At 69.8% G+C, this 57,671-nt stretch carries 40 protein-coding genes (1 of these 40 running past the window's edge); 8 read left to right on the forward strand and 32 right to left on the reverse strand.

From position 1 onward, the window contains the following. Positions 1-463: 463 nt before the first annotated feature. From IF20_RS33865 to thyX, 3 genes are all read right to left on the reverse strand, one after another. The gene (locus IF20_RS33865) at positions 464-2,149 is read right to left on the reverse strand and encodes a ribonuclease J (RefSeq protein ID WP_052869273.1); all 1,686 of its coding nucleotides are present in this window, start codon (positions 2,147-2,149) and stop codon (positions 464-466) included. 149 nt (positions 2,150-2,298) lie between these two features. After that, positions 2,299-3,198: a 4-hydroxy-tetrahydrodipicolinate synthase gene (gene dapA, locus IF20_RS33870; RefSeq protein ID WP_052869274.1), complete on the reverse strand. Its 900-nt coding sequence runs from the start codon at positions 3,196-3,198 to the stop codon at positions 2,299-2,301. Positions 3,199-3,395: 197 nt separating this feature from the next. After that, entirely contained in the window at positions 3,396-4,145 is a 750-nt protein-coding gene (gene thyX, locus IF20_RS33875; protein WP_052869313.1) for an FAD-dependent thymidylate synthase, read from the reverse strand. A gap of 303 nt (positions 4,146-4,448) precedes the next feature. On the opposite strand from thyX, the gene IF20_RS33880 reads away from it, so the two are divergent. After that, entirely contained in the window at positions 4,449-4,694 is a 246-nt protein-coding gene (locus IF20_RS33880) for a hypothetical protein (RefSeq protein ID WP_052869275.1), read from the forward strand. A 146-nt stretch (positions 4,695-4,840) separates the two neighbouring features. Beyond that, on the forward strand, positions 4,841-5,392 hold the full coding sequence (locus IF20_RS33885) for a PH domain-containing protein (RefSeq protein ID WP_052869276.1): 552 nt from the start codon (positions 4,841-4,843) through the stop codon (positions 5,390-5,392). Positions 5,393-5,667: 275 nt separating this feature from the next. On the opposite strand, the gene IF20_RS33890 is transcribed toward IF20_RS33885, so the two are convergent. From IF20_RS33890 to eccD, 10 genes are all read right to left on the reverse strand, one after another. Further along, positions 5,668-6,123, reverse strand: coding sequence for a tetratricopeptide repeat protein (locus IF20_RS33890; protein ID WP_052869277.1), 456 nt, complete (start codon positions 6,121-6,123; stop codon positions 5,668-5,670). A 30-nt stretch (positions 6,124-6,153) separates the two neighbouring features. Then, positions 6,154-6,906: a 4-hydroxy-tetrahydrodipicolinate reductase gene (gene dapB / locus IF20_RS33895; RefSeq protein WP_052869278.1), complete on the reverse strand. Its 753-nt coding sequence runs from the start codon at positions 6,904-6,906 to the stop codon at positions 6,154-6,156. Positions 6,907-7,141: 235 nt separating this feature from the next. Next, positions 7,142-8,521 carry a M16 family metallopeptidase gene (locus tag IF20_RS33900; protein ID WP_052869279.1) on the reverse strand — a complete coding sequence of 460 codons (1,380 nt, stop codon included), beginning with the start codon at positions 8,519-8,521 and terminating at the stop codon, positions 7,142-7,144. Continuing rightward, positions 8,518-10,737: a polyribonucleotide nucleotidyltransferase gene (locus IF20_RS33905; protein ID WP_052869280.1), complete on the reverse strand. Its 2,220-nt coding sequence runs from the start codon at positions 10,735-10,737 to the stop codon at positions 8,518-8,520. Before IF20_RS33905 ends, IF20_RS33900 begins: the two co-directional genes overlap by 4 nt. A gap of 462 nt (positions 10,738-11,199) precedes the next feature. Then, complete coding sequence (gene rpsO, locus IF20_RS33910; RefSeq protein WP_052869281.1) at positions 11,200-11,487, reverse strand: 30S ribosomal protein S15; 288 nt, start codon at positions 11,485-11,487, stop codon at positions 11,200-11,202. Positions 11,488-11,684: 197 nt separating this feature from the next. Continuing rightward, a complete protein-coding gene (locus IF20_RS33915; RefSeq protein ID WP_052869282.1) occupies positions 11,685-13,736 on the reverse strand; it encodes a serine/threonine-protein kinase in 2,052 nt (683 codons plus the stop codon). Between the two features lie 51 nt (positions 13,737-13,787). After that, positions 13,788-15,935, reverse strand: coding sequence for a protein kinase domain-containing protein (locus IF20_RS33920; RefSeq protein WP_052869283.1), 2,148 nt, complete (start codon positions 15,933-15,935; stop codon positions 13,788-13,790). 3 nt (positions 15,936-15,938) lie between these two features. Beyond that, positions 15,939-18,050 (reverse strand): outer membrane protein assembly factor BamB family protein, encoded by a 2,112-nt coding sequence (locus IF20_RS33925; protein WP_052869284.1) that lies wholly within the window; start codon positions 18,048-18,050, stop codon positions 15,939-15,941. A gap of 77 nt (positions 18,051-18,127) precedes the next feature. Continuing rightward, positions 18,128-20,518: an outer membrane protein assembly factor BamB family protein gene (locus tag IF20_RS38575; RefSeq protein WP_110944810.1), complete on the reverse strand. Its 2,391-nt coding sequence runs from the start codon at positions 20,516-20,518 to the stop codon at positions 18,128-18,130. 164 nt (positions 20,519-20,682) lie between these two features. Continuing rightward, entirely contained in the window at positions 20,683-22,149 is a 1,467-nt protein-coding gene (eccD, locus tag IF20_RS33935; protein ID WP_052869285.1) for a type VII secretion integral membrane protein EccD, read from the reverse strand. Positions 22,150-22,314: 165 nt separating this feature from the next. Between eccD and eccCa the strand changes: the two genes are divergently transcribed. After that, a complete protein-coding gene (eccCa, locus tag IF20_RS33940) occupies positions 22,315-26,274 on the forward strand; it encodes a type VII secretion protein EccCa (RefSeq protein ID WP_052869286.1) in 3,960 nt (1,319 codons plus the stop codon). Between the two features lie 417 nt (positions 26,275-26,691). Here the strand turns inward: eccCa and IF20_RS33945 are convergent, their stop codons facing one another. The 10 genes from IF20_RS33945 to eccB form a co-directional block, all read right to left on the reverse strand. Continuing rightward, entirely contained in the window at positions 26,692-27,840 is a 1,149-nt protein-coding gene (locus IF20_RS33945; RefSeq protein WP_234426946.1) for a hypothetical protein, read from the reverse strand. Positions 27,841-28,165: 325 nt separating this feature from the next. Further along, positions 28,166-29,311 (reverse strand): WXG100 family type VII secretion target, encoded by a 1,146-nt coding sequence (locus IF20_RS33950; RefSeq protein ID WP_052869288.1) that lies wholly within the window; start codon positions 29,309-29,311, stop codon positions 28,166-28,168. Next, positions 29,308-29,643 (reverse strand): hypothetical protein, encoded by a 336-nt coding sequence (locus IF20_RS33955; RefSeq protein WP_052869289.1) that lies wholly within the window; start codon positions 29,641-29,643, stop codon positions 29,308-29,310. Before IF20_RS33955 ends, IF20_RS33950 begins: the two co-directional genes overlap by 4 nt. Before the next feature lie 249 nt (positions 29,644-29,892). Beyond that, complete coding sequence (locus IF20_RS38580; RefSeq protein ID WP_199896882.1) at positions 29,893-31,020, reverse strand: S8 family serine peptidase; 1,128 nt, start codon at positions 31,018-31,020, stop codon at positions 29,893-29,895. Positions 31,021-31,164: 144 nt separating this feature from the next. Then, the gene (locus IF20_RS39540) at positions 31,165-32,601 is read right to left on the reverse strand and encodes a WXG100 family type VII secretion target (protein ID WP_199896883.1); all 1,437 of its coding nucleotides are present in this window, start codon (positions 32,599-32,601) and stop codon (positions 31,165-31,167) included. A gap of 18 nt (positions 32,602-32,619) precedes the next feature. Continuing rightward, a complete protein-coding gene (locus tag IF20_RS33965) occupies positions 32,620-33,078 on the reverse strand; it encodes a hypothetical protein (RefSeq protein WP_199896884.1) in 459 nt (152 codons plus the stop codon). Positions 33,079-33,196: 118 nt separating this feature from the next. Beyond that, positions 33,197-33,472, reverse strand: a complete 276-nt coding sequence (locus tag IF20_RS33970) for a WXG100 family type VII secretion target (RefSeq protein WP_052869292.1) — start codon at positions 33,470-33,472, stop codon at positions 33,197-33,199. Between the two features lie 49 nt (positions 33,473-33,521). Then, on the reverse strand, positions 33,522-33,863 hold the full coding sequence (locus tag IF20_RS33975) for a WXG100 family type VII secretion target (protein WP_052869293.1): 342 nt from the start codon (positions 33,861-33,863) through the stop codon (positions 33,522-33,524). Between the two features lie 233 nt (positions 33,864-34,096). Next, entirely contained in the window at positions 34,097-35,344 is a 1,248-nt protein-coding gene (gene mycP / locus IF20_RS33980) for a type VII secretion-associated serine protease mycosin (RefSeq protein WP_052869294.1), read from the reverse strand. A 32-nt stretch (positions 35,345-35,376) separates the two neighbouring features. Further along, positions 35,377-36,864 carry a type VII secretion protein EccB gene (eccB, locus tag IF20_RS33985; RefSeq protein WP_052869295.1) on the reverse strand — a complete coding sequence of 496 codons (1,488 nt, stop codon included), beginning with the start codon at positions 36,862-36,864 and terminating at the stop codon, positions 35,377-35,379. Positions 36,865-37,167: 303 nt separating this feature from the next. Between eccB and eccE the strand changes: the two genes are divergently transcribed. The 3 genes from eccE (at position 37,168) to IF20_RS38585 (ending at position 42,725) form a co-directional block, all read left to right on the forward strand. Further along, positions 37,168-38,439, forward strand: coding sequence for a type VII secretion protein EccE (gene eccE / locus IF20_RS33990; RefSeq protein WP_110944812.1), 1,272 nt, complete (start codon positions 37,168-37,170; stop codon positions 38,437-38,439). After that, positions 38,439-39,179: a hypothetical protein gene (locus IF20_RS33995; protein ID WP_052869296.1), complete on the forward strand. Its 741-nt coding sequence runs from the start codon at positions 38,439-38,441 to the stop codon at positions 39,177-39,179. Before eccE ends, IF20_RS33995 begins: the two co-directional genes overlap by 1 nt. Before the next feature lie 228 nt (positions 39,180-39,407). Then, positions 39,408-42,725, forward strand: coding sequence for an SCO5717 family growth-regulating ATPase (locus IF20_RS38585; protein WP_199896885.1), 3,318 nt, complete (start codon positions 39,408-39,410; stop codon positions 42,723-42,725). 88 nt (positions 42,726-42,813) lie between these two features. On the opposite strand, the gene IF20_RS34010 is transcribed toward IF20_RS38585, so the two are convergent. The 9 genes from IF20_RS34010 to rimP form a co-directional block, all read right to left on the reverse strand. Beyond that, on the reverse strand, positions 42,814-43,773 hold the full coding sequence (locus IF20_RS34010) for a bifunctional riboflavin kinase/FAD synthetase (RefSeq protein WP_052869298.1): 960 nt from the start codon (positions 43,771-43,773) through the stop codon (positions 42,814-42,816). 183 nt (positions 43,774-43,956) lie between these two features. Beyond that, positions 43,957-48,849 carry a trypsin-like peptidase domain-containing protein gene (locus IF20_RS39545; RefSeq protein WP_052869299.1) on the reverse strand — a complete coding sequence of 1,631 codons (4,893 nt, stop codon included), beginning with the start codon at positions 48,847-48,849 and terminating at the stop codon, positions 43,957-43,959. 389 nt (positions 48,850-49,238) lie between these two features. Further along, positions 49,239-50,165 (reverse strand): tRNA pseudouridine(55) synthase TruB, encoded by a 927-nt coding sequence (gene truB, locus IF20_RS34020; RefSeq protein ID WP_052869300.1) that lies wholly within the window; start codon positions 50,163-50,165, stop codon positions 49,239-49,241. Beyond that, on the reverse strand, positions 50,162-50,614 hold the full coding sequence (rbfA, locus tag IF20_RS34025) for a 30S ribosome-binding factor RbfA (protein ID WP_052869301.1): 453 nt from the start codon (positions 50,612-50,614) through the stop codon (positions 50,162-50,164). The genes truB and rbfA overlap by 4 nt, the downstream gene beginning before the upstream one ends. Positions 50,615-50,701: 87 nt before the next feature. Then, positions 50,702-50,998 (reverse strand): DUF503 domain-containing protein, encoded by a 297-nt coding sequence (locus tag IF20_RS34030; RefSeq protein WP_052869302.1) that lies wholly within the window; start codon positions 50,996-50,998, stop codon positions 50,702-50,704. 175 nt (positions 50,999-51,173) lie between these two features. Next, positions 51,174-54,254 (reverse strand): translation initiation factor IF-2, encoded by a 3,081-nt coding sequence (gene infB / locus IF20_RS38595; RefSeq protein ID WP_110944813.1) that lies wholly within the window; start codon positions 54,252-54,254, stop codon positions 51,174-51,176. 148 nt (positions 54,255-54,402) lie between these two features. Beyond that, positions 54,403-54,681 (reverse strand): YlxR family protein, encoded by a 279-nt coding sequence (locus IF20_RS34040; RefSeq protein ID WP_110944814.1) that lies wholly within the window; start codon positions 54,679-54,681, stop codon positions 54,403-54,405. 226 nt (positions 54,682-54,907) lie between these two features. After that, positions 54,908-55,900 carry a transcription termination factor NusA gene (nusA, locus tag IF20_RS34045; protein ID WP_052869305.1) on the reverse strand — a complete coding sequence of 331 codons (993 nt, stop codon included), beginning with the start codon at positions 55,898-55,900 and terminating at the stop codon, positions 54,908-54,910. Positions 55,901-55,902: 2 nt separating this feature from the next. Beyond that, entirely contained in the window at positions 55,903-56,460 is a 558-nt protein-coding gene (rimP, locus tag IF20_RS34050; RefSeq protein WP_052869306.1) for a ribosome maturation factor RimP, read from the reverse strand. Between the two features lie 194 nt (positions 56,461-56,654). On the opposite strand from rimP, the gene IF20_RS34055 reads away from it, so the two are divergent. Continuing rightward, the gene (locus IF20_RS34055; protein ID WP_324605614.1) at positions 56,655-57,191 is read left to right on the forward strand and encodes a hypothetical protein; all 537 of its coding nucleotides are present in this window, start codon (positions 56,655-56,657) and stop codon (positions 57,189-57,191) included. Then, on the forward strand, positions 57,191-57,671 hold the 5' portion of the coding sequence (locus IF20_RS34060) for a ferritin-like domain-containing protein (protein ID WP_052869308.1). 17 nt of this gene lie beyond the right edge of the window; the window shows 481 of its 498 coding nt (coding positions 1-481); the start codon lies at positions 57,191-57,193; its stop codon lies beyond the right edge, outside the window. Before IF20_RS34055 ends, IF20_RS34060 begins: the two co-directional genes overlap by 1 nt.

The following is a 57,671-nucleotide window of genomic DNA, read 5'->3' on the forward strand; positions in this document are numbered from 1 at the left end:
TATCAGATCCTTGCGGTTCCGATTTTCGCCGGTGCGTTTCGGCCTTTCGGCTTCTTCGCGATTCCAACCTTACCAGATCCGCTTCGCGTTTCCGGCCCCCTGTCGGGCGGGGTTGCTTTCCGGTCCGGCCCTTCCAGGCTTTCCCTTCCGGCGTTTCCGACTTTACCAGATCCTCGTCCGCGTCCTGCTTCTCGAAAGTCGCAGTCAGTTCGGACTTTGTTTCCGGTGGCCTTTGGATTGGCCTCTGCCTTTCGGTTGTCTTTCGACTTCCTTTCGGCGACTCCGACGCTATCAGATTTCTCTGGGTCGGATTTCCGACCCCTCGCGGAGCCGGGTCGCCCGGGCGGTCCCGTAGAACGCCAGGCGTTCCCGGTTCCCCTCAGGCGGAGCCGTAAACGTACTGGAGCGGGGCTCCTGGATGCAAATCCGGGCGCCCCGCTCCGTACGCGCTTCCGACGGGTCGTCAGACCTCCACGACGACCGGCAGGATCATCGGCCGGCGACGGTAGTTGTCCGACACCCACTTGCCCACGCAGCGGCGTACGAGCTGCTGCACCTGGTGCGGCTCCATGACGCCGTCCTGGGCCGACTTGGCGAGCGCCTCGTCGATCTTCGGCAGGACGCCGTTGAAGTCGGCATCGTCGATGCCGGAACCGCGGGCCTGGATGTGCGGCCCACCGGTGATCTTGCCCGTGGTGCTGTCGACCACGACGAAGACGGAGATGATGCCCTCGTCACCGAGGATGCGGCGGTCCTTCAGGGCGCTCTCCGTGACGTCACCGACCGAGAGGCCGTCGACGTACACGTAACCCGCCTGGACCTTGCCGGTGATCCGCGCAACGCCGTCGACCAGGTCGACGACCACGCCGTCCTCGGCGATGACGATGTGGTCCTTGGGCACGCCGGTGAGCGCACCCAGCTCGGCGTTGGCCCGCAGGTGGCGCCATTCGCCGTGCACCGGCATCAGGTTCTTCGGCTTGCAGATGTTGTAGAAGTACAGCAGCTCGCCGGCCGAGGCATGGCCCGAGACGTGCACCTTGGCGTTGCCCTTGTGGACAACGTTGGCGCCCCATCGGGTGAGTCCGTTGATCACGCGGTAGACGGCGTTCTCGTTGCCCGGGATGAGCGAGGACGCCAGGATCACCGTGTCGCCCTGGACGATCCGGATCTGGTGATCGCGGTTGGCCATCCGGGACAGGGCCGCCATCGGCTCGCCCTGCGAGCCCGTGCAGACCAGCACGATCTCCTCGTCCGGGAGGTCGTCGAGGGTCTTCACGTCCACGACGAGCCCGGCGGGCACGTTCAGGTAGCCCAGGTCACGGGCGATGCCCATGTTGCGGACCATCGAGCGGCCGACGAAGGCGACGCGACGCCCGTACTCGTGCGCCGCGTCGCAGATCTGCTGGATGCGGTGCACGTGGCTGGCGAAGCTCGCCACGATGATGCGCTTCTGGGCGGTCGCGAAGACCTGGCGCAGCACGTTGGAGATGTCGCGCTCGGGCGGGACGAACCCCGGGACCTCGGCGTTCGTGGAGTCCGACAGGAGGAGGTCGATGCCCTCCTCGCCGAGCTTGGCGAACGTGGGGAGGTCGGTGAGCCGGCGGTCCAGCGGGAGCTGGTCCATCTTGAAGTCACCCGTGTGGACGACCATGCCCGCAGGGGTGCGGATGGCGACCGCGAGGGCGTCCGGGATGGAGTGGTTGACCGCGACGAATTCGCAGTCGAAGGGGCCGAGACGCTCGCGCTCGCCTTCGGCGACCTCCAGCGTGTAGGGCCGGATGCGGTGCTCCTGGAGCTTCGCCTCGATGAGGGCGAGGGTCAGCTTGGAGCCGATCAGCGGGATGTCCGGCTTCTCGCGCAGCAGGTAGGGGACCGCACCGATGTGGTCCTCGTGGCCGTGCGTGAGCACGATGCCCTCGATGTCGTCGAGGCGGTCCCTGATGGACGAGAAATCCGGCAGGATCAGGTCGATTCCGGGCTGCTCCTCCTCGGGGAAGAGCACTCCGCAGTCGACGATCAGCAGCCGGCCGTTGTACTCGAAGACGGTCATGTTGCGGCCGATCTCTCCGAGGCCGCCCAGGGGGGTGACGCGCAGGCCGCCCTCGGGGAGCTTCGGCGGCGCGCCGAGTTCGGGATGCGGATGACTCAAAAGACTCTCCTCACCACACGCGCCACGGGCCTCTGAGGCACGTGGCGCGCATGACATTCGTGCACTTGCTGTTGTGGCTGTGGTGTTCTTCTGCAGCTGTGACGACCTCACCGGGCCGCGCGAGCCGTATTCAGTTGTGAAGTCCGGTGTTACAGGTGTACCCCGCCGGCGGCGAGATCGACCTTGAGCTGGTCCGTCTCCTCGGGCGAGAGGTCGACCAGCGGGAGCCGCAGCGGCCCGCCGGGGAGGCCCTGGAGGCTGAGCGCAGCCTTGGTCGTGATGACGCCCTGGGTGCGGAACATGCCGGTGAAGACCGGCAGCAGCTTCTGGTGGATCTCCTTCGCCTTCGTGACGTCGCCGGTCACGTGGGCTTCGAGGAGCGCACGCAGCTCGGGCGTCACGACGTGGCTGACGACCGAGACGAAGCCGATGGCGCCGACCGAGAGCAGCGGGAGGTTCAGCATGTCGTCACCGCTGTACCAGGCGAGGCCGGAGCGGGCGATGGCCCAGCTGGCGCGGCCGAGGTCGCCCTTGGCGTCCTTGTTGGCGACGATGCGGGGATGCTCGGCGAGCCGGACGAGGGTCTCGGTGTTGATCGGCACGCCACTGCGGCCGGGGATGTCGTAGAGCATGACCGGCAGGTCGGTGGCGTCCGCAATCGCGCTGAAGTGCCGGAAGAGACCTTCCTGCGGCGGCTTGCTGTAGTAAGGCGTCACCGCGAGGAGGCCGTGCGCACCGGCGTCCTGGGCGGCGCGGGCCAGCTCCAGGCTGTGGCGGGTGTCGTTCGTGCCGGCTCCGGCGACCACGAAGGCGCGGTCTCCCACCGCTTCGACCACGGCCCTGACCAGCTGGGCTTTCTCCGCATCGCTGGTGGTCGGGGACTCTCCCGTGGTGCCGTTGACGACGAGACCGTCGTTGCCGGCGTCCACCAGGTGGGCGGCGAGCCGCTGCGCGCCGTCGAGGTCGAGAGCGCCATCCGCCGTGAAAGGCGTGACCATGGCGGTCAGTACCCGCCCGAAGGGGGTCTGCGGTGTGGAAGTCGGAGCCATGGGTCCCACGCTACTCGTAGCTCACCGCTGGTTGCGCCCCTGGGGAGGCCGGGATGTGGACCCGGCACTGCCTGCTCGGGGGTTCAGGCAGTGCCGGATCCGTGTGTTCAGCGTAGAGGAATTCCTCAAAACGCCGCAATACGGACACCTTCTCCTGAGGCCCTTCCGCCGGGCCACGGAGATCGCCCTCGCGCGACTTACGGAGCGACCCGTCCGTTGGCGTTGAAGGCGGCGTACGTGAGCGGCATGAGCTTGGCCCAGTGGGCCTCCATCTGCTCGCCGACCATCTCGATCTCGCGCTGCGGGAAGGACGGCACCTTCGCCTGCTCGTGCTGGGTGCGCAGACCCAGGAAGTGCATCAGGGAGCGGGCGTTGCAGGTGGCGTACATGGAGGAGAAGAGGCCCACGGGCAGGACCGAACGGGCGACCTCGCGGGCGACGCCGGCCGCCAGCATCTCCTGGTACGCCGCGTACGCCTGGCGGTAGGAGTCCTCCATCGTCCGGGTGGTCAGCTCGTGCTGCGCCTCGGTGCCCTCGACGAACTCGTACTTGCCGGGGCGGCCCTGCTGGACGAGCTTGCGGTCGGTCGCGGGGACGTAGAAGACCGGCTCCAGCTGCCGGTAGCGGCCGGACTCCTCGTTGTACGACCAGCCCACGCGGTGCCGCATGAACTCGCGGAACACGAAGATCGGGGCGCTGATGAAGAAGGTCATGCTGTTGTGCTCGAACGGGCTGCCGTGCCGGTCGCGCATCAGGTAGTTGATCAGACCCTTGGAGCGCTCGGGGTCCTTCTGCAGCTCCTCCAGGGACTGCTCACCGGCGGTGGAGACCCGCGCGGCCCACAGGACGTCGCTGTCGCCGGCGGCGTGCTTGACCAGCTCGACCGTCACCTCGCTCCGGAATGCGGGGGCTGCGCTCTCGGCGCTGTCGGCGGGGGTGTGGGACACCGGCGGTTCCTTCCGTTCGTACATCGGGCGGCCATACATCGCGCCGCGGCGGGCACCCGTCCGTCTGCCGGGGCGCGCGCACCGCTCATCGCTGGGGCGCGCCCAGCCTACGGCCCGACGCTGACAACCCCGGATATGCGGTGGGATGCGACGTGATGCGACAAAAAGGACCCCCCGGTGCGCACTGCCCGACCCCCAGTTGATATTTTTCACAGAAGTCACGGAAAACGGGCACGCATCGAGTGCCAGTGACGTCTAACCATGTGACACTGCCCACTTCGAGGTTCCTAGGAGAGCCCGCTCATGTTCCGCCGGCGAGAGCCCGTCCCGTTCGCCTTTGTCGCCGAGGCAGACCGGTTCCGCAGCAATGTCACTCCCCCGCCGCGTCAGCGGGCGAGCCGTTCCCAGATCTTCGGCCGCACGCTGCTGGGGCTCACCGTCGCCGCCGGCCTGACCGGTTCCCTGCTGTTCGGCGTGCCCGCCCTGCAGCAGGACACGGTCGGTGGCCCGAATACGACCCACCAATCCGAGGCCGCGCACGGCCGCTGAGCCGTGTCCGCGTTACGCCGTTCGGGCGGGCAGCCCGGCGGACCGGCGCAGGACTGGTTCCGGCCGTCCTGGTGCCGCTAGCCTCACCGGTCACAGCTTTCGACCGGGTGCCCGTGCGTCATGCGGGCCGTGAGTGAGGATCCGCCGTGCCCCTGCCCTTCCTGACGGCCGACCGCGACCTCGACGGGGATGCCGGAGACCCGGTGCCCCTCCCGCACAACGAGCGTGACCGCTGGCGCCGTCCCTACCGCCCCGGACCGTGGCGGGTGGGGACGGCGGCCGTGCTTCTGCTGCTGGCCTCGTTCGTCCTGCTGTCCGCACTGATCATCGGGCTGGCCGGGGCGCCGGTCGGCGCGGTGGTGTGCGTGGCCGTGGCGGTCGTGATCGTCGTGGCCGCGCTGCGGCTGCTGCGGGTCGGCATCTGGGTGAGCGCCGCCGGGCTGCGCCAGGTGCGGCTGGTACGGACGACGACGCTCCCGTGGAGCGCGGTCACCTCGGTCCGTACGGTGCAGCAGCCGGTGCGCTGGCTGGGCCTGCCGCGGACGGTGCAGGGCCAGGCGCTGCTGATCGGCGGCCCGGGCGACGTCGAGCCGCGCACGCTCGTCACCGATCACAACGGCGACTTCCTGACCCGGCCCGGCGCGTTCAACCGGGCGGCGGACATGGTGGCGGCCTGGGCGGCGGAGCAGCACGGCTGACGGCCGCGGCACGCGCGCACACGCGAGCTGCCGGCTTCGGGCTGCCCCGCGCGTACATATGGGAAGCGCATACGCACGGGAAGCGCGTACACACGGGAAGCGCGTACACACGGGAAGCGCGTACACACGGGAAGCGCGTACACACGGGAAGCGCGTACACACGGGAACGGGGCGCGAGCCGAAAAGCTCGCGCCCCGTTCCCGTACCGATGCCCGATCGGATACCGATGCGCGGTCGGACGTGCCGTACCGCTCGTGGCGCCGTACGCGCCTGCGTCACGCCGCCCGGACCGGCTTCCCGTCGTGCAGCGCGATGGCCCGCTGCATGGCCTTGCGGGCGCGCGGCGTGTCCCGCGCGTCGTGGTAGGCGATCGCCAGCCGGAACCACGCCCGCCAGTCCTCCGGCGCCGCCTCGGCCTCGGCCCGCCGCCGTTCGAAGACCTCGTCGGCGGCGTCCCGGTCGACGCGGCCGCTCGGCGTCCGCTTCAGCTCGTCCACGGGCAACCCGCCCTCGGCCTCCAGCTCCTTCGCCAGCAGCCCGGCCTTCCGGGCGAACTGGGTGGTGTGCCAGAGGAACCACGCCCCGATCAGCGGCAGGACGAGAACCGCGATCCCGAAGGCGACGGTGACCGGGGTGCCCTGCTGGATGAGCAGGACGCCCCGCTCGCCGACCAGGACGAAGTAGACGACCAGGACCGCCGCGAGGACGAAGTAAGTGATCTTTGCGCGCACTGTACGTACTGCCCTATTGCCGGCTGACCGTCAGGCCAGGTCGAGGAAGTTCTCCAGGCCCATGGTCAGGCCGGGAGTGGTCACCACGCGCCGCGCGCCGAGCAGGATGCCCGGCATGAAGCTGGAGTGGTGCAGGGAGTCGTGCCGGATGGTGAGGGTCTCGCCCTCGCCGCCGAGCAGCACCTCCTGGTGCGCCAGCAGACCGCGCAGCCGTACGGAGTGCACCGGCACGCCGGCCACGTCCGCGCCGCGGGCACCGTCCAGCGCGGTGACGGTGGCGTCCGGCGCCGGCGCGCAGCCGGCCTTCTCGCGCGCGTCGGCGATGAGCTGAGCGGTGCGGGCCGCCGTACCGGACGGGGCGTCGGCCTTGTTCGGGTGGTGCAGCTCGACGACCTCGACGGACTCGAAGAAGCGGGCCGCCTGCTGCGCGAACTGCATGGTCAGCACCGCGCCGATCGAGAAGTTCGGCGCGATCAGCACGCCGGTCCGCGGCGACGCGTCCAGCCAGGAGCGCAGCTGCGCGAGGCGCTCGTCGCTCCACCCGGTGGTGCCGACCACCCCGTGGATGCCGTTGCGCACGCAGAATTCGAGGTTGCCCATGACGGCGTCGGGGTTCGTCAGCTCGACCGCGACCTGGGCGCCGGCCTCGACCAGCGTCTCCAGCTGGTCGCCGCGGCCCAGCGCCGCGACCAGCTCCATGTCCTCGGCGGCCTCGACCGCCTTGACGGCCTCGGAGCCGATCCGGCCCTTGGCGCCGATCACAGCCACACGCAGCTTGCTCATCGTCCTTGCTTCCTTCGGTTCGGGGCGCGGTCGTACGCGACCATTCTCCGGCCTTGTACGACCGCACTCGGGCCTCGTACGAACGCATTCGGGCCTCATAACGACCGCACGCGGACCTCGTACGACCACGACCGCATTCTCCGGCCGTACGACCACGGCGCCACGGACGGCGGTGAGGGCCGTCCGGGCCCCACCGTCGTGCGTGCTTACGCCACCACTTCGTGCAGCCGCGTGCTTACGCCACCACTTCGTGCAACCGTGCCGCCTGCCGGTCCTTCAGCGGGCCGATGACGGACAGCGAAGGACGCTGCCCCAGTACATCGCGCGCGACCTCGCGCACCTCGTCCGGGGTGACGGCCGCTATCCGGGCGAGCATGTCGTCCACCGACATCTGGTCGCCCCAGCACAGCTCGCTCTTGCCGATGCGGTTCATGAGCGCGCCGGTGTCCTCCAGGCCGAGGACCGTGGAGCCGCGCAGCTGCCCGATGGCCCGCTCGACCTCGTCGTCGGCCAGCCCGTGCTCGGCGACGTCGTCCAGCTGGTCGCGGCAGATCTTCAGCACGTCGTGCACCTGACTCGGGCGACAGCCCGCGTACACCCCGAAGAGCCCGCAGTCCGCGAAGCCCGAGGTGTAGGAGTACACGCTGTAGGCCAGGCCGCGCTTCTCCCGTACCTCCTGGAAGAGGCGGGAGCTCATGCCGCCGCCGAGGGCGGTGTTCAGTACGCCCATGGCCCAGCGCCGCTCGTCGGTGCGCGGCATGCCGGGCATGCCGAGGATGACGTGCGCCTGCTCGGTCCGGCGGCCCAGCAGCTCCACGCGGCCCGCCGTGCGGATGGCCTTCGTGCCACCCCGGGGGGCCATCGGCACCGCGTCCGTACGGTCCAGCGCGCCGGCCCGCTCGAAGGCGCGGCGGACCTGGCGGACGACCTTGGCGTGGTCGACGTTGCCGGCCGCGGTGACGACCAGGCGGGTCGGGTCGTAGTGCTTCTTGTAGAAGCGGCGGATGCGGCTCGAATTCAGCGCGTTGACCGTGTCGACGGTGCCGAGCACCGGGCGGCCCAGCGGGCCGTCCCCGAGCATCGTGTGCGCGAACAGGTCGTGCACGCAGTCGCCCGGGTCGTCGTCCGTCATGGCGATCTCTTCGAGGATCGCCCCGCGCTCGACGTCGACGTCCTCCTCGCGGATCAGCGACCCGGTGAGCATGTCGCAGACCACGTCGATGGCCAGCGGCAGGTCGGCGTCGAGCACCCGCGCGTAGTAGCAGGTGTACTCCTTCGCGGTGAAGGCGTTCATCTCCCCGCCGACCGCGTCGATCGCGGCGGAGATGTCCAGCGCGCTGCGCCGCTCCGTGCCCTTGAAGAGCAGGTGCTCCAGGTAGTGGGTGGCGCCGTTCAGCGCCGGTGTCTCGTCCCGGGAGCCGACGTTCGCCCAGATACCGAAGGTCACCGACCGTACGGACGGCAGGGTCTCGGTGACGACGCGCAGGCCACCGGGGAGGACGGTCCTGCGGACCGTGCCCGCGCCGCCCTCGCCCTTCAGAAGCGTTTGGGTACGGGCGACGGCCCGCCCCTCCGAAGAGGTGCGGGCCGTCGTCCGAGAAGTACGGGACGTCACTTGGCGGCGTCGTCCTTCTTCGCCTCGTCGCCTTCCTCGCCCTCGATCACGGGGATCAGGGAGAGCTTGCCGCGCTGGTCGATCTCGGCGATCTCGACCTGCACCTTGGCGCCGACCGCGAGCACGTCCTCGACGTTCTCCACGCGCTTGCCACCGGCGAGCTTGCGGATCTGCGAGATGTGCAGCAGACCGTCCTTGCCCGGCAGCAGGGAGACGAACGCACCGAAGGTCGTCGTCTTCACGACGGTGCCCAGGTAGCGCTCGCCGACCTCCGGCATGGTCGGGTTGGCGATGCCGTTGATCGTCGTACGGGCGGCCTCGGCGGCCGGGCCGTCGGCGGCACCGATGTAGATGGTGCCGTCGTCCTCGATCGTGATGTCGGCGCCGGTGTCCTCCTGGATCTGGTTGATCATCTTGCCCTTGGGGCCGATGACCTCACCGATCTTGTCCACCGGAATCTTGACGGTGATGATCCGCGGCGCGTTCGGGGACATCTCGTCCGGAACGTCGATCGCCTCGTTCATCACGTCCAGGATGTGCAGACGCGCGTCACGGGCCTGCTTCAGGGCCGCGGCCAGCACCGACGCCGGAATACCGTCCAGCTTGGTGTCGAGCTGCAGGGCGGTGACGAACTGCTTCGTACCGGCGACCTTGAAGTCCATGTCGCCGAACGCGTCCTCCGCACCGAGGATGTCGGTGAGGGTGACGTAGTGCGTCTCGCCGTCGATCTCCTGCGAGATCAGACCCATGGCGATACCGGCGACCGGCGCCTTCAGCGGCACACCCGCGTTGAGCAGCGACATCGTCGACGCGCACACGGAGCCCATGGAGGTCGAACCGTTGGAGCCGAGGGCCTCGGACACCTGACGGATCGCGTAGGGGAACTCCTCGCGGGTCGGCAGCACGGGCACGATCGCCCGCTCGGCCAGCGCGCCGTGGCCGATCTCGCGGCGCTTCGGCGAACCCACGCGGCCGGTCTCACCGGTGGAGTACGGCGGGAAGTTGTAGTTGTGCATGTAGCGCTTGCGCGTCACCGGCGACAGCGTGTCCAGCTGCTGCTCCATGCGGAGCATGTTCAGCGTGGTGACGCCCAGGATCTGGGTCTCGCCGCGCTCGAACAGCGCCGAGCCGTGCACGCGCGGGATGGCCTCGACCTCGGCGGCCAGCGTACGGATGTCGGTGACACCGCGGCCGTCGATGCGCTTCTTCTCGCGGATGACGCGCTCGCGGACCAGGGTCTTGGTCAGCGAACGGTACGCGGCCGAGATCTCCTTCTCGCGACCCTCGAACTCCGGCAGCAGCTTCTCGGCGGCCAGCGCCTTGACGCGGTCCAGCTCGGACTCGCGCTCCTGCTTGCCGGCGATGGTCAGGGCCTGGGCGAGCTCGCCCTTGACGGCCTTGGTCAGCGCCTCCAGGACGTCGTCCTGGTAGTCGAGGAAGATCGGGAACTCACCGGTCGGCTTGGCGGCCTTGGCGGCGAGGTCCGACTGGGCCTTGCACAGCACCTTGATGAAGGGCTTCGCGGCCTCCAGACCGGCGGCGACGACCTCCTCGGTCGGCGCCTCGGCGCCGCCCTTGACCAGCTGGATGGTCTTCTCGGTGGCCTCGGCCTCGACCATCATGATCGCGACGTCGCCGTCGGGCAGGACACGGCCGGCGACGACCATGTCGAAGACGGCGTCCTCCAGCTCGGTGTGGGTCGGGAAGGCGACCCACTGACCGTTGATCAGCGCGACACGCGTGCCACCGATCGGGCCCGAGAAGGGCAGACCCGCCAGCTGCGTCGAGCAGGAAGCAGCATTGATGGCCACCACGTCGTACAGGTGGTCGGGGTTGAGCGCCATGATCGTCTCGACGATCTGGATCTCGTTCCGCAGGCCCTTCTTGAAGGAGGGGCGCAGCGGGCGGTCGATCAGGCGGCAGGTGAGGATCGCGTCCTCGGAGGGCCGGCCCTCACGACGGAAAAACGAGCCGGGGATCTTACCGGCCGAGTACATCCGCTCCTCGACGTCCACGGTCAGCGGGAAGAAGTCCAGCTGGTCCTTGGGGTTCTTCGAAGCGGTGGTGGCCGACAGCACCATGGTGTCGTCGTCCAGGTACGCCACGGCGGAGCCGGCGGCCTGCTTGGCCAGGCGGCCCGTCTCGAAGCGGATGGTGCGGGTGCCGAAGGAGCCGTTGTCGATGACGGCCTCGGCGTAGTGGGTCTCGTTCTCCACCAGGAATATCTCCTCGTCTGCGTCCGCTGCCCGTCTGGCAGGGGACCGTCTGCGACCCACTGCCCGTGTGGCAGCGGATCATGGGTGGTGGAGCGCCTGTGCGGGCCGGTCTTCGATCGAAGCACCCGGTGTGTGGCGGCCCTGGGGCCTGCGCGACACCGGAGGCCACTACCGAGGACCGGCGGCTGATGGGCGCCCCACCTCTTTCGCGTTTCGCTGTTGCGTTTGTTGCGTTGTCTGCGTGGCACGCCGCTCGCTGCGGAGCACGGCGCGCCGGCCACGGCGCGTGGTAGTTGCTGCGCCGTCGGTATGGCGTTGTGGGACCAGACTACAAAGCTTCCGGCCACCAGGGGGTGGCAGAACGCTCCGGTGTCCGGCACGTACGGGTACTTGCCCCGTACTTTTCCCGCGTACGGCAAAGGGAGCGGCCCCCGTCCCGGGAACCGCTCCCTGCACGCCGTCTTACTTGGCGCCCGCCGCACCACGGCGGATGCCGAGGCGCTCCACCAGCTGGCGGAAGCGGGTGATGTCCTTCTTCGCCAGGTACTGCAGCAGGCGGCGACGCTGGCCGACCAGCAGCAGCAGACCACGGCGGGAGTGGTGGTCGTGCTTGTGGGTCTTGAGGTGCTCGGTCAGGTCCGAGATCCGACGGGAGAGCAGCGCGACCTGAACCTCGGGGGAACCGGTGTCACCCTCCTTGGTGCCGAACTCGGTCATGATCTGCTTCTTCGTAGCGGCGTCGAGCGACACGCGGTACTCCTTGAGATTCCTCTGAGCCCCACCGAGCGCCTCTGGTCTACTTCACAGAGGAGCTTCGATTACTCGGTTGGGCGTAGCCAGGGTAGCAGGGGACGCCGAGTGGTCGTGACCGGGCGTAGCCACCCACCCCGCACCGGGACCCGCCACGACCCCGCCACGCCACTGCCCTGCACCCCGCGCAACCCGCGTCAGAAGACGGGCATGGCGGTGAGGGTACCTGCTTGGAGGAGGAAGACGCGGTTGTCGGCGGTGGCGAGGTGCCAGTCACCCCTCGTGCCGGGGGTGTAGCTCCAGGCCACGGATCCGCCGCGGGTGTCGACGGCCGCCACGGTGTCCTGCTCCCTGCCGGTACTCGCCACCCAGACTCCGTGCCCCACCACGACCGGCGGGGCGGTCGAGAGCGCGAGACCGTCCAGCGGCAACGTCCACTCCTCCGTCCCGTCCGAGGCGCGACGGACCGAGAGGTCGGTGCCGTCGGCGAGGTACAGCACGCCTCCCCGCACGGTGGGCGCGCCGCTGCCGTGTTCGCCGTTCACCGGCTGCGACCACTTCCGTGCGCCGTCCGCCGCCCCGTACGCCGTCAGACTGCGCCCGCCGACGTACACCGTGCCGTCGGCCACGGCCGGCGTCAGTGCGCGTCCGCCCTGCTCCTTCGGTCCCCACACGGTCCGCCCGCGCTCCTTCTCGAGCGCGGCCAGCTTTCCGTCGGAACCGTGCAGCACCAGCCGCTGCGCCACGACCGCCGCCCCCAGGGCGTGCTTCTCGGCGCCCACCGGGCAGGCGACGGTCCACCGCACGGTGTGCGCGTCCGGATCGACCGCCCGGATGCTCCCGTCCCGCGTGAGGACGTACACCGAGTCGTCATCCCTGGCGAGCAGACGTGCCGCAGCGGCTCCCCGGACCTGCCAGGCGCGCTTGCCGTCCGTCGCGCCCACCGCCAACAGCGAGCCGTCCGGCGCTGCGGTCAGCAGCTGGCCGTCGTCGGGCGTGCTCAGCACCCCGGCCGCGGTCGCGGCGGGCGGCGAGGTCCAGCGGCGCTTGCCGTCGGTGACGCCGTACGCATGCAGCGCACCGCCCGGCGCTGCGACCACAAGAAGGTCACGTACCACTCGCATCATCGGCGCCTCGGCCGCGGCGGCGTCGACCGGCCCCCAGAGCGGCTCGGGCACGGTGTTCTGCGTGTAGGTGGACAGCGGTCGGGCCTCCCATGGCTGCGGCCCCGCGCTCCCGCCGCCCCGCAGCGCCCACCACACGGCGGCGCCCCCGCCCGCGGCCAGCACCGTGCCCCCGGCCGCGACGGCCCTGAGTACCCGTCGCCGCGAAGGTCCGGCCCCCGCCTCGTCCGGCAGGCCGGGTATCTCCGCCAGCTGCCGGGCGTCCGCCTCCCGCCGGGCGATCTCGTCGGCGACCGGACCACGCCGCCAGGGCAGCTCACTGCGGCGCGGTGGCGCGAGCACCTGTACGACCGCCTCGGGGGTGGGCCGGGCCGCGGGATCCTTCGCGAGGCACTGCTGGACGAGGCCACGCAACCCCTCGGGAACCGAACCGAGCTCCGGCTCGCCGTGCACGACCTCGTACTGCACGGCCGCCACATGCCCGCCCTCGAAGGCGCGCCGCCCGCTCGCCGCGTACGCGAGCACGGCACCGAGTGCGAAGACGTCGCCGGCCGGGCCGGTACGCCGACCCAGTACCTGCTCAGGCGCACCGTAACCAGGGGTGGCGGGGGCTTCTCCGGCGGAGGTGAGCGTCAACCCGTGCTCGGGCCGGGCGATACCGAAGTCGATGACCCGCGGACCGCCGGAGGTGAGCACGATGTTCGGCGGCTTGATGTCCCGGTGGACCAGCCCCGCGGTGTGGATGTCCGCGAGGGTCCGGGCGAGGGCGGCGCACAGCACCCGCACGGCCGCCTCCGGGAGCGGCCCGAACCGCTCCACGGCCTCGTCGAGCGTCGGGCCGGCCAGGAACTCCGACGCGATCCACTGCCGCCCGCCCTCGGTCTGCGCCCCGAGCACCCGCGCGACGCCCTTGCCGGTGACCGCCCGGGCGGCCTGCGCCTCCCGCAGGAACCGCTGCGCCATCTCCGCGTCGTGCGCCAGCTCGGGCCGGAGCACCTTGACCGCCACGGGCGTCCCCCGCTGGTCCCGCCCCAGGTAGACCTTGCCCATGCCGCCGACTCCGAGTACGCCGAGAAGGCGGTAGGGGCCGAGACGCAGGGGGTCGCCGGTGGAGAGGGGGTGCATGGGGTGGGCTCCTGGAGGTGGAAATATCGGGGGCAGTCGGTCGAGGGCGGGTCATTCAAGGGGGATGGCGCAGACGGTGCTGTCGGTGGACATCAGGAGCCGGCCCGCTCGGGGCAGGGCCGTCATCCATGTAGTGCTGCCGTCGGTGGCGTTCGGCCCCTGGAAGTACCAGGCGGTCCTGTGGGTGTGCAGGTCGACCGCCATCGCCCACTGCCCGCTGTCGGGTTTCGCGTAGAGGTAGGTCTTTCCGACCGCGATCTCCGCGTCGCGCGTCGGCAGCGGGCCGTTCCCCTTCTCCTGCTTCCAGCGCTGTTCTCCGGTGGCGGCGTCCAGGGCCACCATGCCGACATCCCGGCGAGCGCAGTACAAGGTGTCGCCCTGCAGCGCCGGAGTGCCGTACTCGCGCAGCTCCACCAGGGAGGTCGAGGCGGGCGCCTTGCTCTTGCGGCCGCGGCTCCAGTCGGTCTTCCCGTCGCTGAGCCGCACGGCCTGCAGTACCTGACCGCTGAGGTAGAGATGCTTCCCGGAGAGGACGGGCCGGCCTGCGTCGGCGTTCGCCTCCCCACCGGACAGCGTGCGCTTCCAGACCGGTCGGCCGTCGCGGACGTCCACCAAGCCGATACGCGCTCCGGCCATGACGACCACGTGCCGGTCGTCGGCGAACACGGTCCGCTGCGACGCACCGCTGACGGTCCGTCGCCACAGCACTCGACCGCTGTGCTTGTCATAGGCGATACGCAACGCGTCCTTGTCCCGTGGGCACTCGATAAGGACGACGTCCTTGCCCACCGCTGTGATACGGGCACTCTCCGGGTGGTCCTTAATCCGCGCGATCGGGTCACCGAAGCTGCCGGTCTCCGGATCCAGCGGAGCGAGCTGCGCCTCTGCGGAGTCCAGGGCGAGCAGCCGCTTCCCGTCGCGGGCGACCGTGTTGCTGTAGACGCTGTTGTTGCTGCCCCGCTCCTCACCGGTCCGCGCGTCCACGCAGCGCAGGCCCTCATCGGTCGTGATCGCCACATAGTCGCCGACGCCGATGGGCGAGGCGTCGATCGCCATGAAACCCGCCGTGACCTTCCAGGAGAGCTTCGGCGGGGTGCCCGGCCGTCGGCCCGCCGACTGCTGCGCGCCACCAGACGGCCCCGACTCCCCGGCACGGAACAAGGCAATGCCGCCGGCGGTTCCGGCGGCGAGCACACCGGCTCCGGCTCCGATCAGCCGCCGGCGCGACAGCAGTCCGCTTCGTGCGGGAGACACAGCAGCAGCCGTCTCCGCTCCCCCGTCGGCCGGCGCGGGCAGCCGCCTCGGCCGGATCTCCCACACCGCCGCGCTGCGCTGCGCGATGTCGGCGAGCACAGCGGCCGGCAGCCGGTCGGCGAAGTGTGCGCCCCCGTCGCCGTTCCCCTCGTCGAGGAGCCGGCCGAGCTCCTCCGCGCCCGGTCGCTCCGCCGGGTCCTTGGCCAGGCACCGTTCGAGTACGGACTGCAGCGTGGCCGGTACGGCGGTCAGGTCGGGTTCGGCGTACCGGACCCGGTAGAGCATGTCGGCGGCCTGCCCGTTGCCGAAGGGAGGCCGCCCGGTGGCCGCGAACACGAGCACGCCCGCCAGCGCGAACACGTCCCCCGCCGGCGTGTGTTCCTGGGCCGTCGCCTGCTCGGGCGACATGAAGGCAGGGGTACCGGCCGTGGCCCCCGTACGGGTCAGCCGGACGTCGCCGGCAGCCCGGGCGATGCCGAAGTCGATGACCTTCGGGCCGGTCGCGGTGAGCAGGATGTTGGACGGCTTCAGGTCGCGGTGCACCACGTCGGAGCGGTGCAGTTGGGCGAGCGCCGTACACAGTGCGCCGCCCAGTGCCCGTACCGCGTCGTCGGGCAGCGGTCCGCACAGCGCGACGGCATCGTCGAGCGGCGGCCCGAGGACGTACTCGGTGGCGAGCCAGGGCGTGGTGGCCAGCGGATCGGCGTCGACGACCTGCGCACCGTACTGCCCGCCGATGACCCGCGCGGCATCGACCTCCAGCCGGAACCGGGTACGGAATTCCGTCTCATCGGCCAGCGCTGCGTGCATCGTCTTCAGCGCGACGGTCCGTCCCCCGGGCGAGCGTCCGAGGTAGACGGTGCCCATACCGCCACCGCCCAGCCGGGCGACGAGTGTGTAGGACCCCAGGCGCGCCGGGTCGTCGTGAGTCAGGGGAGAAGGCATGGATCAGTCCACCGGCAGGGCGTAGAGGGCTTTGCCGTGCTGCACCAGGGTCATACCGGGTGCCGAGCCGGCGAGGTAGGCGGGGCCGCCGGCGTCCTGCCCGGAGCCGGTCAGCGCGAGCCGCCAGCGGACGGAGCCGTCCGCCGTGTCCAGCGCCTCGATCTCCGAGCCGTTGCTCTGCAGGACGGTACGGCCGGAGTGGCTCAGCACGGTCGTGGTCCACGGCGCGTTCGCCAGATGCTTGCGCGTCCGCCGCCGCCAGCGGCGCTCTCCGCTGCGCATGTCGACGGCGTAGGTCGTTCCGTCTTCGTCCGTCGCGTAGAGCGTGCCCTGTCGCGCGGCGACGGAGCCCTTCGGGATACGTGCGCCGAGGGGGAGCTTCCATCGGTCGCTGCGTTTGCGGGGGTCCCAGCCGTGGGCCGCCTTCGCGCCGGTGTACACAAGGAGATCACCGGCTGCCAACAGGGTGCCGTCGTCGGTGGCCTCCCAGTCCTTGAACTCGTACGTGCTGCCCGGCTTGCCGTTGTCGCGGCGGAACGCTTGGTAGAGCTTCGGATCATCGAACGACCGCTGAAAGCTGTCGCTGGGCAGCAGGATGCGGTCCCCGGTCAGCAGGGGTGGGCTGTCGAAATCATCAACGCGCCTGAACTGCTCGGGAATTGGGGTGTGCCAGGTCTCCTTGCGTCGCTTGATGTCATAGCCGACCAGCGTGGTGTTATCGCTGTCGTAGTCATGATCACCAGAACCGATCATCACGTACCAGAGCGCGTTTCCCTCGGTTGCCACCAGAAGGCCTTGCAGGGGCTTCTCGTCACCGTTGCGGTCCGTCTCCTTCCACAGGATGCGGCCGGTGCGGAGGGAGAAGAACGTGAGTTCGCTGTAATCGGCCAACGCGACCGTGCCGTCGCCGAGCACCTTCATCGGCGAGTAGGGAAGCAGGTCGCTCCGGCTCCACAGCTGCTTGCCGGTGCGCAGATCCAGGGCGCTGGTGCCTGCGTCGTCGGAGGTGATGAGCACGATCCTCCCACGCCATGCCTCACTGATCCCGACATCGCCCCCCAGCTCGTGGCGCCAAAGGGGCGCGGGGGCCGCACCGCGGGAGTACAAGGGTCTGCGTCCACTCGACGGTGTGCCCGCCACTGCGCGGGCCACGGCTGCGCCACCACCTCCCAGCACCAGACCGGCCGCGCCGATACCGAGTGTGGTGAGCAGCAGCCTGCGGAACCCGTCCACCGGTGCGGGCACGGGCGCGGCCGGTGCGGTGGCAGTCAGGTCCGTCGCACTCTGCTCGGAATGTGCGCGCACCTGCTCCGCGAGGGCCTGCGTCACCGACGCCGGAAGTACACCCGCGTCCGCCGCGGCGGCCAGGTCATGTGCCAGCACCGTCGGATGCGGGCGCTGCGCCGGGTCTTCCTGCAAGCACGCGGCTATCGGGCCGCGCAGCGGCTCGGGCAGCGCTGCCGGTTCCACCGTGGCCCGTCCGGTAGCCGCATAGGCCAGCAACGCCCCGAGGGCGTAGACGTCACCCAACGGTCGAGGACGACCGCCGGAACGCTGTTCCGGTGGCAGTGTGAACGGGTCGAGGCCCGGTACGCCTCCGCGGTCCACACCGTCGAGAGTGGCTGTCCGCACCAGTCCGTATCCGCACAGCCGTGGGCCGTACGGAGTGAGCAGAACTGCATCGCGGGAGATCCCGGCGTGCACCAGCCCGTTGGCGTGTGCACGGGCCAACGTATCGGCCAGCGCCACCCCCATCGCCTGCACGGTGCCGGTGGGCAGCGGCCCGCCATGGGCCGCGAGCGCGGCGGGGAGCGGCAGCGCGGGGAAGCAGTCGTAGGCGACCCAGGGCGGCTCGGCGCCCGGCGGTGCCACCCCGGCGACGGGCGCGACGTACGGGCCGGCCAGCCGGCGGGAGTTGGCCGCCTCCGCCCGGAAACGGACACCGTAGGCGCTGTCCCGCGCCGCCTCCGCCACCGGCAGCATGACGGTGTGGATGCGTCCCGAGCCCTCTTCCCGCGCGAGGACGTGCCGCACGGCCCCGGCGTCCCCGGGGACCGTGCAGTCCTGCAGGGTGCGGTACGCACCGTCGAGCCCCGCGGTCTCCCCGTGCGCCATACCAGCGGGTTCCCTTCTTCCTCGCGTCGACCGGGCCCGTCCGGCTGACGGGCCGCTGTGCACTCTCGATTCCGGCATCAGGCCGCCGGTAGCGCGTAGATGCTGCGCCCGCTGGCCACCACGACCAGGTCGTCCGTGAGCGCGACCTTCCGGCGCAACGGGCCGCCCGGCTGTCCGTCACCGTTCAGGAGGTCGGCGAAGCGCCATGTCAGGCGGCCGCTGCGGGCGTCCAGCGCGTCGACTTCGTAGTCGTTGGCCATGACGAGCAGTTCGCCGGAGGGGTCGGCCAGCAGATCCGGTGGCGGGACGTCCGGCCACTCGGGCCGGACCAAGCCGTAGCTCTGCTTCCACTCCCTCCCCCCGTCAGCCGCCCTGATCGCGTGCACCGAGTTGCTGCCGTCCGCCGCGTAGACGATGCCGTGTCGCACGGACACGGGCCCGAACGCGGCGACCGTGCCCTTCCACGACGACGTCTTCTCGGCGCGGACCGACCATGCGGCGCGGCCGCCCTTGCGCACGTCATATCCCCGCAGGTATGTGCCGGCGGCGACGATCAGCATGCCGCCGGTCACGGTAGCCGCCGCTCCCGCCTTCGCGTCGCGGTACGTCACGGCATCGCGTGCGGCACCGTCACCGCGATCGAGGATCACCGAGCGCAGCGCACCGCTACCGCCCCGCTTCCCCTCTCCTGCCAGCACGACCAGTCCGTCCTTCGTCACCGCGCCCCGGACGTACTCGGCCTCCAGCGGCGTGCGCCACAACTCCTCGCGCCGTCCGACGTCGTACGCGACGACGACCCGGTCACCGGAGGAGGGCGTCGCCGCGAACCACACGGTGCTGTCGTCCACCGCCAGCAACCGGTCGAACGGGGTGCGGCCGTCCTTCGCGTACGCCTTGTCCTGCCAGGCGACCTCGCCCGTCCGGCCGTCCAGGGCAGTGAAGGAGGCCCCCGGGACGAGGACCAGGTCGTCACCGACCCCCACCGCGGGGCCCGTGGGCCGCACCGCGTTCCGCGTCCACAGCTGTTCGCCGGTCCGCAGGTCGAGGCCGTAGGCGGCCGTGCGGCCCGTGACGACGGCCACCTGCTGCCGCCAGATGTACGGGGCCTGACGCGCCGTCTCCTTGAGGTCGAGACGCCAATGCGGCCGCGGCGGCGCGCCTTCGATGCGGCGGCGGGTGCGGTGGGCGGCGGCCAGGCGCTCGGCGGTGGTGGGCTTGTACTCGGCGGGCGCGGTCGCGGCCCACACGGCACCGCCACCGACGGCGAGCCCGGCAACACCCGCGGCCGACCCCAGGAGGAGGGCGCGCCGGGACGGGGCCCGACCGGCTGCCGTGGGCGAGTCCGTACCGGCGCCGGCCGCAGCAGCCACCGTCGAGCCGGCCTCGCCCGCGGTGTGTGCCCCCTCGTCGCCCGCGCCCATGGAAGCGTCCAACTGCGTACCGGGATGACCGTCGACGTCCGACGTCATCTCCTGGCGCGGCGTCGGCAGGCCCTCCGTCGCGACGGCCTCGTCCCCCACCGCTTCCACCTCAGCGGCCAGCACCGCCGCCGACTGCGTCGCGAGGCCGGCGATGACCCGGCCCGGCAGCCAGCCAGGCCTCAGCAGGCCCGCCGCCAACCCGGAGCCGGTATCGACACTGGTTGCCACGGGCACACTCCCGCCCGCCGACTGCCGCGCGCCGGCAACCAGTGCCCGCAGCACCTCCTGAGCCTGCGGGCGGTGGCCGGGGTCGGCGGCCAGGCAGGACGCGAGGAGCTCTCGCAATTCAGCCGGGACCGCCTCCGGAGCGGGCCGTGGCTGCCCCGTGGCGGCGTACGCGAGCACCGCCGCGAGCGCGTAGACGTCTCCCAACGGCCTCGGCCGGCCGCCGGCCACCTGCTCGGGCGGGAGGAACACAGCACCGATTCCCGGGAGTCCGGTACGCGGTACACCGTCCGGCCCCGCCGCACGGACATCCCCGAAACCGGTGAGTCGCGGCCCGTCACCGGCCACGAGCACAGCCCCCGGGGCGACACTGGCGTGCGCATGCCCTGCGGCGTGCAGCGCCGCAAGTGTCTCGGCCAGCGCGGCGCCCAGCGCGCGGACGGTGTGCTGGGGCAGCGGTCCCCCGCTCACGTCCAGCACCGTCGGCAGTGGGAGAACAGGCAGGTACGGCGCCACGTGCCAGGAAGGCAGCGGCACACCGGCCCCGCCCACGATCTCCTCGACCGGCCAAACCCACGGCAGCCGGTGTTCCTGCCGCAACCGGCGGACGCCCTCCGCCTCCACCGTGAACCGCGCACCGTACTTCGGATCCTTCACCACCTCGGCGGACGGCACGGTGATCACAACCGTCCGCCGGCCGCCCGCACTCCGCGCCACATACCGCCGCCCGGCCACCGGCACCACCGGCGCCTCCGCGTCGAGCCGCCCGACGACGTGGTACGGCCCCAACTGCCGCGGGTCGTCCAGACGCAGCGGCTCCATGGTGTTCCTCCCCCGAGAACCATCGGATTCGCCGGCCGATGGCCTCCTGCTTCCACTTGGTGTCTGCCACGGCATCCGGCCGCGGTGCCGGCACCCCAGCCGCATCATGGGCTGGGACGAGCGCGGCGGTCGCTCCCCCGCCTCGACGTGCCCGATCGGTTCGGCTACGGGTTGCCCGTGAGACCACGAACCGTGGCGTAGACGTCGAGCACCGCCAGTGCCAGCGGGATGAGCGCGAGCAGCAGGGCGCTCTCCGCCAGATCCCCGAACCTTGCCCAGAAGGGTGTCAGTCCCTTCTTCGGGATGATCAGCGCGATGCCCGTGAGCAGAGCCGCCCCGGCAGCGATGGAGACCGTCAGCCACAGTGTGCGGATGCCGATCGGTCCCCGGTCGTGCTCGCTGAGGGACAGCAGGAGGTCGGCCGGGAGGTTGAGAGCAAGACCCGAGACGAGCAGTGCGAGTGCGGCGAGTCCTGCCGTGAGGGTGCAGGCGACCTGAACGGTGTAGCGGAAAAGACGCGCGCGGAGAAGCATGGCCAGGCCCGCCACCAGCGTCAGCAATTGGCCCCACGCCGAATCCGAGAATCCGAGTACGGCGGCGGAGAACACGACGACCACACAGCAGCCGCCCACCAGGCCCAGCAGGAGTTCGTGTCCGCGCCGGGCTTGTGCCGCGATCTGTTCGGCGTCGATGGGCTCGCTTCCGCCCCGGTCGGCATCGGCAGAGTCCCGTCCGATGGCGCTGCGCGGAGGGGCGTACCCGATCGGCAGTCGGGCGACCCGGGTGGACAGGCCGGGCAGGAAGGCGATGGCTCCGATGGCTCCGGTGAGGGCGACGGCCGCCGTTCCGCTCGGGCTCGCCCCGGTGAGGATCTGACAGAAGCTCGCCAAGGTACCGACCGCAGCGGCGAAAACCACGGAGACGAACGGAGCGTCACCCGCCGGCATGGCGGCCGTCATGATGACGAAGACGATCAGGACCGCGGCACAGCCGAGGAGGAACTGGAGCCTGCCGAACCCCTCACCGGCGTCCGGCGCGAGGACACCTCCGCCGGCGAGCAGAACGTGCGGGATCGCGGACAGTCCGAGAGCGACGGCAGAGGCCGGGTCGTCGTAGACCCGGGCACGTGCGATGGCCAGGGCCGCAAGGAGCAAGCCTGCGGCACCTGCGATGATTCCAGGAAGCCCGCGCATGTCGTGCCGTACGGGATCGGCGAACCAGAGGACGCCGGCCATCAGGAAGAGCAGTACCGCTCCACCGATCAAGCCGAAGGCGTGGAGGAACCGGCCGTCCCACAGAGTCCGGTCCCGTGACACGGCGGATGCCACCGCATCGGACACATCGTCATACACGGCCGGCGGCAGTGACTCGGCAAAGGGACGCAGCGACAGCAGGTCACCGTCCAGCACTCGCTGCGCCGCAAGTGAGCGAGCGCCGTCAAGGACGGTGCCGTCACGCCGCACCAAGTAATAACCCGTCGGGGCGCCTTCCGGAGTTACCTGCCCGGTCAGCCGAAGCAGTTCTGGATACAGGTCGGCGATACAGATGTCATCCGGAAGGGCTACATCGATCCGGCCGTCGGGCGCGACGACCGTAACTCGACAGAAGCCGGTCGTAGTAGTCGAAATCACCTAATGCGGCCTCTCCTTGGCACTCGCTCTCACTGCGAGCCGTCACCCTACCCGCCGCGCAATACGCGACGGACCCGTAGGATCATCCGTCGGGTGATTCAAGCGCCGCCACGGGGGCGCCGGTATCCGCTGTTAACCACCCCATGCCTAGGGATTGATACGCCGGTGAGTCAGATCGTCGTGAAACGTCCGCCTCGGGCATTTCCGCCCGAAGTAGCCGTGGATGAGCTGCGCCTGGAACCCCCTCCCGAACTCCCGCGCGGACAGCAGGACGGCATGGCCATGCAGCTGTTGCCGATGCTGGGCATGGGCTCGTCCGTGGTGTTCTTCTTCGTTCCGACCGCACCGCCGTTCATGCGGATCATGGGTGTTCTGATGCTCATGTCGACGGCGGCGATGACGATCGCGCAGATCGTCCGCCATCGCAAAGGCACGCAGGGCGAAGAGGCACAAGCACGCCGCGATTACCTCAAATACCTGGCACAGACGCGTCGGCAGGTCCGGCGTACAGCACGGGCTCAGCGAGATGCTCAGTTCTATGTGCATCCGCATCCCGACCAATTGTGGGCACTGGTCGCAGAAGGCAGCCGACTGTGGGAACGGCGGGTCTCGGACGACGACTTCGGACAGGTCCGGATCGGGCTGGGGCCGCAGCAATTGTGGACACCACTGGTGGCGCCGGACACGGCCCCTGTGGAAGAGCTGGAACCGCTGTGCGCGGGGGCCATGCAGCGATTCCTGGCTTCACACAGTTCGCTCGACAACTTGCCCATGGCCATATCTCTGCGTGCCTTCTACCACCTGACCGTATCCGGCGAACCGGAGTCGGTTCTGGGAGCCGCACGGTCAATGGTGGCCGGCCTCGTCGCGTTGCATTCTCCCGACGACCTCATGGTCGCCGTCGTGACGGCACCCAGCGCAGCCGCGGACTGGGACTGGATCAAGTGGCTGCCCCACGCGCAAATCCCGGGAACGACGGACGGCGCAGGCACGAAGCGTCTGTTCAGCGATGATCTCGGTGAAATCGAGGAACTTCTCGACAACCGGTTGGAGGGTCGTTCCCGATTCAACCGGGACGCCCAACCGGTGCTGGAGCAGCCGCACCTGATCGTTGTCCTGGACGAAGGAGCTGTGCCACCGGACGCTCTCCTCGCCTCTCCCGAGGGACTTCAGGGCGTCACCGTGCTCGAGATCGTGCGCGGTGAGCTCGGTTCCGCGCGCGGCGGCCTTTCCCTCGTCGTGCACCCCGGCCGGCTGCAGGTGGAGTCGGCATCCGCCGTCTACGAGGGAGTCCCCGACTCCCTTTCCCTGCCGGCCGCCGAGGCGTTGGGCCGGCAGCTCGCGCCGCTTCGTGTGAGCACCGCCAGCGACGACGAGGAACCACTCCTCTCCAACCTCGAATTCACCGACCTGCTGGGGCTCGGGGACGCGGCATCAGTGGGCCCCGCCACGACCTGGCGGCCCAGACCGACGGCAGAGCGCCTCCGTGTACCCATCGGAGTCGGCGAAAACGGCGCACCCGTGATGCTCGACCTCAAGGAAGCAGCGCAGGAGGGCATGGGGCCCCACGGCCTGTGTGTGGGAGCAACCGGATCGGGCAAGTCCGAGCTCCTGCGCACCCTGGTCCTCGGCCTCGCCGTCACCCATTCATCCGAAAGCCTGAATTTCGTACTCGCCGACTTCAAAGGCGGCGCGACCTTCACCGGTATGGCGGAGCTGCCGCACGTAGCTGCCGTCATCACCAACCTCGCCGACGACCTGACGCTCGTCGACCGCATGCGGGACTCCATCACGGGTGAACTGCAACGCCGTCAGGAACTGCTGCGTTCCGCCGGCAACTACGCGAACGTTCACGACTACGAGAAGGCCCGGGCGGCGGGTGCCGCGCTGGAGCCCCTGGCCTCGCTCGTCATCGTCATCGACGAGTTCAGTGAGCTCCTCACCGCGAAGCCCGACTTCATCGAGATGTTCATCCAGATCGGTCGTATCGGCCGCTCGCTCGGTGTCCACCTGTTGCTGGCATCCCAGCGTCTGGAAGAGGGCCGGCTGCGAGGCCTGGACACCTACCTCTCGTACCGCATCGGTCTGCGCACCTTCTCCGCCGCCGAATCACGTACCGCCATCGGCGTCCCCGACGCCTACCACCTGCCATCCGTTCCGGGCTCCGGCTACCTGAAGTTCGGCACCGAGGAGATGGTGCGCTTCAAAGCTGCCTACGTCTCCGGCACCTACCGGGCCGCCAGCCCCGCCAGCTCGGCCGGCGGCTCCATTCCTACCGACAGACGGCCGACGCTGTTCACTGCGGCACCCGTGCCGGTGCACTACATGGAGCCGGAGCCGGACGCCTCCCTCACCAGCCCGGCGCCCCAGGACGACGCCCTTGCCGACACCGTCCTCGACGTCATCGTGCGAGGTCTCGAAGGGCAGGGTCCGGCCGCGCATCAGGTCTGGCTCCCGCCGCTCACCGAATCGCCGTCGCTGGACCAGCTCCTGCCGCCTCTTGCGGCATCGGCCGAGCGCGGTGTGCATGCCCCGGCATTCACGGCCTCGGGCAAGCTGTGCGTACCGCTCGGCCTCGTGGACAAACCATTCGAGCAGAAGCGCGACGTCCTCTACCGGGACTTCTCCGGCGCAGCCGGCCACATGCTGGTCGTCGGCGGCCCCCGCTCCGGCAAGTCCACCTTCCTCCGCTCACTCATCGGCGGATTCGCCCTGACCCATACACCGCACGAAGTGCAGTTCTACGGCTTGGACTTCGGTGGCGGCGGAATGGTCGCGATCGAGGGGCTCCCGCATGTGGGCGGCGTCGCGTCCCGTCTCGACGCCGAGAAGGTGCGCCGCACCGTCGCCGAGGTCGCAGGCATTCTGAACCGACGCGAGGAGTTCTTCCGCGACCACGGCATCGATTCCATCGGCACCTATCGTCAACTCCGCGCCAAGGGACAACTGCCCGACGAAGCATGGGGCGACGTCTTCCTCGTCCTCGATGGGTGGCAGGCCTTCAAGACCGACTACGAGGCCCTCGAACCGATCGTAACGGACATCGCCGCCCGCGGACTCGGCCTGGGTGTCCATCTGATCATCACGGTCTCCCGCTACATGGAGATGCGGCCCTCGCTCAAGGATCAAATCCTCAGCCGCCTGGAACTGCGGCTCGGCGACCCCATGGACTCCGAACTCGACCGCAAAATTGCCAAGAACGTCCCCGTTGGCGCTCCGGGCCGGGGCCTGACGGAAGAGAAACTGCACTACCTGGGTAGCCTTCCCCGTCTCGACGCCTCCTCCGGCACCGAAGACCTTCCCGAGGCGACGGCCGCCTTCGTCAAGGCGATCACCGACAACTGGCCCGGACCACACGCGCCTCAGGTACGCATGCTCCCCCGGACCCTCAGTGTCCGGGAACTGCCGCCGGGCAACGCTGCGCCTCAGCACGGCATCGCCATCGGTCTCGACGAGATGAATCTGCAGCCGGTCTTCGTCAACTTCGACACCGACCCGCTCTTCGCCATCTACGGCGAGACGGAATCCGGGAAGACGGCCCTGCTCCGTCTCCTCATCAAGCAGCTCACCGAGCGGTACACGCCGGAAGAGGCGCTCTTCATCGTCGGTGACTACCGCCGCAGCCTGCTCGAATGCGTACCCGAGCCCTACCTCGTCGGGTACGGCACCGCGCACGAAGCGTTCGAGAAGTACGTCACCGACATGAACACCCTCATCACCAGTCGTATCCCAGGGCCGGACGTCACACCGCAGCAGCTCCGCGACCGCAGCTGGTGGCGCGGCCCCCGCGCGTTCATCGTCGTGGACGACTACGACCTGGTGGCCACGTCATCCAGCAACCCGATGGCCCAACTCGTCGACAGCCTCCCTTACACCCGGGACGCCGGCGTCAACATCATCGTGGCCCGCAGCACGGCCGGCGCCGGCCGCTCCTCGTACGAGCCATTCATCCAACGCTTCACGGAACTGGGCGCCCAAGGCGTCATCCTGTCCGGCTCCCCCAACGAGGGCGAACTCCTCGGCGGCGTCAAGGCCCGACCCCTCCCCCCGGGCCGAGGAATCTATGTCACTCGGCGCCATGGGGCTTCGCTGATTCAGACGGGGTGGGTTCCGGATGAACGCTGAGGATTGTGGAGAACACTGGCGTGAGCGGGCCTCGCCTCTCGGCGAGGCCAAGCCGCCTCTCTTCAGTGCATCCCTACTAGCTGGGATCCTCGGGTCCCCGGCGCATAACCGCTTCCGCCAGGACCTCATAGCAGCGACAGTCGCGGGGCCGGCCATACCCGGCTGCCGGGACGGCAGCGGAATGGTACCTGTGACCTCGCTTGTCATGCAGCAGGGAAAGGCGGGCGGAGGCCGATCTTTCAAGCTCCAGGTTGGAATTAGGTCGCCTCCAGGCGCCGGGCCGTTAGGCTGTTCCTCACACCTATGCCGGACTCGCTTGTCTCATTACCACAGTTAGCCCTGCGCCAGGTCATACGGGTTCCCGGCCTTAACTCCACCGGCTCACTGCCAAGTAAGGACACGCTTACAGTTGTTACGTCAGACGCTCTCGGCCCCATCTTTCACAAATGATCGCAGGGGTTCTTGGACCGTCGAACAATAGGCAAAGGCGCACCCGGCGAAAATCCCGACGATGGCTGTCAGCCAGCGCCAGAATCCGGGGATGTCCCATGTCAGTAGCGCGGCGCAGCCAATGAGCAGTGCAGCGAAGGTCAGCGCCCGGGGGTGGACGTAGAGCGGCCAGGCAGAGCGAGGATCCCAAAGCCAGAGCTTCCCCGTCGCTCGTTCCCGATCCACATCTTTCTCCACAGTCACAGGTGCCACGTCGGTCTTTTCCACGGAGATCCCCTCGGGGGCCAGTGACGTCCCATCCTGAACCGTGAGCATGCCGTGCATCACCCAGCCGTCATCGGACAGCAACGCAGCCTGGGTCTTGTTCGGCGAGAAACGTCCTCCGCCTGTCCCACGATGCGCATCCCAATAGAGCCAGAGGTACTTACCGTTCAAGCCGTCGGGGAACTGACGCTCTGTGATGTTCAGGAGAAGGTGGACAGTCCGGGATGTGGCAGTGACCACCTTGAGGCACCGCTGTTTCCCAGAACCTCGAATCTGGATACCAGGGCCCAGACATTGCACCCTCACGACTCTGTCGGTTGACCTCAGACGCGAGAAGGAGCGGAGGCCATGGCCGTCCGACACAGCCCACACAGCGAAGCCCATACCGAAGAGACACGCAGCGACGCAGAGCCAGGCGAGCCAAAAGGGCATCGAGTCGCCACGCAGCGCAGGCTCGAGACTGCGCTCGTCTCCCGCGATGGCACCCAAGCGGGGTTGCGTAGGGGCGTAAAGCACCGAGACCCGGTCCCCAGCGCCCAATCGATTGAGGGTTTCCGTACGCACGGTGGCTCTCACCGGCGCGCCTTTCACGCCATGATCGAGCCGAACAACCGCCGTCGCTGTGTAGTAGTCTTTGGTCCTGCTCGTATCGTGGAATTGCACGTCACTGACATTTTCGACCGGGACGCGCGCGAATTCCGCGCCAGCATCGTGAATGCGCTGCATCAATTCCGGTCGCTGCGGTGAGCCCGCCGCAAACGCGAAAAGGCCCACCAGCGCCACGAACACACCGAAACACCAACCCAGCGCACGCCACTGCATGGGCCGTCGCGAGGGCAGCACACGGGGCATCACCGCCGGCTCCTTCACGGGCACAGCACCCGTGACTGCGACTCCCGCCATCGCCGCAGTTTCCGAAAATTCGGCGACGGCTACCGCGGGGAACGGTCGTCGCCCACCCATCCTGCGCTGATACACGACTATGGTTCCGACGCAGCAGAGCGCACAGGCTAGGACGACAAGAATACTCTTCTGCCGAAACTCCGGATCGGAGCTGAAGAGCCAGAGAGAAATTACCGAAGTCATGGCCGCTATGCACAAGGCCGCGAAGCACGCACCTGCCCTGCGGGGTGCTGGTCCTACACGAGCGTCGACGACAGCTCCCCTCGTAACATCGTTACCCGAAGACATCACGGACCTCATCAGTTGCCGTTTCCTTTGGACGCGGCACTCCCTGCTCTGTCTTCGACCGACCTTCCTCGACGCTCTTGTCAACGGGGTCCCAGGTGTCCTTAGCCTCGTTCGCTGCCACGCCTCCGGCAATGGGAACGACGGTGCCCGACGCTATGTCCATCCGGGCCTCGTGGTGCTCTGGCACCGCTCGCCAATTGTTGTCCGACGAGCCGGCCCACCGGACGTCGTCCACAAACTTGTTCATGTCTCTTCCGATGCCCCGTGTTTCACTGCTCAAGCCGCCCGCTGCGCCACCGGCAATAGCCGTGATCGCGCTCTGCCGGAAGTCCGTTGGCTTATCCTTCAGTTGATTATCTAGAGCATCGCCGCCGACTCCCCCGACTGCGCCCCCAACCATGCCGCTGGCGAAGTTGTTAGCCCCCAGTCGCGCGGCGAGGTTGCCCGCCCCAGCACCGACAGTTGCACCGGCAACTCCGCCCGCGAGGTTGGTCTCCCACTCCGGACCTTTACCACTGAGGAGACTGGTGGCAACGCCACCAGCGGTACCGGTAGCCGTGTTCACCGCGAGCGACTCCAGCCCCTTTATGCCAGCCGTCACCCATCCAGCCGTGGAAAGGTTTTTCAAGGCACGGTAAGCCTGCGCGATAGCCTTCAACATCCGCCCCAGCTTTCCCGCTGCAGCGAGGGCCTTCTCGGCCAACATCGCGATACGTGCCGTACCCACCGCAGCCGATACCCCCATCGTCAGGAAGGACATTCCGACGGAGATGGCGACAGATATTCCGATTTCCTTATAGATGTCGTGGATCTCGGAATTTACCTCGCGAATCGCTTTCGCGGCATCATCAAGACCTTCGGCGGCTTCGTCGAACTGCTCGGTCATCTTGCCGACCGAAGACTTACACTCGAGCCAGTGGTCGTGGAAAGCTTCTGCGGCCTCCCCCCGCCAGGCGTGACCGACGGCCTTACTCACCTCTTTGTCCAAGGTGCTGAAAGTTTGATCAATCTGCGTCTTCAGGGTACGCCAGGCCTTGGCGGCCTTTTCCAGCTCTTCGGGCCGACCACCAGGATTAACGATCTCGATTCCGAGCTCAACGATCTCCTCGGCGACGGATTCGTCTCCACTCATCGTTCTCCTCCCTCGTGATGCCCGAAGAGCGCTTCAACATCCTTGTCGTAGGCGTGCGTGGTCTTGGTGACTTCCCTCAAAGCGGCGCCAATTGCGTCCAAGTGGGCGTGAATTACCTTCACCGCACTGGTGACATCACTAGAATAGTCGTTGTACGCCGAGGTCACCTCCTCGGATTCGGTCAGCACACCGAAACCATCGCTGATCACCTCTTCACCGGTATCTGCAGTGAATGCCTTGAGGTATGACGCCAAGTCATAGGAATGCGTCTCGAAGCTGCGCGCCAACTTCACCAATTCGCCATGGTTGACATGTGATACTTCGTCGGCCACTGCATACCCTCCCATTTGACCTAAGGTTCTTGAAGCCGTCTTCTACTGTTTTCTGCCCTGAGCGTGTAATTGAGCAAGCGATCAGCCTCTAGTTGAGTAATCGAAGGTTTCTGGGGCCCAGCGCCGGGTGCCCCTCCACCAAGATCGCGCCCGAGTAGTCAACGAGGTGATCGTATTGGGAAGTACGCATTTGGCGTCCAAGTGAGCATGGAGGACACCATTCTCGGATAGTCGTCCTCCGTGCCCAGTTCAACGCACTTGGGATTTGCGCCGGAGAGCATGAAAGCCAGCGGCACCTGCCGCGAGACCGACGACCAGCAAGCCGGCAACGATCCAGGGTGCGGCGTTGCTACCTTCCTCCCGGGAACTGTCTGCGGCAAGCCCACCGGAAGGTGCGTCTTTCTTCAGATCCGTCGCTCCCGCGGAAGCAGAAGGCGAGGGAGATGCTGAGGTCTTGGCTTCAACCAGCGGGTTCACGTCCGCTGGCCCCGGGGTACCCTTGTTATCGAGTACCGCACAACGAGCACAGGTCGTGCCGTATCCCAGTGAAGGGCTCGGAACCTTTCCGCTTTTTGGCCTGCCGGCGCTCTCCATCATCACGCGCAGGACCTGATTTCCTGTCCAACCCGGATGTTTGGACCAGATGAGGGCAGCTGCCCCGGACGCGATCGCCGTGGCCTGACTTGTACCGCCGCTCCGGCAGTAGCCGCCCTCTTCTTTGCATCTGATTGGGATGTCTTCGCCGGGGGCAGCGAGCGCCACTTGCGGTCCCGTGTTCGAATACTTAGTAGCCGTCAAGCTTTGGTTCACGGCGCTGATACCAGCTACTCCTGCGGAACCAGCTGGATACTCTAGAACGTTTCCCTTATCGCCAGAATTTCCCGCGCTGGCCATGAGCAGTTTGCCACGATCGATCGCATAATCGACAGCACTCTGCAACTCACGCTGCTCGCGTTGACCGACATCGTACTCGGCTTCACCAACCGACATATTAATGACCTTCGCTTCACTGTCGGCCGCGTACCGGATAGCTGAAGCTATCCTTTCAACGAGAGTCGTACTCTTGGCCTTCTTGTGCGAGTCGACCACGGTCAGCGGTAGAATCTTTGCGCTGGGTGCGAGTCCTTGAATTCCCTGTCCACCAGCGCCATTCCCTGAGATCAGCATCGCCATTGCGGTGCCATGGCCGTCTTCGTCTTCTTCCGCGCTTTTCCCTGGTACTACGAAGTTCTTGCCTTCCAGCACTTTGCCGGTCAATTCCCGTGCGGAAGAGTCGACACCACCATCAAGAACAGCCACCGTGACGCCCTTCCCCGTGCTCACCTCCCACATACGCTCAGCTTGCATCCGGTCGAGGTACCACTGGCGATCACGCATGCTCTCCGCGAGGGCCGGAGGCGCGACGGTTCCAGAGATGACGAACAAAGAAGCGGCAGTAGAGAATGAGGCAACCGCTCGGCCCCATGTACGCCTTCGAGTCACCCGCATAGTCAACCTACCGCTTTCTTTGCCTCTGATGTCTTAGTCGATAACGGGAGGAACGACGTTGCGACGTCCCATGGTCCAGGTCTCCTCATCTTCGGTCAGAGGAGACTGAGTGCTGGAGCGGTGGCCATGCTTCAACGACGCACCCTGGTCGGCAGGATACGAGACAGTCGATGTCCCTGGGTTGTCCCTGTTCGTCTCACTCCTTCGCAGCAGGCCGCTGCCGCCGGACGTGAATTCCTTTTGGGGCTTACGACCGCTGTTTGGCACCTGCACTGTTCCGCCTGGCTGGAAGGCCATGCGGCGGCTGGTAGCACTGGAGGAGCTGATACCTCCGGTGCTGCCTGCGACGGCGCCCGAGCCCATCGGTCCACGCCCCACGTCACTTTGCGCCCCCGCCCCAATGACCGGCCCACGCGGCACACGAGATTGCGTGCCAGCTTGTGAACCGCCTGGGGTGCCGCCAACAATTCCGTTGTTGGGGTGGGGCAGTGAGGAAGCGCGTGCAGCTCCCGAACCACCGCTTATTCTCTCTGTCATTCCGGGGATTCCCGTGGACATGCGTCCGCCGGTGGACGGAGGCAAACCGATTGCTTTTCCACCGGGCATAGTTGGTGCCGGCATCATGACGGGGGGAGTCACGTTAGTGTTCCCCACCGGGCCCGGCAGATTAGGTGACGTAGGACTCGGAGAAGGCGGAACATGTGGTGCGCTCGGCGGAGCGACAGAGTCAATATGTGTTCGCGATGCCTCCGGGACTCGGACACTATCGAGTCCGTCATGAGACGTCACAGACATGTGCGGAGAGCTTACGGTGGGATAGGCACCATGTAGGCTGGCCCCTGCTTGTGTGCTGCCGTATCCCGCTTGCCAACTGTCCCGGTAGTCACTGCTATCCGGCATGACTTCGCCCGGCAGCGGCTTGAACTTTGGTTCTTCGGCTGCGGAGATGGAGCCCTCGGACATCGCGTAGTACGACGCCAGTTTGTGCATCTGCTTGAGGGCTTCGTTACGGACCTTTTCTTCTTCCTCGGCGTCGGGGGCCTTGCCGTACTCGACCGTGTCTGCCTTGGGTGAAGAACTCTTCACCTCTATCGTTTTTTCCGTGCTGGCAGGCATATCGGGCATCGACTTGGTGACCTCTTTGAGGGCTTGGCCGGCGGTCACCATGGCGTCGCCCACACTGCCCGCGTACTCGGCGAGCTTCAGGGTTTCCTTGGCGAATTCGTCGCCCCATTCGCGGAAGGCGTCACCGGCCTTGCCCTCCCACGTGGTGCGGCCCACGTGCTTTTTGAGTTCCTCGCCGATCCACTTGATCTCGATCTTCGCGTCAGCCAACGCGAACCCCTTGTCGAGGATGTCGTCGGCGTTGGCTCCTTTGATCATGGCAAGCAGATCTTTGAGCGGCATGTTTTCCAGGTAAGGAAAGTTGTAGCAGGCGTTGAGTGATGGCAGGCTGCTCGCGTCACCCATGGCCGTTCCCCCGTTCGATCAGATGGTGTCTGCGCTGTCCGAGCCTGCCTCAGGCTTTTCCTTGCCCTTGCCGGCTGTTGCCGAATGGTCACCGTTGCTGGAGGCCGAATAAAAGATCTTGCTCTCGGTCTGGAGCTTCTTCAGGCGCTCGGCGTGCTCTTCGTCGATGTTCTGGTAGCCGCGGTCAGCGGCGTCAACCGTGATGCCCATCGCTTCGAGTTGGTTACCCAGCATTTCCGAAAGGACCTTCAGCCGGTCGATGACGTTCGAGTACGCCGACCCCAGCTTGGCCGCTTCGGGGAAAGTTGAGTGACCGAAAACTGCGTTGGTCAGTTTGTGATCGTCGATCTTTTTGTGGTCTGCCTTGGATCCCTGCAGGTCCTTGAGCAGATCATCCACTCGCCCCTTGAATTTCTGCAGAGACTCTGTGGGAGCATCCAGGTCTGACTTGCCCCCGCCACCATCGTCTTTCCGCATGATGAGCCTCCCCAAAGCTCCGAGTTCAAGAGGTGGGGTGTGAGGCGCCTACGGCACCTCACACCCTGGAACACTCTTGCGTGTCACTGTGATGATGTAGTCGCGACAGCGGCTACGACTAGAACCTGCGGGCGTTTCCGTGGTCGACGCCCTTGTAGCCCTCGGTTGCGCTCTCCAGCTTCCGCGAAATCGACAGCAGCGTTTCATGCATGCTGTTAACGCGCTGATCCCAGTCACGCTGACGGTCGTAGAAGGCTCGCTGCGTCTCACCGTCCCAGGACTCAACGACCCTCTTGACCCGCCTGTTCAAGTCGTCGAGTTCAGACTTGATCGACTCGGCTGTCTTCTTTACCTTGTGCGAGGCGTGGACGACCTCGGCATAGGTGATTTCCATTAGTGGTGCCTCCCCTGGTGCGGTGCTGGTGGTTTCGATGCAGAACGGGTCACGAAACCTGGAAACGGTCGAGTACGCCGTTACCGCCCAGGTCGCCGGCGCTCTTGAAGGAGTTGAGCTGCTCGGTCTCCTGCTCGCTGAAACCGTCGCGGCTCGCCTTCACCGCATCCTTGATGAACACCAAGAGGTCCTTGAGGCGCCGCGTGTCGTCGTTCACCTGTCGCTGGAGGTTGTTGTAGGCGTTGGCCGCAACACCCTTCCAGTTCCCCTCGACGTGGTTGACCGTGTGGTTGAGATCCTTGATCTTCGCCTCAAGCGTGACTTCCATGCGCTGGAGGTCCTTGACCAGGTCGTCCAGTTCCTCGTTTGTGAGCTTGAGCTTTCCGCTCATTTCGCGCCCTCCCCCATATTCTGGACACGAGAGACCGCTTCGGCAGTGCTCCCGGACGCAGCAGACTAGTTGCTATGAGTCACTCTAGTCATCGGCGTTACCGGCACCAACCCATCCCCACACGCCCCAAGTTGCGCCGTTTCGGGCATTGACCACGGATTCTGGAAGGCCCACTCGAGCAGCCTGTAGGGGGTGATTTTGACTGAGATGGACAACTAGGGCGTTATGCGCATCTACCTGCTGGATCGGCGTCGTGCGCGCTCCCGCAGCACTGCGGCTGTCCCCACGGCGATGGCGACCAGTACCCCCGCGGCGCCGAGCGTATAAGTGGCGATGCGCTCTTTCCGCTCTGCCGGGGTTTCTCCGTCGGCAACGGGAAACGGATCCGGCGCCAGGGCACTCCTGCCCTGGTCCGCCTCCGCGGATGGTTGTTCGATGGGCTCGTCGTCGTCGCTGAGGGCTCGCACCGGGTCGACAACACCCCAACCGATGAACTTGTCTCGCCCGTTGACTCCGCGTTCTGCGGTCTGTTCGATCTGGGCCACGACTTGATGGGCCTTCCAGTCGGGATGCTTGGCGCGGATCAACGCCGCCACCCCCGAGACGTACGGAGCGGAGAAACTCGTGCCGTTGTCCACGCACTGGCCCCCCTTGGGCACCGTCGAGACGATGTCGACGCCCGGAGCCGCCACACCGACGAAGTCACCACTCTGGGAGAAGGAAGCGCGTCCGTTGTCCCGGTCCGAGGCGCCCACTGCCAGGACCCCGGGTATTGCGGCTGGATAGGTCTTCCTGGACTTTCCGTCCGCGCCATCGTTGCCGGCCGCTGCGACCACGACGATGTCGTGGTTCAACGCTTGCTCCACCGCCGCCGTCAAGGCCGCCGAGGGCCGCTTCGCCACGGTGTCCTGAGAGATGTTGATGACCTTGGCGCCTTCCTGCATGGCCTTCTTGATGGCTTGAGCCATGCCCTCAGGTCTGCCGCTGTTCCTGTCGTCGTTCTGCTTGAGTGGGATGATCTTCGCCTGCGGCGCCAGGCCGACGAAGCCCGTCCCCGGGCGCGGTCGAGCGGCGATTATGCCGGCAACCTTCGTGCCATGCCCCACCTGGTCTTCCGTCGCGTCCGCGTCCTTACCACCCGGCAGGTAGACACCGCCTGCTCTCGCGTCGACCGCGGCTTTGAGCTGCACGTTGCTGTCGTCGACGCCGGTGTCGATGACGGCAACCCGCACAGGGCGCCCCTCCGGATCCAGTCCCTTCGTGTCCTTCCACAACTGATCCAGCACGATGCGCTGCAGCGCCCAAGGCGTGCCCTTGATCTGCTTCTTCATCGGAAAGGTGCACTGACCGCTGCCCTCCAGGAGCTCAGTGGCCGGCTCTCGACGCTCAGCGGCACCGGCGCTCGGCACCACCATGAGAGTTACCAGGACTGCGAGCACTGCTGTCGGCGCGAACCCAGCGGGCGGCTTCCGTGAAGTCATTCGCTTTTCCCTGTTCCAGGCCGTAACGGACATTACGACCCCTGTGGCTGCCTGGCACTGTCTACGTCGAGCCGCGGCCCGACCGGAAGGAACTCCGACCACCCGATGGGAACAGGAACCGGGCTGGTGCCTCGGTAGCCGAGCTTGTTCTGTGCGTTCCGGCCATTCGAGGAGTCCAACTGGTAACGCAGACCGGTGTCGGTGACGAGGAAGACCGGACCGGAGCCGGTCGCCTTGCCCTGGAACTGCCGGTAGAGGAGTCCGGTGCCGGGGGTGACGTAGGCACTCGTGGCGCCGTCCACGATCGCCTTGGGGTAGCCCTCACCTGCCCATGCCCCCAATTCGGGTGTCCCGTCCTCCTTGACACCTGTGAGGATGCTGCACACGGTGTCCTTCACAGCCGTGTCGGTACCTGCCTCACCGGAGTTCGCCTGTCGCGGGGCGTGTGTCGGCCACTTCTTCGCCGCATAGAACTCGTCGCCGTTCGATGTGAAATCAGGGGCGTTCACGCGTACCGCGGTGCCTTCTTGCCCCAACGTGGTCAGCTGCGGACTACCCAAGAGGAGACGGGCCACGAATTCGGAGACACGCGCCACTCGGCCCTGCAGAACAACGTAGTTCTGCGTAGTCACTCCGGACCTCGCCTCCAGCACCATGCCCACACGGTTGGCGTCACCGAGGCTGGGGATGCCCGCATTCGTACCGACCGTCCCGGGAACGACGGGGAAATCGATCGGCTTACCGTCCCCGAGCGAGTGCAACCATTCATCGCTCACCAACTGGGGCTGGGCACCGTCCTTGAACAGGGCGCGGAGCAACGAGTTGTAGGCGGCTCCGGCCTGCTGCCCGGTCTGTGCCCCGCCGATCACGTACTTCATGCCGTGCGGGTCGACAAGGTAGCGCTCCCCTGCCTTGCTGCGAACGTAGAGGGCCTGGCCGCCGTGCAGCCGGTTGCGACCCTCCACCCTTCCCGCTTCACGATCGGCGAAGAGAAAGACGGCCCGCTGTGTCGATCTCCCGTTGGCGCTGGGCTGTTCACAGACCGCCCAGTCCTTCCTCGTACCCGCGTCCTCAGGCGTCGGCATCCGGTCCGGAGCATAGGGAATACCAACGGTCGGTCCGCGCTGGAGTTTCCCGTTGTCGAGCTCCGAATCCTGCACCCTGATGATGTCCGCATCGCCGTTCCCCTGCATGAGCAACTTGGCCGAGGCGAGATTGAGAACCGGATGGAGCTGACTCTTCTTGTCTGTGCCCAGTACGACATAGCGCGAAGTCGAGTCAGTTCCCACGATGACGTGCGCGCCAGGCTTGCTCCAGCCCTGCGGGGCGACCGGCCGGAACGCTCCCCACGCACCGAATCCGATGACGACCAGGGCGCCAGCGACGAGCCCGGGGAGCAGTGAGCGCAGCGGCCGTGGGGCGCCTTCTTCGGTGACGCCGGAAGAGGGCTGCAGAAAAGCGGCTATTGTCCGCTTCCTGGCAAAGGTGTATGCGCTGAACTCTTCTCGTCGAGATGCCATGTGCAGCCGCTTCTCCCCGTCTTGACCTCAGCAGCCCGGCGCTGCCGCCGACCTGCGGGCGCCGCCCCGGTCCAGTCTTTTCGCTGGGAACCCACTATGCCGGTAGATGCGCACACCACGTCGCTCGGGGCCGTCCGCGTTATGGATCGAAAAGCACGCATTCTTGATGATTCGGCCGCGGATAGGCCGCACCCCTACCACTGGCCCTTCCGAGTTCCCGATAGCGTGACTGCGCGGTCGACCGGTCTGCACTTGACGGACCTCCCGCTGACAGGGACGAAAGGAACAAGGGGGATCTCCCTGATGAGTTCTGCCACTCGGTCGCGCCCCCGCGCACGCAACCGTGCGCCGGAGCCGCGTGACATCCGGCGGCAGCCTTCGCGTTCGGGGAGGCTCGGTCCCCTCAAACTGCAGCAGTTGGTGCTCCTGGAAGCGGCCGCTGCCGTGGTGCTGGTCGGCTGGGCCATTTCCAACGTCCTGCTCGTGCCGGCGATCGTCCTTGCAGTACTGCTCGCGCTCTTCGCACTGCTGCGGCGCCGACAGCAGCCGTTCTCGGAGTGGTTGACCACGGCGACCTCGCTCCGCCGTCGTCAGCGGGCCGCAGCGGGGCCGGCTCTCCCCGTCGCGGACCCCGCCTTCGCGCCCGTCGCGGAATGCGATCCCGCGTTGCACACCTACGCCTTCACCTCGCGTGACCGACGCGAGATCGGAATGATCAGTGACGGCACGTTCCTCACCGCTGTGCTCCAAGTGCAGACCACGGATTCCCCGCTACGCCCCGCGCGGCTCCAACGCCCTTTCCCGGTGCGCTTGCTGAACGACGCTCTGGCGGTGGACGACATCCGGCTGGAGTCCGTCCAGATGGTTCTGCACACCCAGCCGGCACCGTCGCCCTACCTACCCGAGCAGGCGCTCGCCGCGCGCAGTTACCAGACGCTGCACGAGCAGAGCGGCTCACCTGCGCTCCGTCTGACGTGGATCGCGCTGAAGCTCCATCCTGAGCTGTGCCCTGAAGCCGTTCAGGCTCGGGGTGGCGGACTCGAAGGGGCCCAACGCTGTCTCCTGCGGGCGGTGGACCAACTCGCAAGCCGGGTCACGGGAGCCGGATTCACATCCAAGGTGCTCGGGGAGAGCGAGCTGATCACTGCCCTGGCAACGTCCGTCTGCGCAAATCCGCGCGCGACCGCACAGGCCGAGCACTCCGGCATCGCCACACGACGCACGCAAGAAACGTCCCGCGCATGGCGTTGCGATGATCGCTGGCACACCACCTACTGGATGGGACGATGGCCTCCGTTGGGCGCAGGTGAAACGCCGTTGCCCCAGGTGGTTGCGCTACTGACATCGATGCCCGCGCTCGCCACCACGTTCAGTCTCACGCTTGCGGGCGGCAGCCGCAGCGGGCCCGCTGTGAGCGGCCACGTCCGGATCACCGGACGGAGCGATACCGATTTGGTCAAGGCTCGAGCCGTCCTGGGACGAGCTGCACGAGCAGCGAAGGTCGGCCTCGTACGTCTCGATCGCGAACAGCTGCCCGGTGTCCTCGCGACTCTGCCGTTGGGAGGGACTCGTTGATGGCCACACGTGCCGATGCTGGTGCTCGTCCGGCCCGGAGGGTTTCGGCCGGATTCGGCTTGATCGGGCCACGCCGCGAGCGCCACACTCTGCCGCTCGCACAATTGGAGTCGCTTTCGCTTCCGGTCGGTGACGACGGTGTGGTGGTCGGTGCCGACTCGGAAGGGCAGCCTTGCGTTGTCGGTTTCAGCCGCCCTGACCCCTTCGACGTGGTGCTGGTCGGGGGGCTGTGGACGGCTCAGGCCCTGGCGCTGCGGGCTGCGGGCACCGGCTCGCGCGTAGCTGTCGAGACGGGGCGGCCGGAGGCCTGGGCGCCTCTGGTGCAGGCTGCCGGCGGCGGTCAGCCGTGCATGACCTTGTGCGAGGTGGGTCGCGTGCCACCACAGGGTCCATCAGCGGGGAGTCCGGTACTCGTCGTGCGGGACTGTGGGATGCGACCGCCCCGGGGCCGGGTTTCGGCACTGCCTTGGCAGGCTGTGTTGACGCTCCTCCCCTACCTGAGCCCGGTGGCTCCCCGCCTCCTCGACAAGGCCGACCTCGCCGGTGTTCAGCGGGTCTCACCACCGGAAGCCACGAAGATCGGTCAGATCCTGAGTCTGCCCGCCACCGACGTGGAGTCTTTGTCAACGCTTGGCGATGGTGTCACTCTCTGGAGCAACCAGCGTTCCCGGCAATACACCGTGACTCAGCCGACCGATGCTGAGACCGGGCTGCTGGGGAACCCGCGTCGGCTGGATTGATCTGGCACGTACCGATGTCCGTGACACACCGGTTACCGGTGACGTCTGTACGGGCTGCCCTTGTGTCGGTGACGGCGTTTAGTCTTGTCATACGCGCGTCGGGAGATCGAGGTCCACCCGCCGCGCAAGGCTGACGGGGGAAAGCCGGGCGACCGACCGGAACAACGACGCAGACGTGGGCGGCGTCCCTTCGGCGTTCAGAGGTGCCAGACCACAGCAGGAGGCGTAGTGAGCAGCGATCGGGACGAGATCCGCACGGGCGGCATCACCCCCGGCGAGGATCAGTCCGACGCGGATCCCGAAATGACGGGTGAGTTCACCATCGACTACACCCCGCCTGCTTGGTACACGCAGAACTCCGATTCGGGGGCGGGTGCCGGGTCCGGCACCGGTGCCGGGGCCGGGTCCTCGGCCGGCGGGGCCGGCGTGAGCGGTACGGGTACGGTGCCGCCGCCTCCGCCGCCGCTGGGTGAGCCGCTGTTTCCGCCGGTGGTGACGCCGTCGATGCCTGAGTCGGCTCCGACGCCGGCGGCACCGTCGACCGAGTCGGCGAGCGATGGGGCGGCTGGGGCCGGCGAAGGTACCGGTACCCCGGGCGGTGCGGCCGAGACCGAGGCCGCCGCTGCACAGGGGGCCGGCGACGAACCCGAGGGTGCGAACGGGAACCAGGGCGGCGGGTCGACCATGCAGTTCTCGGCCGCTGCACTGCGTGCCGAGATCGACGAGCGGGCCGCTCAGGAGCGGAAGAGCGGGTCCGTTGCCGAGCCTGCGGCCGAGGGTGCTTCCGGGAGGACTTCCGGGGGCGAGGAGAACGACGGCACGGCTGGTGCCAGCGCCCGTGAGGGTGCCGGTGAGGGTGGCTCGGAGCCGGTTGTCGAGCAGCCTGAGCCGTTGAGCGAGGATGCGGCGCCTCCGACGCCGCCGCACGGTGCGCCGGCGGCCGCGGCGTGGATGCCGGGTTCGCCGCAGGGGGCCGGGGCTTCGTTGCCGCCGCTGCCGCCGGAGTTCCGGCCCGCCGACCCGCAGGCGCCGGGTGCGGCCCAGGGTGGTTACGGCTTCCCGCCGGCCACCGGTGCCGTGCCGGGGCAGCAGGCCGGCCCCGGGGCCCAGCCCGCACCGGGTGCCGGAGCACCGGGGACCGGGGCGCCGGGGACCGGGGCGCCGGGCGTACCGCAGCAGGCCGCCGCTCCGAACCAGGCCGCGCAGCCGGGGGGTTACGGCTACCCCGCGCAGGGACAGCCGCCTCAGTCGGCTCAGCAGTCGACTCAGCAGTCGACTCAGCCGCCCCAGCAGGGTGGTTACGGCTACCCCGCTCAAGGACAGCCGGGCGGGCAGGGGCAGCCGGGCGCTCAGGGTGGTTACGGTTACCCGGCTCCGGGGCAGCAGCCGGCCCCCCAGCAGCCGGCCCCCCAGCAGCCGGCCCCCCAGCAGCCGATGCCGGGTCAGGCGGGGCAGGTTCCCGGGCAGGCCGCCGGGCAGGCCGGTCAGCCCGGCGCGCAGACCGGTGGGCAGTCGCCGGTGCCGGGAGCACCGACCCCGTCGGCTCAGCCGGGCCAGACCGGGCAGCCGGGCCAGGCCGGGCAGGCTGGTCAGGGATGGCCGTCGGCCGCGGGTGGACAGGGTGCGCCCGGTGCCACCGGGCCGGCTGCACAGCCTGGCCAGCAGCCCGCACAGGGGCAGCCGGGCCAGCCGAACACGCCGCAGGGGCAGTCCGGGCAGCCGAACGCTCAGCAGGGGCAGCCCGGTGGGCAGCCCGGCCCCGTGCCCGGGGCTCCGGGGCCGCAGCCGGGGTACGGTTACCCGCAGCCGTCAGGTTACGGATACCCGCAGCAGCCCGCGCAGGCACAGCCCGGCCAGCCCGGTCAGCCCGGCCAGTCCGGTCAGCCCCACGCGCAGCAGGGCCAGCCCGGTGCGCAGCCGCACGCCCAGCCCAACCCGTACGGCCAGCCCGGCGGCCCCGGGCAGCCGCCGTACGGGCAGCAGGCGGGACCGCAGGGCTACCCCGGTGGCCAGGGGGCCGGACAGGCCGGTCAGCAGGGTGGCGACCCGCGTGCCGGCGCATGGGCGGCCCAGGGGCCTGGACAGGGACAGGGGCCTGGACAGGGACAGGGGCCTGGACAGGGACAGGGGCCTGGACAGGGGCAGGGGCCGCAGCAGGGTGGTAACGGGCCGGCCGGTGCGCCGCTCGGGTACACCGCCGCCGTCGAGTTGTCCTCCGAGCGGCTCATCAAGGGCAAGCAGAAGGTCCGCAAGCCGGGGGCCAACCAGCCCGGCAACTCGCGGTTCAAGATCGGCGGCAAGAAGGAGGAGGCCGAGCGCCAGCGCAAGCTGGATCTGATCCGTACGCCGGTCCTCTCCTGCTACCGCATCGCGGTGATCAGCCTCAAGGGCGGCGTGGGCAAGACCACGACCACCACCGCGCTCGGCGCGACGCTGGCGACGGAGCGGCAGGACAAGGTCATCGCGATCGACGCCAACCCCGACGCCGGCACCCTTGGGCGCCGTGTGCGGCGGGAGACCGGTGCGACCATTCGCGACCTGGTGACCGCGATCCCGTACCTCAACAACTACATGGACATCCGGCGGTTCACCTCGCAGGCACCGTCCGGCCTGGAGATCCTGGCCAACGACGTCGACCCGGCGGTCTCGACGACCTTCAACGACGAGGACTACCGCCGCGTCATCGACATCCTGGGCCAGCAGTACCCGATCATCCTGACGGACTCCGGTACGGGCCTGCTGTACAGCGCGATGCGCGGCGTGCTGGACCTCGCCGACCAGCTCATCATCATCTCCACCCCGTCGGTGGACGGTGCGAGCAGCGCCAGTACGACGCTGGACTGGCTGTCGGCGCACGGCTACGCCGACCTCGTCTCGCGCAGCATCACGGTGATCTCCGGGGTGCGCGAGACCGGCAAGATGATCAAGGTCGAGGACATCGTGTCGCACTTCGAGACGCGCTGCCGCGGCGTGGTCGTCGTGCCGTTCGACGAGCACCTCTCGGCGGGTGCCGAGGTCGACCTCGACATGATGCGGCCGCGGACCCGTGAGGCGTACTTCAACCTCTCGGCGATGGTCGCGGAGGACTTCTCGCGGGCGCAGCAGGCGCAGGGGCTGTGGACGCAGCAGCAGAGCGCCGCCCAGCCGCCGAACGGGGCGCCGCCGGTGCCGGGCGGGCCCGGCGGTTACCAGCAGGTTCCGGGCCAGGGCGCGCCGGGCCAGCCGCAGCCCGGCCAGTACCCCGGCCAGCCCGGCCAGTACCCCGGTCAGCCCGGCCAGTACCCGGGTCAGCCGGGGCAGTACCCGGGCCAGCCCGCTCAGCCCGGCCAGCCCGGACAGCCCGGCCCGCAGCCGGGGTGGCAGCAACAGCCGCAGCCCGGTGGGCAGTACGGCTACGGCTACCCCCAGCAGCCGGCGCCACAGGGGCAGCCGGGCCAGCCCGCTCAGCAGGGACAGCCGGGCCAGCCCGGGCCGCAGGGGCAACCGGGGCAGCCCGGGCCGCAGCCCGGATGGCAGCAGCAGCCCCCGCAGCCTCCGCAGCAGTAGCGGCAGACGCGGCGCGTAGCGCGTAAGGCATGAGAAAAGAGTGAATCCCCTTGCCCAGCAAGGGGATTCACTCTTTTCTGTTCGCTCGTCAGGAGGCGGCCGGCGGGTCCTGGCCGATCAGCGCGCGGGCCTGCTTGACGTCCAGGGCCATCCGCTCCAGCAGCGCGTCCAGCGTGTCGAACTTCTCCTGGCCGCGGATGTACGCGACGAAGTCGACGGCGACGTGCAGGCCGTAGAGGTCGAGGCCGACGCGGTCGATGGCGTATGCCTCGACGGTGCGGATCTTGCCGTCGAACTGCGGGTTGGTGCCCACCGAGATCGCGGCGGGCATCGCCTCGCCCTCGACGTGCAGGTGGCCCGCGTACACGCCGTCGGCGGGGATGGCGGTGTGCGGCAGGGTCTCGACGTTGGCGGTCGGGAAGCCCAGTTCGCGGCCGCGCTGGGCGCCGCGTACGACGACGCCCTCGACGCGGTGCGGACGGCCCAGCACCTCGGCGGCGCCGGCCATGTCACCGGCCGCGACCAGCCGGCGGGTGAGCGTGGAGGAGAACGGCTCGCCGTCGCCCGCCTCGCCGCGCTCGAAGAGGTCGACGACCTCGACGTCGTAGTCGTAGGTGCGGCCGAGTTCGGCGAGCGTCTCGACGTTGCCCGCCGCCTTGTGCCCGAACCGGAAGTTGGGGCCCTCCACGACGTGCTTGGCGTGCAACTTGTCGACCAGCACCTTCACCACGAAGTCGGCGGGCGCCAGCTTCGAGAACTCCTTGGTGAAGGGGAGGATCAGTACGGCGTCCACGCCCAGTTCGGCCATCAGCTCGGCGCGCCGGTGGTGCGCGGCGAGCAGCGGCGGATGGGTGCCCGGCCGGACGACCTCGCTGGGGTGCGGGTCGAAGGTGACCACCACGGCCGGTACGCCCAGCTCGCGGGCGCGCGCCACGGCCTTGCCGAGGATCAGCTGGTGCCCGCGGTGCACGCCGTCGTAGGAGCCGATGGTGACGACGCTGCGCCCCCAGCCCTCGGGGATGTCCTCCAAGCCACGCCAGCGCTGCACTGTGCCCGCTCCTTGCCCGAACTCTTGTCTGTTCACTACACCGATACGGCATTGCGCAGGTCTAAGACTGCCATGCCGGAGGGTGTGGTTCGCGCGAAGGGTGGGCTCACCTCGGGTGCCCGCGCGGAGAGCGGCCGATGAGCGCAGGCGGGACCGGGGCGCGGGCGGACGTCGAACGGGAGCTCAGGCCGGATGCGGGGCGCCCTGAGCCGGCGTACGGAGGGCGTTGTGCGCCATGGGGCGCGTGAGGCAGCCCTTGGAGGCTCGCACGGAGGACTGCCCTGAGGACTGCCCCGAGGACGGCCCTGAGGGCGGCCCCGACGACGGCCCCGAGGACAGCGCCGAGCGCGGTGGTGCGAGCGGGGGCGAGAGCGGTGTTGTCGGTGGTGCCGGAAGCGGTGTCGACGGCGGTGTCGGGATCGGTGTCGGGAGCGGCGCCGCGGGCCGTGGCGCGGGCGGTGGCGGCAGGTCGGCCGGGGGGCGGGGGCCGAGCATGGCGCGGGCGCCGGGGCCGACGACGGCCGCCCACTCCGCGGGCGCGTCGGCCAGCCACGTCCGTACCATCACGGCGAACTCCGGCAGCAGCCGGCCCAGCTCGACCAGGCGCCGGTCGAAGCGGGCCGCGCCCTCGGTCGTCCGCACGTGCAGCATGCCGGTGCGGTGCACGAGGTCCCGGGTCCGGGCTTCGGGGCGGCGTGTGGCGCCCTGCGCGGCCGCGCACAGCAGCGCGTCCAACACGGTGGGGTCGGGCGCGGCGGCCGGGCGTCCGCCGCGCCCGATACCGCTGTGCTCGCGCTCCAGCAGGACGTCCAGCAACTCCTGTCGGAGCGGGTGGGAGGCGGTGTTGCCGGGGCCGGCCAGTACCGGTACCAGCGCGCACCGTACGGGCGCGGCGTGCGCGGTCAGCAGCCGTACGGCGAGCGGCCGCAGCACCGTTCGGGCGCCGGGGCCCGCTTCCAGACGGCCGGCCACGAAGTCCGCCACGGGGCGGGCGGCCGTCCAGGGGAAGCGGGTGGCGTACTCGTCCACGAGGGCGGCGGCCCGCTGGGCGAGCGCGGGGGTCGAGATCCCGGCGAGGGTACGGAGCACGGCTTCGGCGGCGTCGGCCGCGGCCTCGGGATCGGGGGCCGGGGCGCCGGAAGCGGGGACGCCGGAAGCGGCGGGAGCGGGGATGACGGCGGGGGCCGGGGCGCCGGTGGCGGCGGGGGCCGGGATGCCGGTGGCGGCAGGAGCGGAGGTGACGGCGGGGGCCGGGGTGGCGGTGGGAGCGGGGGGCCCGGGCGGGTCCGACGGCCGGCCTCCGGCGGCCGTGGAGGACCGGCGCAGGCGGGTCTGGAAGGCGGCCAGGACCGGTTCGGGATGGCTGGTCAGGGCGGCGGCGAAGGCAGCGGGCGGCAGCGCGGGGTCGCCTGCGGTGAAGCGGGCCAGCGCCCGGTCCAGATAGCGGGAGCGGGTGGCCCGGTCGGCGACGAGCAGGGCCAGCGCACGCCCGTGCACGCCCGGGTCGCCCGGCCGGTCGAGCAGGGTACGGGCGGCCCCACGCAGCAGCTCTCGGTCCGCCTCGGTGGCGGCGTACCCGGCGGCGGCCAGTGCGTACGTGGCGGCGGCCGCCCGGCGCGCGGGCCGGTCGTCCCGGGACCAGCGGTCCACGGCGCGGCAGAGGGCGGCGGGCTCGTCCTCGGCGAGGGCGGTGAGGAGTTCGTCGGCGCGCGGGTGCGCGGCGACAGCCAGCGCTTCGGTGAGGGCGTCGGTCGCGCGGCGCCGGTGGGTGTGCAGCAGCGCCTGGGCGGCCGCGGCGACGGTCGGCTCCTGCGGCGGGGCCCCGTCGGTCCCCTGTGCTACGCCGGACCCGGACCCGGCCCCGGTCCCAGTCCCGGTCCGTACGGCGCTTCGTCCGCGCTGCAGCGGACGCTCGTCGTCGAACCAGCGGCACAGCAGCGGCTGCACCCGCCGGGGATCGGCCCCCAGCAGCGCGGCCGCGAGCCCGAGGAAACGGGGCGGGCGGGGGGCGGCTGGCGCGCCGGCCCCCGCGGAGGCGACGCGTACGCCGGGCTCGGCGGGTACACCGGGCTCCGCGGAGGCGACACGTGCGCCCGACCCGGTGGAGGCGACACGTGCGCCGGGCTCGGCGGGGACGGGGCGTACGCCGGGCTCGGCGGGCGCCGTGGGGCTGACGGGCCGGTCGGAGGGCGGGGCGGTGACGCACCCGGGCTCACCAGGGATCGTCGCGGTGACGGTGGCAGTGCCGGTGCCGGTGGCGGTGGTGGTGCCGGTGGCGGGAGCCGAGGTCGGGGTGGGCGCGGGCGGAGGAGACGCCGCGGTTGCTCCCCCGCTGTCTGCTGCCGGCTCAGGTGGGGGGCCGTCCGCCGGGAGGAGGCGGCGCACCAGGTCGAGTCGGGTGGCCGGGTCGAGGGGCAGCCGTTCCCAGAACCAGGGGCCGAACGCGTCGAGGCCCGTACGGTCGAAGCCGCCGGCCAGCGCGGAGCGGTCCGTCACCCGGGCCGCGAGCACGTGCAGCACCCGTGCGTACGGGACCGCGTCGGGCAGCCGCAGCAGCACCTCGCCGAGCAGGTGCTCCGCCCACCACCGGGCGTCGCCTGCCGGCCCCGACCCCGGCCACGGCCCCTGCTCCGGCCTCGACCCCGGTCCGGCGTCTCCTGATGACGCACGCGTGGTCGACGTGCCGGTGACCACCGCCACCAGCCGCTCCAGGCGTCGCCCCAGCGCTTCGGGACCGCCCCGGCGGCCGAGGTGCAGCAGGGCCTCGACCACCGGGCCGATGCGGTGCCGCGGCACGACGGGCGTGTCCGTCTCAGCGGGTGCCGGGCCGGCCCCGGGCGCGGCGGTGGCGGGCACCGGCGCCGCACGGTCGCTCACCGGCCGGTGCACGAGAGCGTCCAGCGTGTCGTCCACGTCGAGGTGCGCGCCCTGCAGCCAGTCGGCGAACTCCTCGTGCGGGAAGCGGTAGCCGGCGCCCGCGGGGACCAGCAAGCCCTCGGCGAGCACCGCGGACGCCCACCCCGTACGCCAGGGGAACAGCTCGTCGAAGGACGCCCGGTCCAGTTCGCCCTGGCCGGGGCCGAGGCAGCGGCGGGCCGCCTCGTGAGCGCGTCCGGCGACCCGAGCGGCCGTCCGGCGCAGTGCCGCGCCCCGTCCCCGTCCCTCCGCCCTCGCCCGCTCCCCCGGCGCCGTCCCGGCCAGCCGTTCCGCGACGCGCAGGCAGAGCAGGTCCATGGCGGCGCCGAAGATTTCGTGGCGATGCGGCGTGCCCAGGGCTTTCGCGTCCCCGCCCGCCGCCACGACGGACTGCCGTACCTCGGCCAGCAGCCGCAGGGCCAACGGGTGCCCGGCATCAGCAGCGGTCAGCGCACCGGCCGGCAGGCCGTACCGGGCGCGTGCGCGGGCGGCCTGGCGCGGCGGCAGGTCGCCCAGGCGTACGCAGGGCGGCAACGCGCCGGCCGGTGCGCCGGGCGGGGTCACCGCCGGGTGGCGCGGCCGGTGCAGGAAGGCGGCGGGGAAGAGGAGACCGGCCGTCTCCCAGAACTCGGGGCGGCAGGCGAGGAGCAACTGGGCCCCGGCGCCGTGCAGCCACTCCGCGGTGTCGCGGGTCCAGTCCGCGAGCCGGTGGGAGAGGCCGGACGGCAGCTCCTCCGGACCGTCGAGCAGTACCAGGAGGGGGCGTCCGGCGGCCCGCGCGAGCCCGGCCACCTCGTCGGGCGTCGCCGCCGCGGGATCGCCCGGGGTGGGTCCCGAGGCGCTGAGCACGCGCCCCGCCGAGCGCAGTGCCCGCCCCACCGCGTCCCGTAGGCCGCGGTCGGTGGCCCGCAGGTCGGCGCCGCGCAGCCGGACGGTCGGCGCGGGGACGGTGGCCCGCGCGCGGCGGACGGCGAGCGCCGCCAGCTCCGTACTGCGCCCGGTGCCGGGGTCGCCGACCAGAGCGAGGACCCGCGCCGCCGGTACGGACCCCCGACCGCCCGCCGAGGTGCCACTCCCTGTCGACGTGCCACCCACCGCCGACGTGCCGCTCCCCGCAAAGAAGCCACCTCCTTCGTAGGTGCCACTCCGCTCGTGAGCGCCACTCCCCTCGTAGGCGCCACTCCGCTCGTGAGCGCCACTCCCCTCGTAGGCGCCAGTCCCCTGATACGCGCCGCTCCCCTCACAGGCACCGCTCCCCTCGTAGGCAGCGAAAGCCGTGAACTCCTGCGAAACGTCGCGGCGTTCCACCGGGTCGCGCCAGGGGCCGGGGCCGCCGGTCGTGCCCATGGCGGTCGTCGTGAGCGCCAGGGCACCCGCCAGGTTGAGGTCGGGGCCGTACGCGGGAATCGTGGCGGCGTTGCGGGCCAGCAGCGCGGCGAGCGGGCCCCGCGGGCCGGCCTCCGCCGCGGCGTGCAGCGGGATCGCGAAACCGTCCGGGGCCGCCCCGGTGCGCGCGGGCACCGGGCCGGCCCCGGGAACCGTGCGGGCGCCGCGGTGCAGCGCGGTGCCGATCACGGCCAGCACGGCACCGGTCCCGGCGTCGGTCACCGGCCCGCCGGCGGCCGGCCCGCCCAGACGCAGCGCCTCGCCGCCCGGGCCGCGTACCGCCAGCTCGATCGCCTCGGCGAGGTGGTGGTGGCGGTCGGTCGCGGTGTAGGTGACGGCGGTGGTGCCGAGGATGCGGCCCGGCAGGGCGTCGGCCGCCCCGTACCGCGCCCCCGCCGCCGGAGGCCGGCCCGCATCCGGCCGTACGTCCGCGCGGAGATGTCCGTCCGCGTGGGGCCGTACGTCCGCGTGGAGACGTACGTCAGCGCCGGCCCCCGGGCGGCCCGCGGCGATCGGCAGCGGCGGGACGCCCAGGCCGCCGGTGCGGACGAGGGCGAGGCCGGCCTCCGGGAGCGGGGTGACGGCGTCGGCGCCGACGGTGCAGCTCCGCCCGCCTGCGCCGTGCAGGACCAGGCGGGCCAGGCCGTCGACGGCTTCGTGGCTGGTCAGCACCGTGCCGTCGAGGTCGGCGAGGAAGCCCGTGCCACGCGGCCGCCCCGCCAGGTCGCGGATGCGCACCAGCGCTTCCGCCGCGTCGGCCGCCTGCACCACCATCGCCGTACCTCCCGCTGTCGCCGAACGCCCCGGCCATCGCGTACCGGGTCATTTCGACCGTAGGCAGCCGGTGATCGTCCTGGACAGGGCGCACGGCGAAAGCGCCCCTCTCCACGCCCGCGGTTCGCTCCGAGCGCCCGGCCGAAGGAATGAAAGACCGACGGGCGAGGGATACGGCGGGAGGGGCACTCGAACGGCCCAGCCGCCCCGGGGAACAGAGGCTCTCGAACGGCCCGGCCCACCCCGGAAGCGGAGGCTCTCGAACGGCCCAGCCCCACCCCGGAAACGCGTACGTCCCGTGAGCCACGCGGGCGCACGGGACGTACGGGATGTCGCCGCTGAAAAGCTCAGGGCGAGCTCACGGCGAGTTCAGGGGCGAGCTCAGGGGGTCAGACGAAGACCGCCAGGCTCTTCGCCTTGCCGCCCTTGTTCTCCAGCAGGGCGAGGAACGTGCCGTCCGGCGCGAACGCCGCGACCGGTCCGTCCGCGTCGAAGTCCGGCATCGGGATGCGCGCGCCGTTGCCCAGCAGACGCCCCTGCTGCACCGTGACGTCCCAGCGCGGGAACGCCGCGGCCGCCGCCTCGCCGATCGGCATGATCGGCAGGCCGGCGCCCGCGGGCTCGTCCACGGCCGTCTGGAGCTGGTCCAGCGTGCGGGCCTTGTCGAGCTTGTACGGGCCGACACGGGTGCGGCGCAGCGCCGTGAGGTGCCCGCCGGTGCCGAGACCGGCACCGATGTCGCGGGCCAGGGCACGGATGTACGTGCCCGAGGAGCACTCCACGGAGACCAGCAGGTCGGTGACGGGGGTGCCGTCCTCCGCCTCGGTCTCGTGCACGGAATGCAGCACGAACGAGGAGATCGTCACCGGGCGGGCCGGTATCTCCACGTCCTCGCCGCCGCGCACCCGGGCGTAGGACCGCTTACCGTCGATCTTGATCGCGCTGACCTTGGACGGCACCTGCATGATGTCGCCGCTCAGCGCGTCGATCTGCGCCTGGATGGCGTCCCTGCCGAGTTCCTTGGCGCCCGGCGCCTCGGTGATCTCGCCCTCGGCGTCGTCCGTGACGGTGGACTGGCCCAGCCGGACCGTGCCGACGTACTCCTTCTCCGTCAGCGCGAGGTGGCCGAGCAGCTTCGTGGCGCGCTCGACACCCAGGACGAGCACGCCGGTCGCCATCGGGTCCAGCGTGCCCGCGTGCCCGATCCGGCGGGTGCGGGCCATGCCGCGCATCTTCGCCACGACGTCGTGCGAGGTGAAGCCGGCCGGCTTGTCGACGATGACAAGTCCGTCCGGCACGTTGACCTTCTGCTTCATTCGGCGGCGGTGTCCTCGTCGTCGTCCTCGCCCGGCTTGCGGTACGGGTCGGCCTCACCGGCGTAGTCGGCGCCCGAGGAGGCCTCGCGCACCTTGGCGTCGGAGGCCCGCGCCTTGTCCAGCAGGTCCTCGATGGTCCTGGCGTTCTCGGGGAGGGCGTCCGCCACGAACGTCAGGGTCGGCGTGAACTTGGTGCCCGCGGCGCGCCCGACCTCGGAGCGCAGGATGCCCTTGGCGCTCTCCAGTCCGGCCGCGGCGCTGGCCCGGTCCTCGTCGTCGCCGTAGACCGTGTAGAAGACCGTCGCCTCCCGCAGGTCGCCGGTGACCCGGGTGTCCGTGATGGTCACGTGCGAACCGAGCCGCGGGTCCTTGACACCGCGCTGCAGCTTCTGGGCGACCACCTCCCGGATGAGGTCCGCCAGCCTCTTCGCCCGCGCATTGTCGGCCACTGGTCGTCTCCTTCTTGTTTCTTTCCACCATGGTGCTTGCGGCGCCGACGGCCCGCACGGCCGGCCGGTACCCGGCCGGCCGCCGCGTCAGTCGTCGTGGTCGCCGTGGAACTGCCGCCGTACCGACAGCAGCTCCACTTCGGGACGCGCGGCGACCAGTCGCTCGCAGCGGTCCAGTACGTCTGTGAGGTGCCCCGCGTCGCCGGAGACCGCCGCCAGGCCGATCGTGGCCCTGCGGTAGAGGTCCTGGTCGCCGACCTCCGCCACGCTCACCGCGTACTTGCGGTGCAGCTCGGCGACGATCGGGCGGACGACGGAGCGCTTCTCCTTCAGCGACCGTACGTCGCCGAGGAGGAGGTCGAAGGACAGTGTCCCTACGTACATGCGGTGCGGGTATGCCACCCGGGGGGCGTGAGGTGTGCGTGTACCGGTCAAAGGAACGGTACACGGAACGGCCGGGGCCGATCGACGGATTTCCTCCGCCGACCGGCCCCGGTCCCGCGCGCCGTCCGGCCGCCGTACGGGCGACCGGACCGCGCGCGGGCAGTTGCTCGCGCGATCAGACGCGCGGCTTCTCGCGCATCTCGTACGTCGCGATGACATCGTCGACCTTGATGTCGTTGAAGTTGCCGAGGTTGATACCGCCCTCGAACCCTTCGCGGATCTCGGTGACGTCGTCCTTGAAGCGGCGCAGACCCTCGATGTTGAGGTTCTCCGCGATGACCTTGCCGTCGCGGACCAGGCGCGCCTTGGTGTTGCGCTTGACCTCGCCGGACCGGATGAGGACACCGGCGATGTTGCCCAGCTTGGACGACTTGAAGACCTCGCGGATCTCCGCCGTGCCGAGCTCGACCTCCTCGTACTCCGGCTTCAGCATGCCCTTCAGGGCCGCCTCGATCTCCTCGATCGCCTGGTAGATGACCGAGTAGTACCGGACGTCGACGCCCTCGCGCTCGGCCATCTGCGTCGCGCGGCCTTCGGCGCGGACGTTGAAGCCGATGACGATCGCGTCGGAGCCGGACGCCAGGTTGATGTCGGACTCGGTGACCGCACCCACGCCGCGGTGCAGCACGCGGATGTCGACCTCCTCGCCCACGTCCAGCTGGAGCAGCGAGGACTCCAGGGCCTCGACCGAACCGGACGCATCGCCCTTGATGATGAGGTTGAGCTGCTGGACCTCGCCGGCCTTGAGCACCTTGTCCAGGTCCTCCAGGGACACGCGACGGGTGCGCTTGGCGAAGGCCGCGTTGCGCTCGCGCGCCGCGCGCTTCTCGGCGATCTGACGCGCGGTGCGGTCCTCGTCGACAACCAGGAAGTTGTCGCCGGCGCCCGGCACGTTGGTCAGACCCAGCACCAGGACGGGGGTCGAGGGACCCGCTTCCTCGATGTTGTTGCCCTTGTCGTCGAGCATCGCGCGGACTCGGCCGTACGCGTCGCCGACGACCATGGTCTCGCCGACCCGCAGGGTGCCGCGCTGGACCAGCACGGTGGCCACGGCGCCGCGGCCGCGGTCGAGGTGGGCCTCGATCGCGATGCCCTGGGCGTCCTGCTCCTCGTTGGCCCGCAGGTCCAGCGAGGCGTCCGCGGTCAGGACCACGGCCTCCAGGAGCTCCTCGATGTTCTGGCCCTGGCGGGCGGAGATGTCGACGAACATCGTGTCGCCGCCGTACTCCTCGGCCACCAGGCCGTACTCGGTCAGCTGACCGCGCACCTTGGTCGGGTCCGCGCCCTCGACGTCGATCTTGTTGACCGCGACGACGATCGGCACGTCGGCCGCCTTGGCGTGGTTCAGCGCCTCGATCGTCTGCGGCATGACGCCGTCGTTGGCCGCGACCACGAGGATCGCGATGTCGGTCGACTTCGCACCACGGGCACGCATGGCGGTGAACGCCTCGTGACCCGGGGTGTCGATGAAGGTGATCCGACGCTCTTCGTCGTTGACCGAGGTCGAGACCTGGTACGCACCGATGTGCTGGGTGATGCCGCCGGCCTCGCCCGCGATGACGTTCGTCTTGCGGATCGCGTCCAGCAGTCGGGTCTTACCGTGGTCGACGTGACCCATGACGGTGACGACCGGGGGACGCGCGACGAGCATCTCCTCGCCGCCCTCGTTCTCGCCGAACTCGATGTCGAAGGACTCGAGCAGCTCGCGGTCCTCCTCCTCCGGGCTGACGATCTCGACGACGTAGTTCATCTCCTCGCCGAGGAGCGTGAGCGTCTCGTCGGAGACGGACTGCGTCGCGGTGACCATCTCACCCAGGTTCAGCATGACCTGGACGAGCGACGCCGGGTTGGCGTTGATCTTCTCCGCGAAGTCGGTCAGCGAGGCACCGCGCGACAGGCGAACCGTCGCACCGTTGCCGCGCGGCAGCATGACGCCGCCCACCGACGGGGCCTGCATCGCCTCGTACTCCTGGCGACGCTGCCGCTTCGACTTGCGACCACGACGCGCCGGACCGCCGGGACGACCGAAGGCGCCCTGCGTGCCACCACGGCCACCGGGACCACCCGGACGGCCGCCGAAGCCCGGACGACCGCCGAAGCCGCCACCGGGACCGCCGCCACCGGGACGACCGGCGAAACCGCCGCCGCCACCCGGACGACCGCCGCCGCCACCGGGACGGCCGCCGAAGCCGCCGCCACCGCCGGGACGACCGCCGCCGCCACCCGGACGGCCACCGCCGCCGGGACCACGGCCGCCGGGGCCCGGACGCGGGCCGGCAGCCGGACGCTGCGGCATCATGCCCGGGTTCGGACGCGCGCCACCGCCGGGGCGGGGACCGCCCTGGCCGGCGCCGCCGCCCTGCGGGCGGGGCATGCTGCCCGGAGTCGGGCGGTTACCACCCGGCGCCTGGGGACGGGGACCGCCCTGGCCGGCGCCCTGCGGACGCGGGCCGCCGGGGCCACCCTGGCCGCCGGGGCGCGGCGCGCCACCGGGACGGGGGGCCTGCGGACGGGCCATGCCCGTGGAGCCACCGGAGGTGAAGGGGTTGTTGCCCGGACGCGGGCCCTGGGGGCGGTTGCCACCGGGACGCGGCGCACCCTGGCGGTCACCGCCGGGACGCGGGCCCTGACGGTCGCCACGGCCCTGGCCGCGATCCTGCCGGTCCTGCCGGTCCTGGCCGGGGCGGCCGCCCTGACGCGGGCCGGGGGTGGCACCGGGCTTGGGCGCGGCCGGAGCGGACGGCGGAGCCTGGAACTCGGGCTGCGCGGGCGCGGCCGGAGCAGGCTTGGGGCCGGGCTTCGGGCCGGGCGTGGGGCGCGGGCCCGGAGCGGGCGCCGCGGGAGAGGGGGTGCTGCTCTTCGGCGCCTCGGGGGCCTTGGGGGCCTCGGGCGCTGCCGGAGCCGCGGGGCCCGGCTTGGGGGCGCCCGGCTTCGGGGCAGCAGGACGGGCCGCCTGCGCCGGAGAGGGCGCGGACGGCTTTGCCGGCGCGGACTTGCGCGGCGCCGAGGGCTTGCCGGCGGCACGGCCGTTGCCGTTGCCTGCCTGGAAAGCGTCGGTCAGCTTGCGAACAACCGGCGCCTCGATCGTCGAGGACGCCGAACGGACGAATTCACCAAGTTCTTGGAGCTTGGCCATGACGACCTTGCTCTCAACACCGAACTCCTTGGCGAGTTCGTATACCCGGACCTTAGCCACTTCGCTCCTTCTAGGTCCGGGTGTCCACCGGACCGTCGCTACTTCATGGGCGTACTCATCGCGTACTCATCGAGTGCTCATCGCAATCTCGACCTACTTCCGACTCGCGAGGTACCTGACCGCACGGTTTTCCGTGCGACGTGCTGTCTTACGGTGTCGCCTGCTCGACGTACTGGCGCAGGGCCGTGGTGTCGAGCGGTCCTGGGCCCCTGAAGGCCCTGGGGAACGCCCGGCGGCGCACCGCCAGGTCGAAACAGACCAGTGTGGGGTGCACGTAGGCACCCCGGCCGGGCAGCGTACCGCGAGGATCGGGGGTGCACTCACCATCGATCATCACGATGCGCAGCAAATCGCCCTTGGCCGCTCGCTCCCGGCATCCCACACAGGTTCGCTCAGGGCATACGCGGGCATGCGTCCGGCCAGACACTGCTTAAGTCTACCTCCCCGTAGCGGTCCCACTCCTATGGGGTAAGGACCGAACGGCCGCTCATATTCCTTCGTGGCTGACAATCGACCATGGCCGGCAACCGACCGTGGTCGACCGTTGACGCCGGCGACTCCGGGCCGCCGCCGCCGGCGCCGCTGTCTCAGTTCTGCCGCTCCGGCGTCTCAGTTCTGCCGGTCCGGCGTCTCAGTTCTGCCGGTCCGGCGTCTCAGTTCTGCCGGTCCGGCGTCTCGGTGTCCGGGCGGATGTCGATCCGCCACCCGGTGAGCCGGGCGGCGAGCCGGGCGTTCTGCCCTTCCTTGCCGATCGCCAGCGACAGCTGGTAGTCGGGGACGGTGACCCGCGCGGAGCGCGCGGCCAGGTCCACGACCTCGACCTTGGAGACCCGGGCCGGCGACAGCGCGTTCGCCACCAGGTCGGCCGGGTCGTCCGACCAGTCCACGATGTCGATCTTCTCGCCGTTCAGCTCGGCCATGACGTTGCGGACGCGGCCGCCCATCGGGCCGATGCAGGCGCCCTTGGCGTTCAGCCCGGAGCGGGTGGAACGCACGGCGATCTTCGTACGGTGACCGGCCTCGCGGGCGATGGCGGAGATCTCCACCGAGCCGTCCGCGATCTCCGGGACCTCCAGCGCGAAGAGCTTCTTCACCAGGTTCGGGTGGGTGCGCGAGAGGGTGACCGACGGGCCGCGGACGCCCTTGACGACGCGGACGACGTACGAGCGCAGCCGCGTGCCGTGCTTGTAGTCCTCACCGGGGACCTGCTCCTGCACCGGCAGGATGGCCTCCAGCTTGCCGATGTCGACCAGGACGTTCTTGGGGTCCTTGCCCTGCTGGACCACGCCGGTGACGACGTCGCCCTCGCGCCCGGCGTACTCGCCGAACGTCTGATCCTCCTCGGCGTCCCGCAGCCGCTGCAGGATGACCTGCTTGGCGGTGGTCGCCGCGATCCGGCCGAAACCCGACGGTGTGTCGTCGAACTCACGGGGCTCCGCGCCCTCCTCGAGGTCGGCCGGGTCCTCCTTCGCCCACACGGTCACGTGACCGGTGTTGCGGTCCAGCTCCACGCGCGCGTGACGGCGGCTGCCCTCGGTGCGGTGGTACGCGATGAGGAGGGCCGACTCGATGGCCTCCACCAGCAGGTCGAAGGAGATTTCCTTCTCCCGCACCAAACCCCGCAGGGCACTCATGTCGATGTCCACGGCTACGCCTCCTCCTGGCTCTCGTCGTTGGTGTCGTCTTCCGCGGGGGCCGCGCCCTTGGCGGCGCCCGGCGCGGTCTTGCGGTTGAACTCGATCTCCACGCGCGCCTTGGCGATCTCGCTGAAGGCGACCCGGCGGGCGGTGGGCTTGCGCCCCTTCACGCCCGGTACTTCGAGGTCCAGGCCCTCGTCGTCGACGGCGATGATCCGTGCGACCAGCTCGCCGGCCCCCGCCTCGTCGGTCAGCTGGACCTTGATCAGGCGGCCGGTGGCCCGGCGGTAGTGCCGCGGCTCGGTGAGCGGACGGTCGGCACCGGGAGAGGTGACCTCCAGGGTGTACGCGACCTCCCCCATGGCGTCCGCGTCGTCCAGGGCCTGCGAGATCTCGCGGCTCAGCTCGGCGCACTCGTCCAGCTGGACGCCGTCGTCGGAATCCACCACGATCCTCAGCACACGCCGCTTGCCTGCGGGGGTCACCTCGATCTCTTCCAGATCCAGGTCTCGCGCGGCGACCAGCGGTTCAAGCAGTCCGCGCAGCCTCTCGCTCTGGGTGGTGCTCATCCGGGTGACTCCTCGGCCGCGTGTGCTGTTGTGGGATGGTCGCGTGTCTGGCCAAAGCCTATCTGTTCCGGCGGGGTACTGACGATTCCGTGCGCGGGCGCGGTTACGCTCGCCTGCGGTGATCACCAGATCACCACCCGCAGACCCCCGGGAAGAGGACCGTGCCGCAGCCGAGTACGCACCCGAGTACGCACGTGAGGAGAAGGGCCCTGCTGGCGGGCGCCGCGCTCGGGAGCGCGGCGCTGCTCGCGGGCTGCTCCGAGGAGCCCGCCGCCTCCGACGACATGGACAGCGCCGCCGGGCGCACCCTGCTCGACAAGGGCGCGCGCGACAGTGGCGCACTGCTGGCCCGGTACGACGCGACACTCACCGCGCACCCCGCCCTGGAACGGCGGCTCCGCCCGCTGCGGGACGAAGTGGCCCGGCACGTCGGGGCGTTCACCTCCCCCGAAGCCACCGGCTCCCCGTCCGCCGCGCCCTCCGCGACCGCCTCACCGTCCCGTACCCCGGAACGGCAGCGCGCCCCGAAGGTGCCCGGCACGGAGAAGAAAGCACTGACCGCGCTCGCGGAGGCCGAGCGGCACACCGCGGACCTGCGGACGGCCGCGCTGGTCAGCGCGCCCCCGGAGGTCGCCCGGCTGCTCGCCTCGATCGCCGCGGCCGGGGCCGCCCACGCCTACCTGCTCGAAACGCGGGACGAGCACGACGAGAAGGACGGGAAGAACGCCTGATGCCGGCGGAGAAGGACGAGAACCCGGAGCGGAAGGCCGAACTCGAGGCCCTGCAGAACGCCCTGGCCGCCGAGCACGCCGCGCTCTACGGGTACGGCGTCGTGGGGGCGCGGGTCGGCGACGGACGGCGTAGGGAAGCTCAGGACGGCTACGACGCCCACCGCGCGCGCCGGGACGAACTGTCCCGCCGGGTGACCGCGCTCGGCGGCCGGCCCCAGGCCGCGGCCGCTGCGTACGCCCTGCCGTTCCCGGTGCCCGACGCGGCGGCGGCCGTCCGGCTCGCGGCCGAACTGGAGGACCGGGTCGCCGGCGCGTACGCCGACCTCGTACGCGCCTCCGCGGGGGCCCGGCGGCGCGCGGCGGCCGGATCGCTCCGCGAGGCAGCGGTGCGAGCGGTGCGCTGGCGCGGCAGCGGCGTAGCCTTCCCTGGGCTCGCCGAACGGACCACGGCCGGCAGCCCGTCGCCCACCGCGACCGGAT

The organism is Streptomyces niger, assembly GCF_000718305.1.
GTDB lineage: Bacteria > Actinomycetota > Actinomycetes > Streptomycetales > Streptomycetaceae > Streptomyces > Streptomyces niger.

Bases quoted from the DNA above. Each gene is read 5' to 3' on its own strand.
- dapA (WP_052869274.1), bottom strand. From the start codon at position 3,198: ATGGCTCCGACTTCCACACCGCAGACCCCCTTCGGGCGGGTACTGACC.
- IF20_RS33880 (WP_052869275.1), top strand. From the start codon at position 4,449: ATGTTCCGCCGGCGAGAGCCCGTCCCGTTCGCCTTTGTCGCCGAGGCA.
- dapB (WP_052869278.1), bottom strand. From the start codon at position 6,906: ATGAGCAAGCTGCGTGTGGCTGTGATCGGCGCCAAGGGCCGGATCGGC.
- IF20_RS33915 (WP_052869282.1), bottom strand. From the start codon at position 13,736: ATGCACCCCCTCTCCACCGGCGACCCCCTGCGTCTCGGCCCCTACCGC.
- IF20_RS33920 (WP_052869283.1), bottom strand. From the start codon at position 15,935: ATGCCTTCTCCCCTGACTCACGACGACCCGGCGCGCCTGGGGTCCTAC.
- IF20_RS33925 (WP_052869284.1), bottom strand. From the start codon at position 18,050: ATGGCGCACGGGGAGACCGCGGGGCTCGACGGTGCGTACCGCACCCTG.
- IF20_RS38575 (WP_110944810.1), bottom strand. From the start codon at position 20,518: ATGGAGCCGCTGCGTCTGGACGACCCGCGGCAGTTGGGGCCGTACCAC.
- IF20_RS33945 (WP_234426946.1), bottom strand. From the start codon at position 27,840: ATGCCCCGTGTGCTGCCCTCGCGACGGCCCATGCAGTGGCGTGCGCTG.
- IF20_RS33950 (WP_052869288.1), bottom strand. From the start codon at position 29,311: ATGAGTGGAGACGAATCCGTCGCCGAGGAGATCGTTGAGCTCGGAATC.
- IF20_RS38580 (WP_199896882.1), bottom strand. From the start codon at position 31,020: ATGCGTGATCGCCAGTGGTACCTCGACCGGATGCAAGCTGAGCGTATG.
- IF20_RS39540 (WP_199896883.1), bottom strand. From the start codon at position 32,601: ATGGGTGACGCGAGCAGCCTGCCATCACTCAACGCCTGCTACAACTTT.
- IF20_RS33965 (WP_199896884.1), bottom strand. From the start codon at position 33,078: ATGCGGAAAGACGATGGTGGCGGGGGCAAGTCAGACCTGGATGCTCCC.
- IF20_RS33970 (WP_052869292.1), bottom strand. From the start codon at position 33,472: ATGGAAATCACCTATGCCGAGGTCGTCCACGCCTCGCACAAGGTAAAG.
- IF20_RS33975 (WP_052869293.1), bottom strand. From the start codon at position 33,863: ATGAGCGGAAAGCTCAAGCTCACAAACGAGGAACTGGACGACCTGGTC.
- mycP (WP_052869294.1), bottom strand. From the start codon at position 35,344: ATGACTTCACGGAAGCCGCCCGCTGGGTTCGCGCCGACAGCAGTGCTC.
- eccB (WP_052869295.1), bottom strand. From the start codon at position 36,864: ATGGCATCTCGACGAGAAGAGTTCAGCGCATACACCTTTGCCAGGAAG.
- eccE (WP_110944812.1), top strand. From the start codon at position 37,168: ATGAGTTCTGCCACTCGGTCGCGCCCCCGCGCACGCAACCGTGCGCCG.
- IF20_RS33995 (WP_052869296.1), top strand. From the start codon at position 38,439: ATGGCCACACGTGCCGATGCTGGTGCTCGTCCGGCCCGGAGGGTTTCG.
- IF20_RS39545 (WP_052869299.1), bottom strand. From the start codon at position 48,849: ATGGTGGTGCAGGCGGCCGACGCGGCGGAAGCGCTGGTGCGCATCCGC.
- truB (WP_052869300.1), bottom strand. From the start codon at position 50,165: ATGAAGCAGAAGGTCAACGTGCCGGACGGACTTGTCATCGTCGACAAG.
- IF20_RS34030 (WP_052869302.1), bottom strand. From the start codon at position 50,998: ATGTACGTAGGGACACTGTCCTTCGACCTCCTCCTCGGCGACGTACGG.
- rimP (WP_052869306.1), bottom strand. From the start codon at position 56,460: ATGAGCACCACCCAGAGCGAGAGGCTGCGCGGACTGCTTGAACCGCTG.